Source organism: Mycobacterium sp. Aquia_216 (genome assembly GCF_026723865.1).
Taxonomy (GTDB): domain Bacteria; phylum Actinomycetota; class Actinomycetes; order Mycobacteriales; family Mycobacteriaceae; genus Mycobacterium.
Genome location: NZ_CP113529.1, coordinates 3,731,188 through 3,788,054, shown reverse-complemented (window position 1 = coordinate 3,788,054; position 56,867 = coordinate 3,731,188). Strand labels below are relative to the sequence as shown.

The 56,867-nt window shown below is 67.0% G+C and carries 53 protein-coding genes, 1 tRNA gene and 3 pseudogenes (2 of these 57 only partly in view); 38 read left to right on the top strand and 19 right to left on the bottom strand.

Translation table 11 applies throughout. The features are described 5' to 3' along the window. Positions 1-73, bottom strand: the start of a protein-coding gene (locus OK015_RS17690) for a GNAT family N-acetyltransferase (protein ID WP_268124943.1). The gene continues 530 nt to the left of window position 1, outside the view; 73 of the gene's 603 nt are visible here — the first part of the coding sequence; the start codon lies at positions 71-73; its stop codon lies beyond the left edge, outside the window. A 339-nt stretch (positions 74-412) separates the two neighbouring features. On the opposite strand from OK015_RS17690, the gene OK015_RS17685 reads away from it, so the two are divergent. The 6 genes from OK015_RS17685 to OK015_RS17660 all read left to right on the top strand — a co-directional run bounded on the left by OK015_RS17685 (position 413) and on the right by OK015_RS17660 (position 7,066). Further along, positions 413-814 (top strand): DUF3040 domain-containing protein, encoded by a 402-nt coding sequence (locus OK015_RS17685; protein ID WP_268124941.1) that lies wholly within the window; start codon positions 413-415, stop codon positions 812-814. A gap of 351 nt (positions 815-1,165) precedes the next feature. Continuing rightward, positions 1,166-1,597, top strand: a complete 432-nt coding sequence (mraZ, locus tag OK015_RS17680) for a division/cell wall cluster transcriptional repressor MraZ (protein ID WP_268124939.1) — start codon at positions 1,166-1,168, stop codon at positions 1,595-1,597. After that, positions 1,572-2,798 (top strand): 16S rRNA (cytosine(1402)-N(4))-methyltransferase RsmH, encoded by a 1,227-nt coding sequence (gene rsmH / locus OK015_RS17675; protein WP_268132847.1) that lies wholly within the window; start codon positions 1,572-1,574, stop codon positions 2,796-2,798. Before mraZ ends, rsmH begins: the two co-directional genes overlap by 26 nt. Then, positions 2,795-4,093, top strand: a complete 1,299-nt coding sequence (locus tag OK015_RS17670; protein WP_268124937.1) for a hypothetical protein — start codon at positions 2,795-2,797, stop codon at positions 4,091-4,093. The genes rsmH and OK015_RS17670 overlap by 4 nt, the downstream gene beginning before the upstream one ends. Further along, positions 4,090-6,138: a peptidoglycan D,D-transpeptidase FtsI family protein gene (locus OK015_RS17665; protein ID WP_268124935.1), complete on the top strand. Its 2,049-nt coding sequence runs from the start codon at positions 4,090-4,092 to the stop codon at positions 6,136-6,138. Before OK015_RS17670 ends, OK015_RS17665 begins: the two co-directional genes overlap by 4 nt. A gap of 199 nt (positions 6,139-6,337) precedes the next feature. After that, positions 6,338-7,066, top strand: coding sequence for a sulfite exporter TauE/SafE family protein (locus OK015_RS17660; RefSeq protein ID WP_268124933.1), 729 nt, complete (start codon positions 6,338-6,340; stop codon positions 7,064-7,066). An 82-nt stretch (positions 7,067-7,148) separates the two neighbouring features. Here the strand turns inward: OK015_RS17660 and OK015_RS17655 are convergent, their stop codons facing one another. Next, positions 7,149-8,255 carry an FAD-dependent monooxygenase gene (locus OK015_RS17655; protein WP_268124931.1) on the bottom strand — a complete coding sequence of 369 codons (1,107 nt, stop codon included), beginning with the start codon at positions 8,253-8,255 and terminating at the stop codon, positions 7,149-7,151. Positions 8,256-8,326: 71 nt separating this feature from the next. On the opposite strand from OK015_RS17655, the gene OK015_RS17650 reads away from it, so the two are divergent. The 16 genes from OK015_RS17650 to OK015_RS17575 all read left to right on the top strand — a co-directional run bounded on the left by OK015_RS17650 (position 8,327) and on the right by OK015_RS17575 (position 25,650). Beyond that, the gene (locus tag OK015_RS17650; protein WP_268124929.1) at positions 8,327-8,941 is read left to right on the top strand and encodes a TetR/AcrR family transcriptional regulator; all 615 of its coding nucleotides are present in this window, start codon (positions 8,327-8,329) and stop codon (positions 8,939-8,941) included. 60 nt (positions 8,942-9,001) lie between these two features. Next, positions 9,002-10,585 carry a UDP-N-acetylmuramoyl-L-alanyl-D-glutamate--2,6-diaminopimelate ligase gene (locus tag OK015_RS17645; protein ID WP_268124927.1) on the top strand — a complete coding sequence of 528 codons (1,584 nt, stop codon included), beginning with the start codon at positions 9,002-9,004 and terminating at the stop codon, positions 10,583-10,585. Continuing rightward, on the top strand, positions 10,582-12,141 hold the full coding sequence (locus OK015_RS17640) for a UDP-N-acetylmuramoyl-tripeptide--D-alanyl-D-alanine ligase (protein ID WP_268124925.1): 1,560 nt from the start codon (positions 10,582-10,584) through the stop codon (positions 12,139-12,141). Before OK015_RS17645 ends, OK015_RS17640 begins: the two co-directional genes overlap by 4 nt. After that, entirely contained in the window at positions 12,138-13,217 is a 1,080-nt protein-coding gene (mraY, locus tag OK015_RS17635; protein ID WP_268124924.1) for a phospho-N-acetylmuramoyl-pentapeptide-transferase, read from the top strand. The genes OK015_RS17640 and mraY overlap by 4 nt, the downstream gene beginning before the upstream one ends. Position 13,218: 1 nt before the next feature. Beyond that, the gene (gene murD, locus OK015_RS17630; protein WP_268124923.1) at positions 13,219-14,667 is read left to right on the top strand and encodes a UDP-N-acetylmuramoyl-L-alanine--D-glutamate ligase; all 1,449 of its coding nucleotides are present in this window, start codon (positions 13,219-13,221) and stop codon (positions 14,665-14,667) included. A gap of 6 nt (positions 14,668-14,673) precedes the next feature. Next, positions 14,674-16,404, top strand: coding sequence for a putative lipid II flippase FtsW (gene ftsW / locus OK015_RS17625; protein ID WP_442791127.1), 1,731 nt, complete (start codon positions 14,674-14,676; stop codon positions 16,402-16,404). After that, positions 16,401-17,642, top strand: a complete 1,242-nt coding sequence (gene murG, locus OK015_RS17620) for an undecaprenyldiphospho-muramoylpentapeptide beta-N-acetylglucosaminyltransferase (protein WP_268124922.1) — start codon at positions 16,401-16,403, stop codon at positions 17,640-17,642. The genes ftsW and murG overlap by 4 nt, the downstream gene beginning before the upstream one ends. Next, positions 17,639-19,108, top strand: coding sequence for a UDP-N-acetylmuramate--L-alanine ligase (gene murC, locus OK015_RS17615; protein WP_268124921.1), 1,470 nt, complete (start codon positions 17,639-17,641; stop codon positions 19,106-19,108). Before murG ends, murC begins: the two co-directional genes overlap by 4 nt. After that, positions 19,105-20,094, top strand: a complete 990-nt coding sequence (locus OK015_RS17610; RefSeq protein WP_268124920.1) for a cell division protein FtsQ/DivIB — start codon at positions 19,105-19,107, stop codon at positions 20,092-20,094. Before murC ends, OK015_RS17610 begins: the two co-directional genes overlap by 4 nt. Before the next feature lie 245 nt (positions 20,095-20,339). After that, entirely contained in the window at positions 20,340-21,500 is a 1,161-nt protein-coding gene (ftsZ, locus tag OK015_RS17605) for a cell division protein FtsZ (RefSeq protein WP_268132843.1), read from the top strand. 28 nt (positions 21,501-21,528) lie between these two features. Next, positions 21,529-22,236 carry a peptidoglycan editing factor PgeF gene (gene pgeF / locus OK015_RS17600; protein WP_268124918.1) on the top strand — a complete coding sequence of 236 codons (708 nt, stop codon included), beginning with the start codon at positions 21,529-21,531 and terminating at the stop codon, positions 22,234-22,236. A gap of 17 nt (positions 22,237-22,253) precedes the next feature. Beyond that, positions 22,254-23,039, top strand: a complete 786-nt coding sequence (locus tag OK015_RS17595) for a YggS family pyridoxal phosphate-dependent enzyme (RefSeq protein WP_268132842.1) — start codon at positions 22,254-22,256, stop codon at positions 23,037-23,039. A 68-nt stretch (positions 23,040-23,107) separates the two neighbouring features. Further along, entirely contained in the window at positions 23,108-23,755 is a 648-nt protein-coding gene (locus OK015_RS17590; RefSeq protein ID WP_268124916.1) for a cell division protein SepF, read from the top strand. Between the two features lie 155 nt (positions 23,756-23,910). Continuing rightward, complete coding sequence (locus tag OK015_RS17585; RefSeq protein WP_007170773.1) at positions 23,911-24,201, top strand: YggT family protein; 291 nt, start codon at positions 23,911-23,913, stop codon at positions 24,199-24,201. A gap of 247 nt (positions 24,202-24,448) precedes the next feature. Beyond that, entirely contained in the window at positions 24,449-25,252 is an 804-nt protein-coding gene (wag31, locus tag OK015_RS17580) for a DivIVA-like cell division protein Wag31 (RefSeq protein ID WP_268124892.1), read from the top strand. A gap of 83 nt (positions 25,253-25,335) precedes the next feature. Beyond that, the gene (locus OK015_RS17575) at positions 25,336-25,650 is read left to right on the top strand and encodes a hypothetical protein (RefSeq protein ID WP_268124890.1); all 315 of its coding nucleotides are present in this window, start codon (positions 25,336-25,338) and stop codon (positions 25,648-25,650) included. Positions 25,651-25,661: 11 nt separating this feature from the next. On the opposite strand, the pseudogene OK015_RS17570 reads toward OK015_RS17575, so the two are convergent. From OK015_RS17570 to OK015_RS17560, 3 genes and pseudogenes are all read right to left on the bottom strand, one after another. Then, positions 25,662-26,357: pseudogene (locus tag OK015_RS17570) on the bottom strand (phosphoribosyltransferase); the annotation flags it as partial. 281 nt (positions 26,358-26,638) lie between these two features. Continuing rightward, entirely contained in the window at positions 26,639-27,505 is an 867-nt protein-coding gene (locus OK015_RS17565) for an alpha/beta fold hydrolase (protein WP_268124888.1), read from the bottom strand. Positions 27,506-27,786: 281 nt separating this feature from the next. Beyond that, entirely contained in the window at positions 27,787-28,299 is a 513-nt protein-coding gene (locus tag OK015_RS17560) for a TetR/AcrR family transcriptional regulator (RefSeq protein WP_268124886.1), read from the bottom strand. A gap of 181 nt (positions 28,300-28,480) precedes the next feature. Between OK015_RS17560 and OK015_RS17555 the strand changes: the two genes are divergently transcribed. Then, positions 28,481-29,407, top strand: coding sequence for a LysR family transcriptional regulator (locus OK015_RS17555; protein WP_268124884.1), 927 nt, complete (start codon positions 28,481-28,483; stop codon positions 29,405-29,407). Between the two features lie 14 nt (positions 29,408-29,421). On the opposite strand, the gene OK015_RS17550 is transcribed toward OK015_RS17555, so the two are convergent. The 4 genes and pseudogenes from OK015_RS17550 to OK015_RS17535 all read right to left on the bottom strand — a co-directional run bounded on the left by OK015_RS17550 (position 29,422) and on the right by OK015_RS17535 (position 31,940). Next, entirely contained in the window at positions 29,422-30,273 is an 852-nt protein-coding gene (locus OK015_RS17550) for an MBL fold metallo-hydrolase (RefSeq protein WP_268124882.1), read from the bottom strand. A 51-nt stretch (positions 30,274-30,324) separates the two neighbouring features. Then, a complete protein-coding gene (locus OK015_RS17545) occupies positions 30,325-30,993 on the bottom strand; it encodes a cysteine hydrolase (protein WP_268124880.1) in 669 nt (222 codons plus the stop codon). Beyond that, a pseudogene (locus OK015_RS17540) lies at positions 30,990-31,412 on the bottom strand (alpha/beta fold hydrolase); the annotation flags it as partial. The gene OK015_RS17545 and the pseudogene OK015_RS17540, both read right to left, overlap by 4 nt. Before the next feature lie 442 nt (positions 31,413-31,854). Further along, positions 31,855-31,940, bottom strand: a tRNA-Leu gene (locus tag OK015_RS17535). A gap of 112 nt (positions 31,941-32,052) precedes the next feature. On the opposite strand from OK015_RS17535, the gene OK015_RS17530 reads away from it, so the two are divergent. From OK015_RS17530 to OK015_RS17520, 3 genes are all read left to right on the top strand, one after another. Beyond that, positions 32,053-33,417, top strand: coding sequence for a M20/M25/M40 family metallo-hydrolase (locus OK015_RS17530; RefSeq protein WP_442791126.1), 1,365 nt, complete (start codon positions 32,053-32,055; stop codon positions 33,415-33,417). Positions 33,418-33,446: 29 nt separating this feature from the next. Further along, positions 33,447-33,977, top strand: coding sequence for a YbhB/YbcL family Raf kinase inhibitor-like protein (locus tag OK015_RS17525; protein ID WP_268124876.1), 531 nt, complete (start codon positions 33,447-33,449; stop codon positions 33,975-33,977). A 141-nt stretch (positions 33,978-34,118) separates the two neighbouring features. After that, positions 34,119-34,730, top strand: a complete 612-nt coding sequence (locus OK015_RS17520; RefSeq protein WP_268124874.1) for an alpha/beta hydrolase — start codon at positions 34,119-34,121, stop codon at positions 34,728-34,730. Between the two features lie 80 nt (positions 34,731-34,810). Here the strand turns inward: OK015_RS17520 and OK015_RS17515 are convergent, their stop codons facing one another. The 3 genes from OK015_RS17515 to OK015_RS17505 are packed head-to-tail and all read right to left on the bottom strand — an operon-like array spanning position 34,811 to position 37,226. Then, positions 34,811-35,890: a quinone-dependent dihydroorotate dehydrogenase gene (locus OK015_RS17515; RefSeq protein WP_268132840.1), complete on the bottom strand. Its 1,080-nt coding sequence runs from the start codon at positions 35,888-35,890 to the stop codon at positions 34,811-34,813. A 23-nt stretch (positions 35,891-35,913) separates the two neighbouring features. Further along, a complete protein-coding gene (locus OK015_RS17510; RefSeq protein WP_268124872.1) occupies positions 35,914-36,168 on the bottom strand; it encodes a DUF5703 family protein in 255 nt (84 codons plus the stop codon). Continuing rightward, a complete protein-coding gene (locus OK015_RS17505) occupies positions 36,165-37,226 on the bottom strand; it encodes a YncE family protein (protein WP_268124870.1) in 1,062 nt (353 codons plus the stop codon). Before OK015_RS17505 ends, OK015_RS17510 begins: the two co-directional genes overlap by 4 nt. Positions 37,227-37,336: 110 nt before the next feature. Here OK015_RS17505 and OK015_RS17500 point away from each other — a divergent pair, with 110 nt between their 5' ends. Then, positions 37,337-37,639: a hypothetical protein gene (locus OK015_RS17500; protein WP_268124868.1), complete on the top strand. Its 303-nt coding sequence runs from the start codon at positions 37,337-37,339 to the stop codon at positions 37,637-37,639. Positions 37,640-37,882: 243 nt separating this feature from the next. On the opposite strand, the gene OK015_RS17495 is transcribed toward OK015_RS17500, so the two are convergent. The 4 genes from OK015_RS17495 to OK015_RS17480 all read right to left on the bottom strand — a co-directional run bounded on the left by OK015_RS17495 (position 37,883) and on the right by OK015_RS17480 (position 44,406). Further along, complete coding sequence (locus OK015_RS17495; protein WP_268124866.1) at positions 37,883-39,238, bottom strand: MFS transporter; 1,356 nt, start codon at positions 39,236-39,238, stop codon at positions 37,883-37,885. Between the two features lie 51 nt (positions 39,239-39,289). Then, a complete protein-coding gene (locus OK015_RS17490) occupies positions 39,290-40,825 on the bottom strand; it encodes an NAD(P)/FAD-dependent oxidoreductase (protein WP_268124864.1) in 1,536 nt (511 codons plus the stop codon). Beyond that, complete coding sequence (locus tag OK015_RS17485; protein ID WP_268124862.1) at positions 40,825-42,948, bottom strand: molybdopterin oxidoreductase family protein; 2,124 nt, start codon at positions 42,946-42,948, stop codon at positions 40,825-40,827. Before OK015_RS17485 ends, OK015_RS17490 begins: the two co-directional genes overlap by 1 nt. A 411-nt stretch (positions 42,949-43,359) precedes the next feature. After that, the gene (locus OK015_RS17480) at positions 43,360-44,406 is read right to left on the bottom strand and encodes a GlxA family transcriptional regulator (RefSeq protein ID WP_268124860.1); all 1,047 of its coding nucleotides are present in this window, start codon (positions 44,404-44,406) and stop codon (positions 43,360-43,362) included. Positions 44,407-44,739: 333 nt separating this feature from the next. On the opposite strand from OK015_RS17480, the gene nthB reads away from it, so the two are divergent. From nthB to OK015_RS17465, 3 genes are read left to right on the top strand one after another with little or no spacing between them, the layout of a single operon-like run. Next, positions 44,740-45,483, top strand: a complete 744-nt coding sequence (nthB, locus tag OK015_RS17475; protein ID WP_268124858.1) for a nitrile hydratase subunit beta — start codon at positions 44,740-44,742, stop codon at positions 45,481-45,483. Positions 45,484-45,496: 13 nt separating this feature from the next. Further along, positions 45,497-46,144 (top strand): nitrile hydratase subunit alpha, encoded by a 648-nt coding sequence (gene nthA / locus OK015_RS17470; RefSeq protein ID WP_268124856.1) that lies wholly within the window; start codon positions 45,497-45,499, stop codon positions 46,142-46,144. Beyond that, on the top strand, positions 46,141-46,512 hold the full coding sequence (locus OK015_RS17465; protein WP_268124854.1) for a nitrile hydratase accessory protein: 372 nt from the start codon (positions 46,141-46,143) through the stop codon (positions 46,510-46,512). The genes nthA and OK015_RS17465 overlap by 4 nt, the downstream gene beginning before the upstream one ends. A gap of 96 nt (positions 46,513-46,608) precedes the next feature. On the opposite strand, the gene OK015_RS17460 is transcribed toward OK015_RS17465, so the two are convergent. After that, on the bottom strand, positions 46,609-46,767 hold the full coding sequence (locus OK015_RS17460) for a hypothetical protein (RefSeq protein WP_268124852.1): 159 nt from the start codon (positions 46,765-46,767) through the stop codon (positions 46,609-46,611). A 23-nt stretch (positions 46,768-46,790) separates the two neighbouring features. On the opposite strand from OK015_RS17460, the pseudogene OK015_RS17455 reads away from it, so the two are divergent. The 7 genes and pseudogenes from OK015_RS17455 to OK015_RS17425 all read left to right on the top strand — a co-directional run. Next, positions 46,791-46,967, top strand: a pseudogene (locus OK015_RS17455) (undecaprenyl-diphosphate phosphatase); the annotation flags it as partial. Further along, positions 46,964-47,704, top strand: a complete 741-nt coding sequence (locus tag OK015_RS17450) for a histidine phosphatase family protein (protein WP_268124850.1) — start codon at positions 46,964-46,966, stop codon at positions 47,702-47,704. The pseudogene OK015_RS17455 and the gene OK015_RS17450, both read left to right, overlap by 4 nt. Before the next feature lie 63 nt (positions 47,705-47,767). After that, the gene (locus OK015_RS17445) at positions 47,768-48,355 is read left to right on the top strand and encodes a DUF3090 domain-containing protein (protein WP_268124848.1); all 588 of its coding nucleotides are present in this window, start codon (positions 47,768-47,770) and stop codon (positions 48,353-48,355) included. After that, a complete protein-coding gene (locus OK015_RS17440; RefSeq protein ID WP_268124846.1) occupies positions 48,339-49,163 on the top strand; it encodes an SCO1664 family protein in 825 nt (274 codons plus the stop codon). The genes OK015_RS17445 and OK015_RS17440 overlap by 17 nt, the downstream gene beginning before the upstream one ends. A gap of 53 nt (positions 49,164-49,216) precedes the next feature. Beyond that, positions 49,217-49,984, top strand: a complete 768-nt coding sequence (locus OK015_RS17435; protein WP_268132838.1) for a 3'(2'),5'-bisphosphate nucleotidase CysQ — start codon at positions 49,217-49,219, stop codon at positions 49,982-49,984. Between the two features lie 114 nt (positions 49,985-50,098). Continuing rightward, positions 50,099-51,343 (top strand): cysteine--1-D-myo-inosityl 2-amino-2-deoxy-alpha-D-glucopyranoside ligase, encoded by a 1,245-nt coding sequence (gene mshC / locus OK015_RS17430; protein ID WP_268124844.1) that lies wholly within the window; start codon positions 50,099-50,101, stop codon positions 51,341-51,343. Positions 51,344-51,369: 26 nt separating this feature from the next. Beyond that, positions 51,370-52,251, top strand: a complete 882-nt coding sequence (locus tag OK015_RS17425; RefSeq protein WP_268124842.1) for an SDR family oxidoreductase — start codon at positions 51,370-51,372, stop codon at positions 52,249-52,251. Between the two features lie 4 nt (positions 52,252-52,255). Here the strand turns inward: OK015_RS17425 and OK015_RS17420 are convergent, their stop codons facing one another. Together OK015_RS17420 and OK015_RS17415 are read right to left on the bottom strand one after the other, a co-directional pair. Further along, a complete protein-coding gene (locus tag OK015_RS17420; protein WP_268124840.1) occupies positions 52,256-53,689 on the bottom strand; it encodes an amino acid permease in 1,434 nt (477 codons plus the stop codon). A 135-nt stretch (positions 53,690-53,824) separates the two neighbouring features. Continuing rightward, a complete protein-coding gene (locus OK015_RS17415; RefSeq protein ID WP_268124838.1) occupies positions 53,825-54,712 on the bottom strand; it encodes a PAC2 family protein in 888 nt (295 codons plus the stop codon). A 525-nt stretch (positions 54,713-55,237) separates the two neighbouring features. Between OK015_RS17415 and metH the strand changes: the two genes are divergently transcribed. After that, positions 55,238-56,867 carry the beginning of a methionine synthase gene (gene metH / locus OK015_RS17410; RefSeq protein ID WP_268132837.1) on the top strand. It continues 2,054 nt past the right edge of the window, so only the first 1,630 of its 3,684 coding nucleotides appear in the window; its start codon is at positions 55,238-55,240; its stop codon lies off the right edge, out of view.

Below are 56,867 nucleotides of genomic sequence, written 5' to 3'. Positions count from 1 at the left end.
CGTAGACCCCCAGCGCATCACTGAGACGGCGCTCCATATCGTTCGGCGGCAGGTCGATGAGGAATATCGCCAACTCGCGGTGTCCTCCTCGTCACAGTGATTCGGGCCTCCGCACTCCTCGGCGGCAGGCGGTGCGTCGGCCCCGTGCCCGTATCGCCATTATCGGGTCCGAGGCTGATCGGCTGACGGGCGGTGGCGGCAACCAGCGGACGACTCCGTCCGTTTCGGCAAGGGTGTTGTAACGCATCGTCGTTGCGGTCCGATGATTGTCGGGAAGCAACGGAGATAGAATCGCGGTCGAACCAGTGGTACGGGTCAGATTGACCTCGTATCATTTGACTTAGTTGCCTTTACAATGGGCATCCGCGTGCTATCGGTAGCTACGTGTCAGACTGTCGGCAAGGAGGGACGCATGCCACTCTCCGATCATGAGCAGCGGATGCTCGATCAGATCGAGAGCGCGCTCTACGCCGAGGATCCCAAGTTCGCTTCGAGCGTACGTGGTGGAGGGTTCCGCGCGCCGACCGCGCGGCGCCGTCTGCAGGGTGCGGCTCTCTTCGTTATCGGTCTGGCGATGCTGGTTTCCGGCGTGGCGTTCAAGGCCACGATGATTGGCAGCTTCCCGATTCTCAGCGTCGTTGGCTTCGTTGTGATGTTCGGTGGAGTGGTGTTTGCCATCACCGGTCCGCGATTGTCCGGCCGGGTGGACCATTCCGGGCCGGCGCAGGGGACGCGCCCACGTCGCAACAAGGGTGGCGGGGGTTCGTTCACGAGCCGCATGGAAGACCGCTTTCGTCGCCGCTTCGACGAATAGCAGAACTACCAAGCACGCAGACGATAAGGGGTAGCCGGAACGGCTGCCCCTTGTTTTTTGTGCTGGAGCCCGATTCGAGTCGCAATCGAGGCCAAGCTGAGCCCCACCGCGCCCCACCCGGGCGCCCCACTTCCCCCCACCGGCCGTCTTTGGGGTTCTGAAATGCGGTTTCCCCACGCCGCATCCGGGGCTCGAGATGGCGGTTTGCGGCGCCAGCGCGGCGCGCGGTGGCAAACGATCCGCGAAACACCCCGATGACACCGCACATATGGGGCAAAGTGGGGGACTGTGGGGTATGGTGGCTGAAGTGTTTGGGCGCGGCGAAAGCCGGTCTCCGCAGGAGGTGAGCAGGTGTTTCTCGGCACCTACACGCCCAAGCTCGACGACAAAGGGCGACTGACGTTGCCCGCCAAGTTCCGCGACGCGCTGGCAGGGGGGTTGATGGTCACCAAGAGCCAAGATCACAGCCTCGCGGTCTACCCGCGCGTGGAATTCGAGCAGCTGGCCCGCCGGGCGAGCAAGACGTCTCGAAGCAACCCGGAAGCCAGAGCGTTCCTGCGTAACCTGGCCGCCGGCACCGATGAGCAGCATCCTGATGCCCAGGGCCGCATCACCTTGTCGGCCGATCACCGCCGCTACGCGAACCTATCCAAGGACTGTGTAGTGATCGGAGCGGTCGACTACCTCGAGATCTGGGATGCCCAGGCCTGGCAGGACTACCAGCAAACGCATGAAGAGAACTTCTCCGCGGCCAGCGATGAAGCACTCGGCGACATCATCTGAGGCGCATGCCCGTGCATCGTGGCCTCTGCCCGAACCGACCCTGGCGTACTTCCCCAACGCCAGGTTCGTAACTTCGGACAGGGACCCCGGTGCAGGGGCGGCCGTCCTCAGCGCCGTCCCTCGCTCTGACGTGTTCTTCTGGACCCGGGGAGGTGTTGCGGTGGTCGACCGGCCAAATGATCTCGGGCCGAAAGACTTCGGGCATGTGCCCGTCCTGCTGGAGCGCTGCGTCGAACTGCTCACCCCGGCGCTGACCCGTAGCCACGCCGACGGATCCGGCGCCGTGCTGGTCGATGCCACCCTCGGCGCCGGCGGGCACGCGGAACGATTCCTGACCGAACTGCCGGGCCTGCGGCTGATCGGGCTCGACCGCGATCCCAGCGCCCTGGATATCGCCCGCACCCGGCTGGCGCCCTTCGCCGACCGAATCACCCTGGTGCACACGCGGTATGACGGCATCGACGAAGCCCTGGTCGAATCCGGTTATGCCACAAATGAATCGATCGACGGGGTGTTGTTCGATCTGGGCGTCTCGTCCATGCAGCTCGACCGCGCCGAGCGGGGCTTTGCCTACGCGCAGGACGCGCCACTGGACATGCGGATGGATCCGTCGTCGCCGCTGACCGCCGCCGACATCGTCAACACCTACGACGAGGCCGCCCTGGCGGACATCCTGCACCGCTACGGCGAGGAGCGGTTCGCGCGCCGTATCGCCACCCACATCGTCCGCCAGCGCGCCCGCGCCCCCTTCACCTCGACGGCCGAGTTGGTGGCCCTGCTGTACCAGGCCATTCCGGCTCCGGCCCGGCGCACCGGCGGGCATCCGGCCAAGCGAACCTTTCAGGCGTTGCGGATCGCGGTCAACGACGAGCTGGACACGCTGCGCCGCGCCGTTCCGGCCGCCTTGGACGCACTGACCGTCGCCGGGCGCATCGTGGTGATGGCCTACCAGTCGCTGGAAGACCGGATCGTCAAACGTGTGTTCGCCGATGCGGTTGCCTCCCGCACGCCGGTGGATCTCCCGTTCGAGCTGCCCGGCCGCGGCCCGTTATTCCGGTCGCTGACTCGTGGTGCCGAGCGCGCCGATGCCGACGAAATCGAACGCAACCCTCGCAGCACCGCCGTGCGACTACGGGCCTTGCAACGGCTGGAACACGATTCACGACCACAGCAGCCGGCCACGACGAAGGGCGACTCATGAAAGCGAAGGCCAAGCGCGAGACGCCGAAAGGCCGGGGCGGCAGCGACCGTCGCGGCGGGCGTGACGTTGCTGCCCGCAAGACCAGGCGCAACGCGGCGGACTCGACGGCGCGTCGCACCCGGCCGGCGCCGGGTACGACGACCGGGCGCGAGGCACGGGCGTCCAAATCCGGGCCCCAGACCAGCCCCAGTGCCAGGCCGGTCGAACGGCCGGCTCGCCCTAAAAACAGCCGGCAGGCCAGGGCGCGAGCCAAGGCTCGGAAGGCTAAGGCGCCCAGAGTTATTCGGCCCCGCCTCACAGAGCGGCTGGCCATCCGGCTGGCCTCGATCGACCTGCGGCCGCAGACGCTGCTGGCCAAAGTTCCGTTCGTCGTGCTGATCATCGGTGCGCTCGGTCTGGGACTGGCGCTCACGCTGTGGTTGTCCACCGACTCCGCCGAACGCTCCTACCAGTTGAGCCACGCGCGCGAAAAAACTCGGATGTTGCAGCAGCAGAAGGAAGCGCTGGAACGCGATGTGCGCGAGGCGGAGGCCGCGCCCGCACTGGCCGAGGCGGCCCGCAAGCAGGGCATGATCCCGACGCGGGACACCGCCCACCTGGTTCAGGACCCGTCCGGAAGCTGGGTGGTGGTCGGTACGCCCAAGCCGGCCGACGGCGTTCCGCCGCCGCCGCTGAACACCAAGCTGGCCGACGAAGGCGCTCCCGTGCCCCCGAAACCGGCGGTGGTGCCGCCGGAGGTCCCGGTTCGCGTGCAACCGGATCCCGGTGCTGTTCTGGTGCCGGGCAGGCCTGGTGGGCCCGAAGCGCTGCTGCGCGCGCCGGATGGCTCGACGACGGTGGGTGGCCAGCACTTACCCCCGGCCGTGCCCCTGGTCCCCGGCGCGCCGGTAGTGCCCGGTGGGCCGGTCGGCGGGCAGTTCCCAGGTATGCTGCCGACGCCGGGATTGCCGGCGCAAGGACTGCCGACACAAGGACTTCCCACGCAAGGACTTCCCACGCAAGGACTTCCGGCACAGGGGCTGCCTACGCCGGGGCTGCCGGCGCCAGCGGGCCCGGCGACCGCGCCGGTGCCGGCCGAAGTGCCGATCCCGGTTGGGGGACTGCCGCTTTCGGTGCCGGCGCCCGCGCCGTTGCCCGCGGAAGTGCCGGTACCCGTGCAACCGGGCGGGGCGCCGCAGGGCGGTGTCCCGGTCTTGCCCGGACTGCCGCTGCCGCAGGGGGCGCCGGCGCTCGCACCGACTAACGGAGCTCAATTCGCGCCGCCCGGTGCGGTGCCACCAGGGCCTGTCCGGTGAGCCGCGGCGAGGATGGCCGGACACGTCGGCCACGGCCGACGCGGGGTCCGCGTAAACCGCAGGACGCCAGGGATGTTCGGCAACCGAGCCGCACCCGGAAGTCGGATAAGCCGCAGAAAGACCGAGACGCGCAGGAACCCAAGGGATTCCGTAAGGCGAAGAAATCGCCCACGCGGCCCGAGGGGGCGCTGGGCCATTCGGCAAACGAGCGGCGCACCCGGCAGGTGGTCGAAGCGGGCCCGCGCGGGGCGTCGTTCGTTTTCCGGCATCGAGCCGGCAACGCGGTCATCCTGGCGCTGATGCTGGTGGCGGCGGCGCAGTTGTTCGTCCTGCAGGTGACCAACGCCCCGAAGCTGCGGGCCCAGGCCGCCGGCCAGCTCAAGGTCACCGACGTCTCAAAAGCCGTCCGCGGCAGCATCGTTGACCGCAACAACCAACAGCTGGCGTTCACCATCGAGTCGCGCGCCCTGACGTTTCAGCCGAAGAAGGTCCGTCAGCAATTGGAAGATGCCAAGAAGAAGAACCCGGCCGCTCCCGATCCGCAGGCCCGGCTGCGGGACATCGCGAAAGAAGTTTCGGCTCGGCTGAACAACAAGCCGGACTACGCGACCGTGCTGAAGAAGCTGCAAACAGACGACAACTTCGCTTATTTGGCGCGGGCCGTCGACCCTGCCGTCGCCAGCGCGATCTCGGACAAGTACCCGGAGGTCGGCTCGGAGCGACAGGATCTGCGCCAATATCCGGGCGGATCGCTGGCGGCCAACATCGTCGGCGGTATCGACTGGGACGGCCACGGTTTGCTCGGACTCGAGGACAGTCTCGACTCGGTACTGTCGGGAACCGACGGTTCGCTCACCTATGACCGCGGCTCCGACGGTGTGGTCATTCCCGGCAGTTACCGCAACCGGCACAAGGCGGTCAATGGTTCGACGGTGCAGCTGACCATCGACGACGACATCCAGTTCTACGTGCAGCAGCAGGTCCAGCAGGCCAAGAATCTGTCCGGGGCGCACAATGTTTCGGCCGTCGTGCTGGATGCCAAGACCGGCGAAGTGCTGGCCATGGCCAACGACAACACGTTCGACCCGTCCCAGGACATCGGCAGGCAAGGCGACCGGCAACTGGGCAATCTGTCGGTGTCCTCACCGTTCGAGCCCGGCTCGGTGAACAAGATCGTGACCGCGTCCTCGGTCATCGAATACGGATTGTCGAACCCCGACGAGGTGCTCCAGGTCCCGGGCTCCATCAACATGGGCGGTGTCAACATCCATGACGCCTGGGACCACGGCGTGATGCCCTACACCACCACCGGCGTGTTCGGGAAGTCGTCCAACGTCGGAACGCTGATGCTGGCCCAACGCGTTGGCCCAGAACGCTTTTACGACATGGTCCGTAAGTTCGGGCTGGGGCAGCGCACCAACGTCGGGCTGCCCGGTGAGAGTGCCGGTCTGGTGCCGCCCATCGATCAATGGTCGGGCAGCACATTCTCCAACTTGCCTATCGGTCAAGGTCTTTCGATGACCCTGCTGCAAATGACGGACATGTACCAGACGATCGCGAATGACGGGGTGCGGATACCACCGCGAATCATCAAGGCCACCGTCGCCTCGGACGGCACCCGGACCGAAGAAGCACGCCCGGAGGGTGTTCGGGTGGTTTCATCGCAGACCGCGCAGACCGTGCGGCAAATGCTGCGCGCTGTCGTGCAACACGATCCGATGGGCTACCAGCAGGGCACCGGTTCCGCGGCCGCGGTGCCCGGCTACCAGATGGCCGGCAAGACCGGTACCGCTCAGCAGATCAACCCGGACTGCGGCTGCTACTTCGACAACGTCTACTGGATCACCTTCGCCGGAATGGCCACCGTCGACAATCCGCGCTACGTGATCGGAATCATGATGGACAATCCGGAGCGCAACGCGGACGGGACGCCCGGCCACTCCGCGGCCCCGCTGTTCCACAACATCGCTGGCTGGCTGATGCAGCGTGAGAACGTCCCGCTGTCACCCGACCCGGGGCCGCCGCTGCTCCTTCAGGCGACCTGAGCGGATCCAAAATTCGTGCGGACGGCACGGATTCGCGGGCGTGCTAGCGTCGGACTCGATAGCGTCTAGGGTTCCGGCGTGCGAACGTGACTGGTCCGAGCGACGCCACCGCAGCTCTGGGTGGGGTGCGGTCATCTGAACGGACAAAAGCCTGGAGGATCTCCGGCGGCGCGCCGCGCGTCGTCGAGAAGGTCCGCGCATGTTCGCTCTTGTTGTCCTGTTTCTCGTCGCGTTGGCCGCCGGGGCGCTCGGCGGCCTGGTCGGCACCGGCTCGTCGCTGGTGCTGCTGCCGATCCTGGTGACGATGTACGGGCCGCGAATTGCCGTGCCCATCATGGGGATTGCGGCGGTGATGGCCAACGTCGGCCGCGTGGCGGCCTGGTGGCGACGGATTTGTTGGCGGCCGGTGCTCGCCTACGCCCTGCCGGGCACGCCCGCGGCGGTGCTCGGCGCGCACACATTGCTGACCATCTCGCAGACCTTGGTCGACGGCACGCTCGGTGTGTTTTTCCTCACTATGGTGCCGGTGCGCCGCATCGTGGCGGCCCGGCAGTGGCGGGTGCGACTGTGGCAGCTGGCAATCGCGGGTGCCGTCGTGGGCTTCCTCACCGGCCTGATTCTGTCGACCGGGCCGCTCAGCGTTCCAATGTTCACCGGATACGGCCTCAGCGGCGGAGCCTTCCTCGGCTCCGAAGCAGCCAGCTCGCTGGTGCTCTACTCGGGCAAGCTGGCGACCTTCGGTCAGTTCGGCGCCCTGAGCGGCACTGTCCTGGTCCGCGGGCTCGCGATCGGAGCGGCCCTGATGATCGGCCCCTTCCTCGCGCGCGGCCTCGTGCGCCGTGTCCGCCCGCATACCTATGCGCTGTTGATCGACATTGTGCTGTTGACCGCCGCCGGGGGCATGTTCGTCGCGATGGGCTCGCGATAACTCCGCTGCCGAGTGTGCGGTAAGGCCGAAACCGCCGCACACTCAACGCCCTGAGCGCACACCCGTCGGACGAGTCACTGGATCAGTCTGCGGCCGCCGGGCTGAAGCCGCGGTTGCGCGCATCGATCTGTTCCTGGGTGGCCGGGACCAGGCGGTCACCGCCGGGTGCCGCGGTTGCCTGGCAGCGGGCGACGTGGGGCCGCTGGTCGCGCTCGTATTGTGCGAATGCCGCGGTGATGTCGCCGGGGTGGTCGCGGAGGGCTTGGGCGAGAAACCACGCGCCGGTCAAGGCCAGGGCGGTGCCGCGGCCGGAAAGTGGGGAGGCGCAGTGCGCGGCGTCGCCGACCAGGACGATGCGGCCGCGGTCCCAGCTGGGCATGTGAATCTGGCTGACCGAGTCAAAGTAGAGCTCCGGGTCTTGTACCGCGGCGTCGAGAAGTTCGGGGATTCGCCACTCGTGGTGGCCGGCGAAGGCGTCAGTGAGGATGCGCTTCTGCGCGGCGAGGTCGTGGTAGTCATAGTCGATCCAGGACGACCGAAACAAGAAGACCGCCAACGCTTTATCGTCATAGGCGGCGATGCCGGCCAGGTGACCGGGGAAGTTGTACATCGGGTTGATACGCCCGGATGGAACGTAATCGGGCAGGTTGGCCAGTGCGGTGTAGAAGCCGAGGTGGGCAAGAAACTGTTGCTCGGGCCCGAAGGTGAGCCGCCGGACGGCCGAATGCATCCCGTCGGCTCCCACGAGCAGGTCATAGCGATCGGCCGCGCCGGACGCGAAGCGGACGTCGACGCCGCGATCATCGTCGTCGACTGCTGCGATGGACTCGCCGAACCGCAGCTCGACCGACGGCCCGAGGTGGTTGTGCAGGATGGTGGTGAGGTCTTCGCGGGGTATCTCGATGTCGTCGGGGGAGTCGCCGAAGTCTTCGGGCAGTTCGGCGACCACGGCGCCGTGTTCGTCGATGAACTGCACGCGTTCGCTCATGTCGATGCGGTGGTCGCGGATCTCGCCCAGCACACCCATCTTGTCGGCCACGGCGATCGAGTCACCGCGAATGTCGATGGGAGATCCGTTGACCCGCAGATGGTCGGCGCGTTCGACGATGGTCACGTCGTGGCCGTCCGCACCGAGGTCGATCCCCACGCTGAGGCCCGCGACACCGCCGCCGGAGACGAGAATGCGCATCGGACTAGCTCCTTCCAACTTTAAGATACGATTTGTATCCTCGAAGCTAAGCCTTAGTGTTAGGAAACGCAATGTCTCTTAACCGGAGTGTCGCGCCGCAGCGCCGGCGGGGGCGCGCATTGGAAGAGGCGCTGCTGGCCGCCGCGTGGCAGGAGCTGACCGAACGCGGCTACGACGACTTCACCATCGACGCCGCGGCCGCGCGGGCTGGCACCAGCCGTGCGGTGCTCTATCGCCGTTGGTCCAGCAAGCAGGAGCTGGTGCTGGCCACATTGGCCTACGCGGCGGGCAAGGATGTGGTGGTCGCCCCCGACACGGGCAGCCTGCGTGGCGATGTCATCGGCCTGCTGCAGCAGGCCAATAAGGTCAGGATCGGGTTGGCCGCACAGGTATTCATCCAGCTCGGCAGCCTCTACCGGGAAACCGGCACCAGCCTGGCCGACCTCAGCACTTACGTCCGGGGCGGCCGCGACACCGCCATGGAGCAGGCGATCCAGCGCGCCGTCGATCGCGGCGAGATCCAGCGCGGACGCGTCACCGAGCGCATCGGACGCCTACCCGCCGACCTGTGGCGTCACGAAATCCTGACGACGCTGCGGCCGCTGCCCGACGAGGCCATCGAGGAGATCGTCGACACCATCTTTCTGCCCCTGCTGGGCGTGCAAGCGCCCAAATCGCAGCTGTGACGCAACGCTTCTGTGCAGCGCGGGAGGCCCGCACCGGCGGGCACGTCTAGGTAGGGTGTCATGGCTGATCATGAGGATCATGCGGCGTCCCAGGGAGGTGTGAGCGGAGTGCAGGCGTCCACTGAGCTGCGGCCCAGCCGGGTCGCGGGCGTGGGATTGTCTGCCCTGGCGGCTCAGGTGGGCGCGGTCCTGGCTGACGGCAGCGCCATCCCGGATGTGGCGATCACCGGTGTGACGCTGCGCGCCCAGGACGTGTTGCCCGGCGATCTGTTCGCCGCGCTGGCTGGCTCGGCCACCCACGGCGCCCGCTATGCCGGCGACGCGGTAGGGCGCGGCGCCGCCGCGGTGCTCACCGATGCCGCCGGGGCCGCCGAGATGGGTGCCCTCGCCGACGCCGTGCCGACGGTGCTGCATCCCGCGCCGCGCAGCGTGCTCGGCGGGCTGGCCGCCACGGTCTACGGCAACCCATCCGATCGGGTGACGGTCGTCGGAATCACCGGCACATCCGGAAAAACCACCACCACCTATCTCGTCGAGTCGGGCCTGCGCGCCGGCGGCCACACCGCCGGGCTGATCGGCACCATCGGCATCCGCATCGACGGCGCCGACATCCCCAGCGCCCTGACCACCCCGGAGGCGCCCGCGCTGCAAGCGATGCTGGCCGCGATGGCCGAGCGCGGGGTGGACACCGTCGTCATGGAGGTCTCCAGTCACGCGCTGACGTTGGGCCGGGTCGACGGAACCCGTTTCGCGGTAGGCGGTTTCACCAACTTGTCCCGCGACCACCTCGACTTTCACCCCACCATGGCCGACTATTTCGAAGCCAAGGCGGTGCTGTTCGATCCGAACTCGCCGTTACGGGCCCGCCTGGCCGTGGTGTGCGTCGACGACGACGCCGGGCGCGCCATGGCCGCGCGCGCCGCCAAGGCAATCACGGTCAGCGCCGAGGGCCACTGCGCCGACTGGCGCGCACAGGACGTGGTGCGCGTGGGTGCCGGGGGACAGGAGTTCACCGCCATCGGGCCCGACGGGGTCGCGCACCGGGTCGGTATCCGGCTGCCGGGCAACTATAACGTCGCGAATTGCCTTGTGGCACTGGCGATTCTCGATGCGGTCGGGGTCTCCCCGGAGCAGGCGGCGGACGGGCTGCTGGGTATCCGCGTTCCCGGGCGCCTGGAAGAAATCGACCGCGGCCAGGATTTCCTCGCCCTCGTGGACTACGCCCACAAACCGGGTGCCCTGCGCGCGGTGTTGACCACGCTGCTGCAACCGGGTCGACGGCTGGCGGTGGTGTTCGGCGCCGGCGGCGATCGCGACCCGGGCAAGCGGGGGCCGATGGGCGGCGTCGCCGCCGAGCTGGCCGACTTGGTCGTCGTCGCCGACGACAACCCGCGCAGCGAGGATCCCGCGGCGATCCGCCGGGAGATCCTGGGCGGCGCCGCCCAAGGCAAGGCGCAGGTGGTCGAGATCGGCGACCGGCGCGAGGCGATCAGGCATGCGGTCGGCTGGGCTGGCCCCGGCGACGTGGTGCTGATCGCCGGCAAAGGCCACGAAACCGGCCAGCGTGCCGGCGGCGTGGTGCGTCCGTTCGACGACCGAGTGGAGCTGGCCGCCGCCCTGGATGACCTCAAGGCACAACGATGATCGACCTGACCGTCGCGCAGATCGCCGAAATCGTCGGCGGCACCCTGGCCGACATCTCGCCGCAGGACGCCGCGGAACTCCGCGTTACCGGGACCGTCGAATTCGACTCGCGCGCCGTCGGCCCCGGCGGGCTTTTTCTGGCACTGCCCGGCGCGCGCTCGGACGGCCACGACCACGCGGCCTCGGCGGTGGCGGCCGGCGCGGTGGCGGTGCTGGCCGCGCGGCCGGTCGGCGTTCCGGCTGTCGTCGTTACCCCCGAAGGAGCCTCCGGATCGCGCGCCGGCGTCCTCGAGCACGACCCCGACGGCTCGGGTGCCGCGGTGCTGGGCGCGCTGGCCAAGCTGGCCGCCGCGGTGGCCGCCGAACTGGTGGCCGGCGGCCTGATCATCGTCGGGATCACCGGCTCGTCGGGAAAGACGTCGACCAAGGACCTGGTGGCCGCGGTGCTCGCGCCGCTGGGTGAGGTGGTGGCACCGCCGGGATCGTTCAACAACGAGCTGGGCCATCCCTGGACGGTGCTGCGCGCGACGCGGCGCACCGACTACCTGGTTTTGGAGCTGTCGGCACGCCATCCCGGCAATATCGCGGCGCTGGCGCAGATCGCCCCGCCCGCGATCGGCGTGGTACTCAACGTGGGCACCGCGCACCTCGGCGAGTTCGGCTCGCGTGAGGCTATCGCGCGGACTAAATCCGAACTACCGCAAGCTATTCCATCGTCTGGGGTGGTCGTCCTCAACGTCGACGACCCGTCGGTGGCGGCGATGGCGCATGTCACCTCGGGCTGGGTGGTTCGGGTCAGCCGGTCCAGCCAGACCGATTGGGGACCCAGCGACGTCTGGGCCGAAGGCGTGTCGTTGGACGAATTGGCCAGGCCGCGCTTTACCCTGCACGCGATGGACGCGCGAGGCGCTCTTGAAGCCGAGGTGCACCTCGGCGTGTACGGCGAACACCAGGTCACCAATGCGCTGTGTGCCGGTGCGGTCGCCCTGCAGTGCGGCGCCAGCATCGAGCAGGTCGCCGCGTCGCTGGCCGCGGCCGGCCCGGTGTCGCGGCACCGCATGCAGGTGACCAACCGGGCCGACGGCGTGACCGTCATCGACGACGCCTACAACGCCAACCCCGACTCGATGCGAGCGGGACTGCAGGCGCTGGCGCAGATCGCCCGCGGCCGCGGTGACGACGCGGGCGAAAAGCGCAGGAGCTGGGCGGTGCTGGGCGAGATGGCCGAGCTGGGCGAGGACGCGATAACCGAGCACGATGGCATCGGCCGGCTGGTGGTGCGCTTAGATGTGTCTCGACTTGTTGTCGTGGGAACGGGGAGGTCGGTAACCGCCATGCACCACGCTGCGGTCATGGAGGGCGCATGGGGCGCTTCCGGCGACAGAGGGGCCGTGCACGTGGCCGACGGCGACGCCGCCCTGGAGTTTTTGCGGGCCGAGCTGCAACCCGGCGACGTGGTCCTGGTGAAGGCGTCGAACGCCGCCGGGCTCGGCGCCCTGGCTGAGGCGCTGGTCGCGGAGGGCTCGGCAGGCACCGGCGGCGGGGCTCGCGCGTGAGGCAGATCCTGGTCGCCGTCGCGATCGCCCTGACCGTGTCGATCCTGCTGACCCCGGCGCTGATCCGGCTGTTCACCAAGCAGGGATTCGGCCACCAGATCCGTGAAGACGGGCCCCCGAGCCACCACACCAAACGTGGCACCCCGTCGATGGGTGGCGTGGCGATCGTGGCGGGCATCTGGGCCGGTTACCTGGGCACCCACCTCGCCGGGTTGGCGTTCGACGGCGAGGGGGTGTCCGCGTCGGGCCTGCTGGTGCTGGGCCTGGCCACCATCCTGGGCGGCGTCGGATTCCTCGACGACCTGATCAAAATCCGCCGCTCGCGCAACCTGGGGTTGAACAAGACGGCCAAGACGGTCGGCCAGATCGCCGCCGCGGTGCTGTTCGGTGTGCTGGTCCTGCAGTTCCACAACGCCAACGGATTGACACCGGCCAGCGCGGATCTGTCCTACGTACGCGAAATCGCCACCGTCACACTGGCTCCCGGACTTTTCGTGTTGTTCTGCGTGGTCGTCGTCAGCGCCTGGTCCAACGCGGTCAACTTCACCGACGGCCTCGACGGGCTGGCCGCCGGCTGCATGGCGATGGTCACCGGCGCCTACGTGCTGATCACCTTCTGGCAGTACCGCAACGCCTGCGCCACGGCGCCGGGCCTGGGCTGCTACAACGTGCGCGACCCGCTGGACCTGGCTCTCGTCGCCGCCGCGACCGCGGGCGCGTGCATCGGCTTTCTGTGGTGGAACGCCGCGCCGGCCAAGATCTTCATGGGCGACACCGGCTCGTTGGCGCTGGGCGGCATCATCGCGGGGTTGTCCGTCGCCAGCCGAACCGAGCTGCTCGCGGTGGTGCTGGGCGCGCTGTTCGTCGCCGAAGTCGTCTCGGTGGTGCTGCAGATCCTGACCTTCCGGACCACCGGACGCCGGGTGTTCCGGATGGCGCCTTTCCACCATCATTTCGAGTTGAGCGGCTGGGCCGAAACGACCGTGATCATCCGCTTCTGGCTGCTCACCGCGATCGCCTGCGGCCTGGGCGTGGCCCTGTTCTACGGTGAGTGGCTCGCCACGGTCGGCGCGTGACATGCCCGGGCTCGAACCCTTGGCGGCGGGTGCGCCCGTCCTGATCGCCGGTGCCCGGGTGACCGGCCGGGCGATTCTGGGTGCGCTGACCCGGTTCGGCGCCGCGGCCACGCTGTGCGACGACGACCCGGCCATGCTGCGCCCGTACGCCGACAGCGGTGTCCCGACCGTCGATCCGGCGGCGGCGGTGCAGCAGATCGCGGGGTATGAGCTGGTGGTCACCAGTCCCGGATTCCAGCCGTCGGCGCCGGTGCTGGCGGCCGCGGCGGCGGCGGGCGTGCCGATCTGGGGTGACGTGGAATTGGCCTGGCGGCTGGACGCCGAGGGCTGTTACGGGCCGCCGCGCCGCTGGTTGGTCGTGACCGGCACCAACGGGAAGACCACGACGACGTCGATGCTGCATGCCATGTTGATCGCGGGGGGTCGGCGCAGCCTGCTGTGCGGCAACATCGGTGACCCCGTGCTCGACGTCCTGGACCAGCCGGCCGACCTGCTGGCCGTCGAATTGTCGAGTTTCCAGCTGTTCTGGGCACCGTCGCTGCGACCCGAGGCGGGCGTGGTGCTCAACATCGCCGAGGACCACCTCGACTGGCATGCGTCGATGGCGGAGTACACCGCGGCGAAGGCCCGCGTGCTCAACGGCCGGGTGGCGGTGGTCGGCCTGGACGACGGCCGGGCGGCCGCTTTGCTGAGCACGGCGGCGGCGCCGGTGCGGGCGGGTTTCCGGCTTGGCGAGCCGGCCGCGGGGGAGCTCGGCGTGCGGGACGGTCAGCTGGTCGACCGCGCGTTTGCCGACGACCTGGCCCTGCTACCGGCCGCGTCCATCCCGGTGCCGGGCCCGGTCGGCGTGCTCGACACCCTGGCCGCGGCGGCGCTGGCCCGCAGCGTCGACGTGCCCGCCGGCGCGATCGCCGACGCCGTCTCGACGTTTCGGCTGGGCCGGCATCGCTGCGAAGTCGTCGCGGTGGCCGACGGGATCCGGTACGTCGACGACTCGAAGGCCACCAACCCCCATGCCGCCGAGGCGTCGGTGCTGGCCTACCCGCGGGTGGTGTGGGTAGCCGGGGGTTTGCTCAAGGGCGCCTCGCTGGACGCCGAGGTCGCCAGAATAGCGTCTCGGCTGGTCGGCGCGGTGCTCATCGGCCGGGACCGCCAAGAGGTTGCCGAGGCGTTATCGCGACACGCGCCCGATGTCCCCGTCGTCCAGGTTGTGACAGGCGAGGATGCTGGTATGCATGCGACTGCTGATACTGATGTGACAAAAGTTGACAATGTGGGGGATAGTCTCGGCGTTCGCGTGATGACCGCAGCCGTGGCCGCGGCTCGTGATTTGGCAAAGCCGGGCGATACGGTGCTGCTGGCGCCGGCCGGCGCGTCGTTTGACCAGTTCAGCGGCTACGCCGAGCGTGGGGACGCATTCGCGGCCGCCGTGCGCGCGGCGCTGCGGTAGGCGGGTGTGGGTAACGCGCTGACCCGGCGCCTACGCCGGGGCAAGAAGAAGAACGAGGTCCCGCCGGCTGATCAGGGCCAGGCGGAGGTCTCCGCCGACGACAATGCCGACGACGATACGGATACCGAGGCGCCGACGGACGCGATGGAAACCGCCGAGGCCGCCGACGCTCCCGCAGCGGACAACGTGGCCGAGGCGCCCGCAGCGCCCGCCCCGACGGCGGTAAAAGCCCAGCTCAAGGATCCGCAGTGGAGCCCGCGCGCCCGGTTCGGCGCTTGGCTGGGCCGCCCCATGACCTCGTTTCACCTGATCGTCGCAATCGCCGGGCTGCTGACCACGCTGGGCCTGACCATGGTGCTGTCGGCGTCGGGTGTGCGGTCCTACGGCGACGACGGGTCGGCGTGGGTGATCTTCGGCAAGCAGGTCTTGTGGACGGTCATCGGGGTCTTCGGCGCCTACCTCTCGATGCGGATGCCGGTGCGGTTCCTGCGCCGCGTCGCCTTCCCCGGCTACCTCGTCACGATCATCTTGCTGGTGCTGGTGCTCGTTCCCGGCATCGGAAACCTCGCCAACGGCTCGCGGAAGTGGTTCGTCGTCGCGGGCTTCTCGATGCAGCCCTCTGAGCTGGCCAAAATCGCGTTCGCCATCTGGGGTGCCCACCTGCTGGCGGCCCGGCGCCTGGAGCGGGCCTCGCTGCGCGAGATGTTGATTCCGCTGGTGCCGGCGGCGGTCATCGCGCTGGGGCTGATCGTGGCCCAGCCCGACCTGGGGCAGACGGTGTCGCTGGGCATCATCCTGCTCGCCCTGCTGTGGTACGCCGGGTTGCCGCTGCGAGTCTTCGGGACGTCGCTGCTCGCGGTCTTCATGGCCGGCGCGGTCCTCGCGATGTCGGCCGGCTACCGCTCGGACCGGGTGCGGTCGTGGATCAACCCCGAAAACGACCCGCAGGACACCGGCTACCAGGCCCGGCAGGCGAAATTCGCGCTGGCCCACGGTGGAATCTTCGGCGACGGTCTGGGCCAGGGCACCGCCAAATGGAATTACCTGCCCAACGCGCACAACGACTTCATCTTCGCGATCATCGGCGAGGAACTCGGCTTCATCGGCGCGTTCGGGCTGCTGGCGCTCTTCGGATTGTTCGCCTACACCGGAATGCGGATCGCGCGCCGGTCGGCCGACCCGTTCCTGCGGCTCCTGACCGCCACCACGACGATGTGGATCCTGGGGCAGGCCTTCATCAACATCGGCTACGTGATCGGCGTGCTGCCGGTCACCGGCCTGCAGCTGCCACTGATATCTGCTGGTGGAACATCCACGGCCGCCACACTTTTCATGATCGGCATCATGTGCAACGCGGCCCGGCACGAGCCCGAGGCGGTGGCGGCGCTGCGTGCCGGGCGCGACGACAAGATGAACCGGCTGCTGAGGCTGCCACTGCCGGAGCCGTATTCGCCGACCCGCCTCGAGTCGTTTCGCGACCGCAAGCGATCGCAGCCGCAGCCGCGAACGCCCGCCCCGGGACGGCCCCGCCGGGCTCCTGCCCGGAAGGCCGAGCCACCCGCTCGCAAGGCGGCCCGCAAGGCCGAGCCGCCACTGCGGCCGGCTTTTCCGCGGACAGCTGCCCGCTCGGAACCCCATTCAAGGCATCATGGATCTGATCAGCGCTACCCGAGACAGGCAGCCGGTCAGCGTCAAACACGACGCGCTCGCGCATTGGAAGGTCAGCGTTACGGGTGAACCACACGATCACGGAATCGACCGGCGGGCAGGGGGGAGGTCCCTCGCCCGCCGGTGCCGCATCATCGGCCCGGGTATCGGTTGCGGCCACCTTCTCGGTCGTGCTGGCCGGCGGCGGCACCGCCGGCCATGTGGAGCCCGCGATGGCCGTCGCCGATGCGCTGAGGGCGCTGGATCCGCAGGTCCGGATCACCGCGTTGGGCACCGCGCGCGGACTCGAGACCAGGCTGGTGCCCGAACGCGGCTACCAGCTGGAGCTGATCACTGCGGTGCCGCTACCGCGTAAACCCAGCGGCGACCTGGCCCGGCTGCCACCGCGGGTGTGGCGCGCCGTTCGCGAGGCCCGCGCGGTGCTCGACGCCGTCGACGCCGACGTGGTGGTGGGTTTCGGTGGCTACGTGGCCCTGCCGGCCTATCTCGCCGCCCGCGGTATCCCCAAGGTCCGGCGGCACATCCCGGTGCTGATTCACGAGGCCAACGCCCGCGCCGGGCTGGCCAACCGGGTCGGCGCCCGCTCCGCGGCCCGCGTCCTGTCCGCGGTGGGGGGTTCCGGGCTGCGGAACGCCGAGGTGGTGGGGGTACCGGTCCGGGCGGCCATCGCCACGCTGGACCGCGCGGCGCTGCGGGTGCAGGCACGCCAGCACTTCGGGTTCGCCGACGACGCGCGGGTGTTGCTGGTGTTCGGCGGTTCGCAGGGCGCGGTCTCGCTCAACCGCGCGGTCTCGGCGGCGGCCGCCGACCTGGCCGCCGCGGGCGTGTCCGTGCTGCACGCGCACGGGCCGAAGAACACCCTCGAGCTGCGCGAACCCCGCGACGGCGAGCCGCCTTACCGGGCGGTGCCGTACCTCGACCGGATGGACCTGGCCTATGCGGCCGCCGACCTGGTCATCTGCCGCTCCGGGGCGATGACGGTCGCCGAGGTGTCGGCAGTCGGCCTGCCGGCCATCTACGTTCCGCTACCGATCGGCAACGGTGAGCAGCGACTCAACGCGCTGCCGGTGGTCAATGCCGGCGGAGGCATGGTTGTCCCCGACGCCGTCCTGACCCCGGACCTGGTGGCCCGGGAGGTGAGTGGGCTGCTCACCGACCCGCCGCGGCTGGCGGCGATGACCGCGGCGGCCGCGCGGGTCGGGCATCGCGACGCGGCGCGTCAGGTCGCCGAAGCGGCGCTGGCGATCGCGCGCCAAGCACGTGATAGGGGGCCGCGGTCCGGCCGGAGGGCCGGGAAAACGCCGTGAGCGCCGACCGGTTGCCGCCCGAGCTTGGGCGGGTGCACATGGTGGGCATCGGGGGCGCCGGAATGTCGGGCATCGCCCGCATCCTGCTGGACCGCGGCGCGCAGGTATCCGGGTCCGACGCCAAGGAGTCCCGCGGGGTGCACGCGCTGCGGGCCCGGGGCGCCCTGATCAACATCGGACACGACCCGTCGTCGCTGGACCTGCTGCCCGGCGGCCCGACCGCGGTCATCACCACCCACGCCGCCATCCCGAAGACAAACCCGGAGCTGGTCGAGGCCCGGCGCCGCGGTATTCCGGTGCTGTTGCGGCCGGCCGTGCTGGCCAAGCTGATGGATGGGCGCACCACGCTGATGGTCACCGGCACCCACGGCAAAACCACGACGACGTCGATGCTGATCGTGGCCCTGCAGCACTGCGGGCGTGATCCGTCGTTCGCGGTGGGCGGGGATCTCGGCGAGGCCGGTACCAACGCCCACCACGGCAGCGGCGACTGTTTCGTCGCCGAGGCCGACGAAAGCGACGGCTCGCTGCTGGAATACACCCCCGACGTCGCGGTGGTCACCAACATCGAAACCGATCACCTGGACTTCTACGGCAGCGCCGACGCCTACGTCGCGGTGTTCGACTCGTTCGTGGAGCGGCTGGCCCCGGGCGGAGCGCTGGTGGTGTGCACCGACGACCCGGGAGCGGCCGCGCTGGCGCAGCGCAGCAGCGAACTCGGCATCCGGGTGCTGCGATATGGGTCTGGGGCGCAGGGGGAGCCGGACCGGCAGTTGGCCGGAAAACTGCTGTCGTGGGAGCAGCAGGGCACCGGAGCCGTCGCGCACATCCAATTGAGCGACGGGCCCGTACGCGCGATGCGGCTGTCCGTGCCCGGACGACACATGGCGCTCAACGCGCTGGGCGCGTTGCTGGCCGCGATCGAGGTCGGCGCCCCGACCGACCAGGTGCTCGACGGGCTGGCCGGTTTCGAGGGTGTGCGGCGGCGCTTCGAACTGGTCGCAACGGTGGGGTCGGTGCGGGTTTTCGACGACTACGCCCACCATCCGACCGAGATAAGCGCGACGCTGGCGGCGGTCCGCACGGTGGTCGAGCAGGGTGGCGAGGGCCGCTCGTTGGTGGTATTCCAGCCCCATTTGTATTCGCGGACAAAGGCTTTCGCGGCTGAGTTCGGCCGAGCACTGGATGCCGCCGACGAGGTGTTCGTCCTCGACGTGTACGGCGCCCGGGAAAAGCCGCTGGCCGGGGTCAGCGGGGCCAGCGTCGCCGAGCACGTCAGCGTGCCGGCGCACTACCTGCCGGATTTCTCCGCGGTTGCCGAGCAGGTGGCGGCTGCCGCCGGGCCCGGGGACGTGATCGTGACGATGGGTGCCGGCGACGTGACCCTACTGGGCGTCGAGATCGTGACCGCGCTGCGGGTGCGGGCCAACCGCAGCGCGCCGGGTGCGCCCGGGGTGCTGCGATGACCGAGCCCAACGACCCCACACCCACCGACCTGGTCGCCGACGCCGCCCCCGAGGCCGCGGACGCGCCCGGCCCTGTCGAGTCGGCCGAAAACGCCATCACCGAACCGATCTCAATCGACCAAGCCCAACCGAACACCGGTCCATCCGAGGACGAGCAAGCCGACTTCGAGGGGCCACGCCGGCGGGCCCGGCGCGAGCGGGCCGAGCGGCGCGCCGCGCAGGAACGGGCGACCGCGATCGAGGAAGCGCGCCGCGATGCCAAGCGCCGGGCCAGCGGGCGTATCGGCAACGGGCCCTCCCCCCCAAAACCTGCGCGCGGCGTGGTCCGCGGCCTGAAGATGCTGCTCGCGACTGTGATGTTGGTCGTCGTCGGGGTCGGGCTGGCGCTGATCCTCTACTTCACGCCGGTGATGTCGGCGCGCAACGTCGTGGTCACCGGGACCGGCGCGGTGTCCCGCGAAGAGGTCCTCGACGCCGCGCGGGTGCGGATCGGAACACCGCTGCTGCAGATCAACACCAACCAGGTCGCCGACCGGGTGGCGGCGATCCGCCGGGTGGCCAGCGCCCGGGTGCAGCGTCAATACCCGTCGGCGCTGCGGATCACGATCGTCGAGCGAGTTCCGGTGGTAGTCAAGGACTTTTCCGACGGGCCGCACCTGTTCGACCGCGACGGCGTCGACTTCGCGACCGGTCCGCCACCGCCGGCGCTGCCGTACATCGACGTCGCCAACCCCGGACCGGCCGACCCGACGACCAAGGCCGCGTTACAGGTGCTGCTGGCGCTGCGTCCCGAGGTGGCGGGCCAGGTGGGCCGGATCGCGGCGCCGTCGCTGGCCTCGATCACGCTCACCCTGGGCGATGGGCGAGTGGTGATCTGGGGCACGACCGACCGGACGGACGAAAAGGCGGAAAAGCTGGCCGCGCTGCTCACCCAGCCGGGCAAGACCTACGACGTGTCCAGCCCTGATTTGCCCACCGTCAAGTAGCGACCGGCGCTTCGGTCCCGCTCAGGGCCCATCTCGTGAGCTGCGGAGGCGGAAAAATTGACCAAAATTTGCGCACCGCGTGTCGGCGCGCCTGCGGGGTTAGCGCGCGTGCTGCCCATACCGTTCTGGTTGCGCGGAACTACTTGACATAACTCTAACTCTATGGTTGAGGTTGAGAGTTTGCCACGGGGAACCGCCACTGTACCGGTAGAAACCGAATCCCCACCAGGGAGGAAGACGAGATGATGACCCCCCCGCACAATTACCTGGCCGTCATCAAGGTTGTGGGTATCGGTGGCGGCGGCGTCAACGCCGTCAACCGGATGATCGAACAGGGCCTCAAGGGCGTTGAGTTCATCGCGATCAACACCGACGCGCAGGCCTTGTTGATGAGCGATGCCGACGTCAAGCTCGACGTCGGCCGCGACTCCACCCGAGGATTGGGCGCCGGCGCCGACCCCGAGGTCGGGCGCAAGGCCGCCGAGGACGCCAAGGACGAGATCGAAGAGCTGCTGCGCGGGGCGGACATGGTGTTCGTCACCGCAGGTGAAGGCGGCGGCACCGGCACCGGCGGCGCACCCGTCGTCGCCAGCATCGCGCGCAAGCTGGGCGCGCTGACCGTCGGCGTGGTCACCCGGCCGTTCTCGTTCGAAGGCAAGCGGCGCAGCAACCAGGCCGAAAACGGTATCGGCTCCTTGCGCGAGAGCTGCGACACCCTGATCGTCATTCCCAACGACCGGCTGCTGCAGATGGGCGATGCCGCGGTGTCGCTGATGGACGCGTTCCGCAGCGCCGACGAGGTGCTGCTCAACGGGGTTCAGGGCATCACCGACCTGATCACCACGCCCGGTCTGATCAACGTCGACTTCGCCGACGTCAAGGGCATCATGTCCGGCGCGGGCACCGCGCTGATGGGCATCGGCTCGGCCCGCGGTGAAGGCCGGTCGCTCAAGGCCGCCGAGATCGCGATCAACTCGCCACTGCTGGAAGCCTCGATGGAAGGCGCCCAGGGCGTGCTGATGTCGATCGCCGGTGGTAGTGACCTGGGCCTGTTCGAGATCAACGAGGCCGCATCGCTGGTGCAGGACGCCGCACACCAGGACGCCAACATCATCTTCGGCACCGTGATCGACGACTCGCTGGGCGACGAGGTGCGCGTCACCGTCATCGCCGCGGGCTTCGACGCGGCCGGGTCCGGCCGTAAACCCGTGGTCGGCGGTTCTGCCGACAAGGGGGAGAAGACCGGCGGAGCGCACCGGATCGAGTCGGCGAAGGCCGGCAAGCTCACCTCGACGCTGTTCGAACCTGTCGACGCCGTGAGCGTGCCGGTGCATACCAACGGCGCGACCCTCAGTATTGGCGGCGATGACGACGACGTCGATGTGCCGCCCTTCATGCGCCGTTGACGCCACGCGCGCGCCGGATACTGGTGGGGTGAGCTTTCGCATCCGGCGCGTGACGACTACCCGCGCGGGCGGCGTCTCGAAGCCGCCGTTCGATACCTTCAATCTCGGTGACCACGTCGGTGACGACCCCGCGGCGGTCGCCGCCAATCGGGTCCGACTGGCCCGCGCCATTGGGCTGGGAACCGGCCGGGTGGTGTGGATGAACCAGGTCCACGGCGACCGGGTCGAGGTCGCCGAGGAGCCCAGGGATGCCGCGTTCGACGACACCGACGCATTGGTGACGCGCACGCCCCGACTGGCGTTGGCGGTGGTGACCGCCGACTGTGTGCCGGTGTTGCTGGCCGATGCGCGCGCGGGAGTAGCCGCAGCGGTCCACGCCGGGCGAGTCGGCGCGCAGCGGGGAGTGGTGGCTCGCACGGTCGAGGCGATGCTGAAGCTGGGCGCCCGGGCCGGAGACATCTCGGCGCTGCTCGGGCCGGCGGTCAGCGGGCGCAACTACGAAGTGCCCGCGGCGATGGCCGACGAGGTCGAGGCGGCGTTGCCCGGCAGTCGCGCCACCACCGCGAACGGAAAGCCCGGCCTCGATCTTCGGGCCGGAATAGCTTGCCAGTTAAGGGATTTGGGCATCACGTCGATCGACATCGACCCGCGTTGCACGGTGACCGATCGTGCTCTGTTCAGTCATCGCCGCGACGCGCCGACTGGGCGGCTGGCATCTCTAGTCTGGATGGAGTGACCGCAATGGCGGTTGGAATGTCGGACTCGGGATCGGCTCAGGGCAACCGCGAAACTGAATTGACTCACGCGTTGGCGGCAGTGCGTTCGCGACTAGCGGTGGCCGCGGAAGCGGCGGGTCGCAATGTCAGCGAAATTGAACTTCTCCCTATTACCAAATTCTTTCCGGCAACCGATGTCGCAATTTTGTCTCGATTGGGTTGTCGGTCGGTTGGTGAATCGCGGGAACAAGAAGCGGCGGCAAAGGTGGCGGAACTCACTCGCTTGGCGGCGGCTTCGGCGGCATCCGGGCGGTCGGATTCGCGAGAGTTGCACTGGCACATGGTGGGTCGGATTCAGCGCAAGAAGGCCCGTTCGCTGGCCCGCTGGGCGCACACCGCGCATTCGGTCGACAGCGTGCAACTGGTAACTGCGCTGGAACGGGGGGTTACGGCGAGTTTGGCCGAGGGTGGACGGCAGCACCCGCTGCGCGTCTACGTTCAGGTCAGCCTGGACGGCGATGTCTCGCGCGGCGGCATCGACATCACGGCGCCGGGAGCCCTCGATCAGGTCTGTGCGCAGGTCGAGGAGTCCCAAGGCCTGGAACTGGTCGGGTTGATGGGCATTCCGCCGCTGGGTGCCGATCCCGACGCGGCCTTCGACCGGCTGCAAGCCGAACACCGCCGGGTGCTCGAAGCGCATCCGAATGCGGTCGGCCTGTCCGCCGGAATGTCCAACGATTTCGAAATAGCCGTAAAACACGGTTCGACGTGTGTGCGTGTCGGTACCGCGCTATTGGGCCCACGGCGGCTACCGTCACCGTGAGTAGTCACTGTAGTCACACCTTTACCACAGACAACAGAAATCCCAGGGGCTAGAAGGGGTCGTACGCAATGAGCACACTGCATAAGGTCAAGGCCTATTTCGGTATGGCCCCGATGGACGACTACGAAGACGAGTACTACGACGACCGCGCACCCTCCCGTGGTTTTCCCCGTGCTCGCTTCGACGACGGTTATGGCCGCGGCTATGAGGGCCGCGATTACGACGACCCGCGGGGCGAGCCCGCCGAGTACGCCCCCGCCGGCTACCGCGGCGGTTACCCGGAGGAGCCGCGCTACGGTTCCGTCGCGCCCCGCGAGTTCGACCGGGGGCCCGAGATGGGCCGGCCGCGCCTCGGGTCGTGGTTGCGCGGTTCGACTCGCGGCGCGCTGGCCATGGACCCGCGCCGGATGGCGATGATGTTCGAGGACGGTCACCCGCTGTCGAAGATCACCACGCTGCGGCCGAAGGACTACAGCGAGGCCCGCACCATCGGCGAGCGGTTCCGCGACGGCACCCCGGTGATCATGGACCTGGTGTCGATGGACAACGCTGATGCCAAACGACTGGTGGACTTCGCGGCCGGGTTGGCGTTCGCCCTGCGCGGCTCGTTCGACAAGGTCGCGACCAAGGTGTTCCTGCTATCGCCCGCCGACGTCGACGTGACGCCGGAAGAGCGCCGGCGGATCGCCGAAACCGGCTTCTACGCTTACCAATAGCCACAGCTGCCCCGCCGGAGCGGCGGGTTGGGCGTCAGGCACCCGCCTGCCGATGCGGCGCATCTGAGATGTCGGCCCAGAGGTGAGTCGGTACTCTTGCGGTTGCCGCGCTGCCGCGCGGGGATTGGCGTCTCATCGGTAAGGTCGGGCTCTCGTTGGTGCTGTTCTTTCAGATCCTTGGGTTTGCGCTGTTCATCTTTTGGCTGCTGCTCATCGCTCGGGTCGTCGTCGAGTTCATTCGCTCGTTCAGCCGTGACTGGCATCCCACCGGCATCACCGTGGTGATCCTGGAGATCATCATGTCGATCACTGATCCGCCGGTGAAACTGCTGCGTCGATTGATCCCTCAGCTCACCATTGGCGCGGTCCGCTTCGACCTTTCCATCATGGTGCTTTTACTGGTCGCGTTCATCGGCATGCAGCTCGCCTTCGGCGCCGCGGCGTGAGCCGTACTAAGTGTCGGCGGCTCTGAGCGACGGTTTGGCCACGGTTCGGCGTCGGTTTGATGCGCGCGATTTGCAAATTCTAAGGATTGGGATTTTATGGCTCTTAGTGTTTGAAATTGGTTCTTATTTATTGGGCGAATCGGCGACAGCCGGGTCTGGTGTGACAGGATGGGCGGCAGTTGCACAACCGCTGCCACTCCGTTCTACACTTTCGAGAACGTTTGACAGAACTTGAGGGGACGAAACAATGCCGCTTACACCAGCCGACGTCCACAATGTGGCGTTCAGTAAGCCGCCTATTGGCAAGCGCGGTTACAACGAGGACGAGGTCGACGCGTTCCTGGACCTAGTGGAAAACGAGCTGACACGGCTGATTGAAGAGAACTCCGATCTGCGCCAGCGGGTCGAGGAACTCGACCGCGAACTTGCCTCCGGTGGCGGGGCCGCCGCTGCCGCCCCCGCTGCCGCTGCCGCCCCCACCCCGGCTGTCCCCGTCTTCGAGCCCGAACCCGAACCGGTCAAACCGGCGCCGGCACCGGCCGCTACCGGGACCAACGAAGAGCAGGCCTTGAAGGCGGCCCGGGTGCTGAGCCTGGCCCAGGACACCGCCGACCGGCTGACCAGCAGCGCGCAGGCCGAGTCCGAGAAACTTCTGTCCGACGCCCGCACCAACGCCGACCAGATCCTGACCGAAGCCCGGCAAACCGCCGAGGCCCAGATCGCCGACGCCAAGCAGCGCTCCGAAGCGATGCTGGCCGACGCGCAAACCCGCTCCGAGGCGCAGTTGCGTCAGGCCCAGGAGAAGGCCGACGCCCTGCAGGCCGACGCGGAACGCAAGCACTCCGAGATCATGGGGACCATCAACCAGCAGCGCACCGTGCTGGAAGGCCGTCTCGAGCAGCTCCGTACCTTCGAACGCGAATACCGCACCCGGCTCAAGACCTACCTCGAGTCCCAGCTCGAGGAACTCGGCCAGCGCGGATCGGCGGCTCCCGTCGACTCGAGTGCGGATGCCGGTGGGTTCGACCAATTCAATCGGGGTAATAACTAGCCGGGAGCAGTGCCGGACGCCTTGTTCGGCACACTTCTGTGCACTGGACCTGGCAGTCCCGCCCCTTGGCTGGAGGATGACCGATGCTGATCATTGCGCTGGTGCTGGCCCTGATCGGGCTTGTCGCCCTGGTGTTCGCGGTTGTCACCAGCAACGAGCTGGTGGCCTGGGTGTGCATCGGCGCCAGCATCCTTGGCGTGGTGCTGCTGATCGTGGACGCGCTGCGGGAACGGCAGCGCCGTGACACCAGCGATGATGCCCACGACGAGCAGCCCGCTGCTGACGACGCGGTCGACTACCCGGAGGAAGTCGCGGACGAGGACGCCACCGCGGCAGCGAAGTCGACCGACGACGAAACGGTGTCGGCCGAAAGCCGCGGCGACGACCCGGCCAAGTAGCGCCGGTTGGCTTACCGCGTCGGCGTATTCAGCAGCCGACGCACCTCATCGTCGCTGACCTGGTGAAAGTCGCCGTATACCTGTCCCACCGCCTCGAACGCCGGCGGCATCGTCGTGCATACGACGTCGTCGGCCACCCGGGTGAGTTCGCGGCACACTGACTGCGGACCGACCGGGACGGCGACGACGATCGACTGCGGCCCGTCGGCCCGGATCGCCCGGACGGCGGCCAGCATGCTGGCGCCTGTCGCGATCCCGTCGTCGACCAGGATCACGGTCCTGCCCCGCGGGTCGGCGACCGGGCGTTCACCCCGATACGCATGCTCGCGGCGCGCCAGCTCTGCCGTCTCGCTGTCGATGACCTCGCGTACCTGCTCGTCGGTGATGTGCAGGCTGGACACGACATTGTCGTTCATCACCACACCGCCGCCGCTGGCCAGTGCCCCCATCGCGAGCTCCGACCAGCGCGGCACCCCGAGTTTGCGCACCAGGAACACATCCAGTTCGGCGTGCAGCGCCGCGGCGATCTCCCAGGCGACCGGAAGCCCGCCGCGTGCCAATCCCAGCACGAGCACGTTGTCCTTGTCGCGGTAGGCCGTCAGCTGTTCGGCCAGTGCGCGGCCGGCTTCGTGACGGTCTACGAAGTGTCGCGAGGTGCGCGTCGCCGCGCGGCGGAGGAAGCCGTTGCGTGGGTTCATGGGTCGCACTCCAGCGTACTTTGGGGAGTCTACGTCGCAGCGCCGGCTTCTCAACTTGCTCCACGAGCCGGCCGCGATCGCTGCGGCCGTCGATATCGATGCCGTCCCGGCGGCAAGGCTCGCCATCACGGGCCTGTAACCCGTTGCCGCGCAGAATAACCCAGCCGCGATAGCGCCTTCGATGTGACAGCCGCCAGGCTCGACCCGACCACACACTGCTCGGCGCCGCGCAGTGTGTGGTCGGAAAGGCGGCGACCTGCTGGTCCGCCCTCGAGCAGCGGACATGCCGATCAGAGTCGGGCGAGGAAGTCCCGGATGTAGCCGCTGATCTCTTCTCCGTGTGTTTCCAGCGCGAAGTGGCCGGCGTCAAGTAAATGGAATTCACCGTTGGGTAGGTCGCGCCGATACGCCTCAGCGCCTGGGGCGCCGAAGATTTCATCGTTTTTGCCCCACGTGACCAACAGTGGCGGCTGATGGGTGCGGAAGTACTCCTGGAATTTCGGGTAGCCGCCGAGGTTGAACTGGTAATCCCAAAACAGTTGCAGCTGGATGGCGTCGTTGCCCTTGCGATCGAGGCCGGCTTGATCGAGCAGCCAAGTCTCCGGAGCGATGCGGTCGAGTCTGTCGGCGGCCACCCCGTGGGTGTATTGCCACATCGTGGTCTTGAGCGTGAAGTACTCGCGCACCGAGTCCTCGTTGGCCGCACGATCTTTGGCGTGAGCGAACAACCGGTCCCAGAACGGCGTGAACCCCTCCATGTAGGCGTTTCCGCTTTGCGTGATGATCGCGATGATCCGTTCCGGTCGTGCGCTTGCGATGCGCAACCCGATCGGGGCGCCGTAGTCATGAATGTAGATGCCGAAGCGCTGCAGACCGAGGTGGTCGATCAGCTTTTCGGTGATCTCGGTAAGTCGGTCGAAACTGTAGGTGAACTGGTTCACCGACGGCATCGAGGAGCGTCCGAACCCGATGTGGTCGGGGGCTACGAGATGGTAGGCGTCAGACAATGAGTCGATGAGGTTTCGGAACATGTGCGAGCTTGACGGAAAGCCGTGCAGCAGAAGCAGAGTTGGGTTAGCACGGTTTCCCGCCTCGCGGTAGAAAACCTCGAGCCCGTCGATGGACGCGGTGTGATAGCGCGTGCTGAAGTCGGTCATGATGGTCCCGGTGATCCTCTCGCCTTGTTTCGCGGTCGTGACTTGCCTACAGCCTGCGCCGCGCCGCACGGCCGGAAAAAGGGCCAATCCTGGATCGCTTTGATCGCCGATGCTGATCAATGCGGTCAACTGCTGCGATGGCGTTCAGGGATCGTTTTGGCTAACTGACCGCGCCGAATTACTAATCCGCGCTTGCGCTTTCGTGGTTCTGTGATCTCGCCGCCACACGTCGACGGGCTTTCACGCGCTTTCTCCGCACGGGGCGCACGCGGCGGGGTAGGTCAGGCCAGGGCCGCGGTGGCCTTGTCGAACGCGTCGGTGTCGCCGAGGGCGCGCGCAAGGATCATCGCACCTTCGAGGGTGGCGAATATCTGCACGGCCTGTGCCTGCGAGTCGGGTCCGCCGAGTCGTTCGGACAGGTCGCCGGTCACGCGGCGGAAGAAGTCGCGGGCGGCTTGGGCGACCTCGGGCGGCAGGCCTCCCGTCTCGGCACCGAGCGCTCCGCCCATGCACATACGTCCCTTGGTGAAGAGAACGGCGCGAAACACGGAAATGTAAGCGGCAACGGCGTCCGCGCCCGCTTCGGTGGCCTCCGACACCGCCGCGAGAACGTTGTCCGTGTACCTGTGCATCACGGCGACCGTCAACGCGGCCTTGGTGGGAAAGTGGTGATGAACGCTGGAGCTTTTGATGCCGGCTTCGACCGCCAGGTCCCGAAAGCTGTAGCCGTTATAGCCGGCATCGCTGAGGTGGCTTTCCGCGAGATCCATCAACCGCTCGGCGGTGGCGCTCATCACACCCTCCCTATCGGTAGATAAGTTTTGACAACCCTATCGCCGCGGCATAGATTGAGAGTCCTACCTATCGATAGGTAGAATCCAGTCAAATCTGTCTGATAACCCCGCCCGGGGCGGTCGAGCTGATCGCGGCCGCCTTCGCCGGCTGGGCTGACAACATTCGGGGCGGTGGGTCGGCGTGGAGCTGCGCCAGCTGGAAGCTTTCGTAGCGGTGGCTACCGAGCTGCACTTTGGGCGGGGTGCGAGGAAGCTGCGCATGGGCCAGCCCACGGTGAGCGACCTGATCAGGCGGTTGGAGCGCGAGGTGGGCGCGCCGCTGATGACGCGCACCACCCGCCGGGTGGCGTTGACCAACGCAGGTGCTGAATTACTGGGCCGGGCCAAGGTCATTCTCGACGAGGTGGCGTCGGCGAGTGCTGCGGTGCATCGGCTGGCCGCGGGCCATGCCGGCACGGTGCGCCTGGGTATCACCCCACCCGTCGCGCCTGTGCTGGCACCTCACCTCGGCGCGGCCCTGCGAAACGCCGCGCCGGACGTGACCCTCGTGATTCGGCGGATGTGGTTGCCCGACCTCAATCGGGCCGTGGCCGACGGGACCGTTGACGTTGCCATCACCTGCGGCTTGGTGCCGGATCCGCCAAACGTCACCGGCGAAGTGTTCTGTGGCGAGCCGTTGCTGGTCGCGGTCAGACCGAATCACTACCTCGCCGAGCATGCCACCGTTGCCCTGGCCGACCTCGCGGGCGAGAAGCTCGGCATTCACAGTCCGGCTCTGTTCCCCGCGTGGACACGGGCTCATTTGCAAGCCCTTGACGCAGCGGGGGTGTCGCCGCCGATGGTAGAGCTCGAAGATACCGATTTGCTTGCCCGCCGCTGGCCGCAACAGCGCGAAGTCGACTGGGTTCTGACGACGGCATCGATGACCGCGCCCGAGATGGCCACCCCCACCAGGCCGGTGGCGCCGACTCACGTCGTGCCGTACACGTTGCAATGGAATCCCGCTCGGGCGCCCACCGCCGCGGTCGGCCGGTTTGTCCACATGGCGCTTACGGCCGAGGTGCCATCGGGCTGGGTCGGCCAGGGCGACCACTTGCATCATCGGTAGCTCTTGGCAGGGCTTTAGCGCGGGTCGATACCCACGGGCTTGAATGTGTAGGTCTGGCCATGTGCCAGGTAGACGAACTTCGTTTCGGCACTTGAAGATTCAGCGGCCTTCTGGAAATCGTCGAGCCCCGACAGGAACACCGAGAAGTCGTTGTAATGGATCGGGATGGCGGTGCGGGGCTTGGTGATCTCGACCGCCCTCACCGCCTGCTCACCGGTCATCGTGACGACGGTGACCAGGAACGTCGTGCCACCGGTGTGAATCAGGCCCAGGTCGATGTCGGGGTAGCGGCGCGGAATGTCTTCGAGGCTGTCAACGAGCATCGTGTCGCCGGTGATATACAGCCGGTAGAGGAGATCGCCGTTTCGGCTGAAGTCGAGCAAGTGCCCATTGACCGGCATGAGCAACTCCTCGACGGCATCGTCGGTGGCATGCCTGGCGGGCATTGCGGTGATCGTCAGCGTTGCACCGCCTTTGTGTACTGCTAGGGATTGCCAGGTATCGAGGGGATAGCCCTGCTCGAAACCGAGCGCGCCCAGCTTGTCCACCGCATCGGCCGTCGACACGATGGGCAGCTGCTTGTCGAGCTCCCGGGCGGCGACGTCGTCGAAATGATCGCCGTGGTAGTGCGATAAGACAATCAGGTCTATCGGCGGGAGGTCAGCGATCTGGCAGGCGGGCTCCACCTCGCGGCGTGCCCAAATGCCGTGGCCCAGGTACACGTGCTCGCCTTTGTGCAGGAAGGCGGGGTCGGTGAGGATCGTCAGTCCGCCGAAACGGATCAACGTGGTGGCATTACCGATGAAGTAGACGTCACCCTCGGTGAAATCCGCTGTTCCACCGCTGGGAAGTTCCAAGGAAGTCATGTGTCCTCTCCTCGAGGTATTCTCCGACACCGGAATTGGTCACCAGAAGTGTTATGGCCGTTGGTCCTTCATGGCAGCGACGATCTCATGGGTGTACCGCACGGCATGCGCCAGGAACGCGTAGTTGACCAGGGCGGCCTGGTAGCCGTCGCCGTAGGTGGGGTGCCGGGGGCCGGCTGTGGCGTCGCGGACGACGGTTACCTCGAATCCCTGCTCGAGCAGATCCCGTAGGTGTGACTCCACGCAGATGTTGGCGAGCATGCCGCACAATACGACCTTGGTGATCCGCCGTTTCCGGAGCTGCAGGACCAGGTCGTTGGTCTGCGGACCCCACACCTTGTGTGGGCTGGCCACGACCGTCGCCGAGTCTTCGATGAAGGGCTTGAACTCGTCGAGCCAATCTGCGCCGGAACCGGTGAACCCGTCAAGGCGCAGCGCGCCAGCGCGAGCGAATGTGTTGGTATGCAGTTCGTCTGATTCCAGCGGACCGTTGAACAGCCAGCCGTGGTCGGTCGGATAGAAGTAGTGCGGCGAGATGAACACGCTAAAGCCGCCGGCCTTCGCGGCAACGAAGATATCGACAAGGTGTTGGACCGTTTTGTTCTCAGTTACGCTGGCTTCCAGGACTTTCCAGCTGGTGCCCGTCGCGCTCAGGACGTCATTTTGCGGGTCGATGACGACGACCGCGGTGTCGGTGGGATCGTATGTCCGTGGTGTCATTGGCGGATGAAGGCCAGCAGATCGGCATTGATGGTGTCGGCGTGGGTGGTGGGCATGCCGTGGGGGAAGCCCGGATAGGTCTTGAGAACTCCGTTTTTGACGAGTTGGGCCGATAGCGGCGCGGAATCGGCGTACGGCACGATCTGGTCGTCGTCGCCGTGCATGACCAGCGCGGGTACTGTGATTCGCTTGAGGTCTTCGGTGAAGTCGGTCTGGGAGAACGCAAAGATGCCGCTGTAGTGCGCCTTGGCGCTGCCCATCATGCCTTGGCGCCACCAGTTGGCGATAATCGCCTCCGAGGCCTCCACGCCCGGTCGGTTGAAGCCGTAGAACGGTCCGGAAGCCAAGTCGCGGTAGAACTTCGAGCGGTTAGCCGCCAGCTGTGTTTGCAGGTCGTCGAATACTTCTTTGGGCTGTCCAGCACCCCAGTCCTTGTAGAAGATCTCGGTGCCGTCGGCGGTCGCAAAGGTGTTCATGTTTTCCCGTGGGCGTGCCAGCCGTGTGGAGCGGGCCGGATATTGATAGTGAATTACAAAGCGGCACTGCTGTTTTCAACTCGCTAGCCAAAATATCGAAGTACCGCGACATGGTGGTGCGGTGTGAAGGTGTTGAACCCGCTTGCCCGGCCGCGTCGATGTTCTGGTGGCTTGCATACATCTTGCATCGCGTGACCGATCCGTAAAAGAATCAATTCCGGATCGCTGCGATCGCCGACGCTGATTAGTCCAGCCGGCGACCGGCGCACGCATTTTGGACCGGCAGGTGGAATTGCGCAGCCTTCACGCCGGCGCGTCAGGCGCCCACAGGCCCGTGCGCAACGCGGAGTCGAGTTTGCGTTGCCACTTGGACCGATCAGATTTGTGTCCGAGGGGGGACTTGAACCCCCACGCCCATTAGTAGGGCACTAGCACCTCAAGCTAGCGCGTCTGCCATTCCGCCACTCGGACCGGACCAACGAGAGTTGGCAGCTAAGGCTAGCGGATGGGCCCCCGCGGACCCAACTTAGCTCGCCGAGCGGCGTCCCGAGGGTTCCGCTGCCCGAGCCCGACAATCCCGGCAGTGGTAGGAAAGGTGGTTGTGACAGTTGAGAACGGAGTTCCCAACCATCCGAGCGACGATGTGGTCGAGGTCGTCAGCAGGCTGATCCGGTTCGACACGACCAACACCGGTGAACCGGAGACCACTCAGGGTGAGGCCGAGTGCGCCCACTGGATCGCCGAGCAGCTCGCCGAGGTCGGCTACCAACCCGAATATCTCGAATCCGGCGCCCCCGGGCGGGGCAACGTGTTCGTCCGCCTCAACGGCGCCGACCGCTCACGTGGCGCACTGCTGATCCACGGGCATCTCGACGTCGTCCCGGCCGAGCCCGCCGATTGGAGCGTGCACCCGTTTTCCGGCGCGGTCGAGGACGGCTATGTCTGGGGCCGCGGTGCGGTCGACATGAAGGACATGGTCGGCATGATGATCGTCGTCGCCCGCCAGCTGAAGCGGGCGGGCATCGTGCCACCACGCGACTTGGTATTCGCGTTCGTGGCCGACGAGGAGCACGGTGGCCGCTACGGGTCGCACTGGCTGATCGCCAACCGCCCCGACCTGTTCGCGGGCGTCACCGAGGCGATCGGCGAAGTGGGCGGATTCTCGCTGACCGTGCCGCGCCGGGACGGGGGCGAACGGCGGTTGTATCTGATCGAGACGGCCGAGAAGGGCATGCAATGGATGCGGCTGACCGCCCGCGGTCAGGCGGGACACGGCTCGATGGCCAACGACCGCAACGCCGTCACGCTGCTCGCCGAGGCGGTCGCCCGGATTGGCCGGCACCAGTTTCCGCTGGTGATCACCGACACCGTCACCGAATTTCTGGCTGCCATCAGCGACGAGACCGGCCTGACCTTTGACACCGAGTCCGGCGATGTGGAGGGGGTGATCGAAAAACTCGGCCCGATGGCTCGCATGCTGAAGGCGATCGTGCGCGACACCGCCAATCCGACCATGCTCAAGGCCGGGTACAAGGCCAACGTGATCCCCGGGAGCGCCGAAGCCGTGGTGGACTGCCGCGTGCTGCCCGGCCGGCAAGCCGCCTTCGAGGGCGAGATCGACGAATTGCTCGGTCCGGACGTGACCCGGGAGTGGATCAGGGACCTGCCGTCGTATGAGACCACCTTTGATGGCGATCTCGTCGACGCGATGAACGCCGCGGTGCTGGCGGTCGACCCGGACGGCCGCACGGTGCCCTATATGCTATCCGGTGGGACCGATGCGAAAGCCTTCGCGCGCTTGGGAATTCGCTGCTTCGGCTTCGCGCCGCTGAAGCTGCCGCCGGAATTGGATTTCTCTTCGCTGTTCCACGGCGTCGATGAGCGGGTACCCGTCGATGCGCTGAGGTTCGGCACCGAAGTGCTGGCCCACTTCCTGACCCATTGTTAGAAAACGAACGCCAAACGAGAGGATCGCTCATGAGCAAGACGGCCGACCCGTATGACGCGCTGCCCAAGCTGCCGTCGTTCAGCCTGACCTCGAACTCGATCACCGACGGTCAACCGCTGGCCACACCGCAAGTCAGCGGCATCTTGGGCGCCGGGGGAGAAGACGTCAGCCCGCAGCTGAGCTGGTCGGGATTTCCCGAGGAGACGCGCAGTTTCGCGGTCACCGTCTACGATCCCGACGCCCCGACACTGTCCGGGTTCTGGCACTGGGCCGTGGCCAACCTGCCGGTCGACGTCACCGAGCTGCCCGAGGACGCCGGCGACGGCCGCGAGTTGCCCGGCGGCGCACAGCAGCTGGTCAATGACGCCGGCATGCGCCGATTCGTCGGCGCCGCGCCGCCGCCCGGACACGGCGCGCACCGCTACTACGTTGCGGTGCATGCCGTCGACGTCGACAAGCTCGACCTCAGCGAGGATGCCAGCCCGGCGTTCCTCGGCTTCAACTTGTTCCAGCACGCGATCGCGCGGGCCTACATCTACGGCACCTACGAGCAGAACTGAGCTCGGGGCTCGGCGCTGCACCGCTGGGTCACACCAATCACATTGGCAGCGCCGCAGCCTTCGCTGCTTCAACCGCAATCGTGATAGCCCATGCGCTATCACGATTCACGAGCGGTGGCCGCCCTCAAAGGAGAAACGCGTGTGGCTGGTGTGAAACCTCGCGCGTGTGTGCTCGTCCTGCCCGGCGGCCGGGTGCGCAGCGACGAGGCTTCCCGATGGTGGCAACTGGCCAACGTGCGGATGATGTTGCTCGCCGCTTCGTTGCGGCTCCGATTGGGCCGAGGCGTCCAGGTGCGACGTGTCCAGTATCGCCTGCGGGGCTGGAACAGCCCGCGTTACGACGCGGTGACCGACGCCAGCGCGGCGCTTGACGATATCCGCCGCCGGTTCGAGCCGAAAAACGTTGTGTTGGTTGGTCATTCAATGGGTGGCCGGGTTGCGACGCGGCTGGCGGCCGGTGGACAAGTCGGTGCGGTGGTCGCACTGGCGCCCTACTGGCCCCGCGACGACGCTGACCTGATTGAGGCGCCGACCCGGCTGCTGGTCGTGCACGGCACCGCCGATACCCGGACCGACCCGGGCAGTTCGCGTATCCAGACGCTGCGGGCCCGGCAGCGCGGGCTGGATGCGCAGTGGGTGGGTATCGAGGGCGTGGGTCATTTCATGGTGCGGCGATATTTTGAATGGCACCGCCGTACAGCGGATTTCGTCGCGGAATATCTATCGGGCGACGGCTGGTCACCACCACGCTGAAAGACCTCGAAGCCGCCACCGGTACGGGACTCACCGGCGGTGGCACGTCGCGGCCCATGCCCGATGTGATCCACCTGGCCCTAGGCCGGTGGCCGCTCCCGTCCGGCCGCCGACCCGACCGCCTCACTCAGCGAGGTGAAGCCGCCGTCGTGCAGCCGCTTCGCGATGCCGTCGTGAACGTGCTTGGCCCACAAGCCGCCCCCGTAGACGAAGCCGGTATAGCCCTGCAGCAGTGACGCGCCCGCGGTGATCCGCTCCCACGCGTCGTCCGCGGTTTCGATGCCCCCGACGCTGATCAGCACCAGGCGATCGCCGACCCGGTGATACAGCCGGCTCAGCACCTCGGCCGCGCGGCGCGCCACCGGCGGCCCGGAGATGCCGCCGGGGCCGAGCTCGTCGACCCCCGGTGTGCGCAGCCCGTCGCGCGACACCGTGGTGTTGGTCGCGACGATGCCGGCCAGTCTCAACTCGACGGCGAGGTCCGCAATGTCGTCGACGTCGGAATCGGAGAGGTCCGGCGCGATCTTCACCAGCACGGGCACCGACGTCTCGGCGAGCACGGCCGACAGGATGGGCCGCAGCGACTCAACCGCCTGCAGGTCGCGCAGCCCCGGTGTGTTCGGCGAGCTGACATTGACCACCAGGTAGGACGCCAGCGGGCCGACCAGCCGGGCGCTCGCGCGGTAGTCCTCGACAGCCTCGTCGGCCGGCGTCACCTTGGTCTTGCCGATGTTCACCCCGATCGGCAGGTCCGGCCGGTGGCGGGCGAGACGGACGGCCAGCGCCCCCGCTCCGTGATTGTTGAACCCCATCCGATTGAGCAACGCGCGGTCGTCGGGCAGCCGGAACAAGCGCGGAGCCGGATTGCCGGGCTGCGGGTGCGCGGTGACGGTCCCGACTTCGGCATAGCCGAACCCCAAGGCGCCCCAGGTGAGCAGGCCAATCCCGTCCTTGTCGAAGCCGGCGGCCAGCCCCAGCGGGGCGGGGAAGCGCACGCCGAACGCCGTGCTGGCCAACACCGGATCGGTCGGGCCCAGTAGCCGGTGCAGCAGCCGCCGCAACATCCCGGCCGCCGTCGCGCCGCGCAGGGCGGCGAAAACCAGCGTGTGAATGCGTTCGGGCGGGACCAGGAAAAACAGCCGGCGCAGCAGGGCGTACATGCCAAGGCCGCGTTGGTCCGCCGTCACAGTTCCGGCTGATCGGGCCGTCGGTCGTTGAGACGAGTCTTCTTGCGGCGCAACAATACCCGTCTGCTGCCGTCGTTATAGAGGCGCACTCGCGTCAGCTCCCAGCCACGATATTCGGCCTCGATGGACAGCCGGGTGGAGGCGCTGAGCCTGGTCACCTCGGGCGGCAGGCGCAACGGCACCCACTCGTAGTCGTCGGACATCTCCGTGACCCAGCCCGCCGGCAGCCGGGCTCCTCGCGGCGCTGTCAACGCATTCCCGCCGCGTGCTCGATGACCTGGACCCCCGCACCGGAACCCGACACCACGTACAAGGTATCCGAAGCCTCGTCAAAGGCCAACGAGTTGGGTTGCTGCACAGTTGGGTAACGCACCTTTTCGACGGGAATTCCGGTGGACAAATCGTAACCAATAACCATATTCGATGCGGTTTGAGACACCCAGGCCAAATCGCGCGAGCCGGCCAATCCGTACGGTGCCTGCCGCACCGGGTAAGCCTGCCGCAGGATCAGCGGGTCGACGCCGTAGACCAGCAGTTCGTCACCGCGGGTGTCGGCCACCAGGACCCGGCCCACCGGATCGGCGGCCATCGTGGTTGCGCCCGCGCCCGCCCGCAGCGACTGCGCGACGCGGCCGTCGGCGCCGATCGTCGTCACCGAGGTCTGACCGCGATCCAGAACCACGGTCGTATTTCCTTGCGTGACAAGCCAATCAACTCTGGCAAAGGTTCTCTTGCGGTTCTCGACCGCGGCGGTGCCCGAGCCGGGCTGCGGAGCGAGCGTGTACACGGCGCCGTCGGCGCTGCCCAGCACCAGCTTGCCGTCGGCGCGACGCGCGATCGCGGTGAAGTCCACGCTCGCTGAGTCGGCGGCGCTCATCTGCGTGGTGTGCCCGCTGGACAGATCCAGCACGACATAGCCGCCGTGAACGGCCAGGTAAGCCGTGCCGTGGCCGTCGCCGGTCACCGCGGTAGCCGGGCCCGGCAGCGCGATGACCCGCGGCGCGACCTGCCCTTGACCGACCACCGTGACGCTGGCCGGGGCTCCCGGATCGGCGCCCGGGGTCAACACCACCAGCTGGTGAGTGTCGTCGTCGAAGACCGTCGCCGCCGCGTGCCCAGCCAGCGGCCGCACCGTGCCGGCCGGATTCTGCGACACCGGTGGCGACTCGGCCGGACGGGCCGCTTCGATGGTGGGCGGGGCGCTAGCGAGCGGATTCGATGAACAACCAGCGATCAGCGACAGCAAAGTGACCACGCAAAAAAAATGCCTTTGAACTGACCTTTTCTCGTGTCTAAGTCGTGATAGCAACAACCAACCTTGAATCGGCGGACATGGAACTCAAATTCTAAGGAACGGTTCCGCATCCAATAAGGCCATGTTGGCCACATCCGGCCGTACTGGAGAGGTATGGTCGAATTATGACCGTCATCGCTGACCGCCATACCGAAGACAAAGAGTTTGCTGTCGAAGACATTTCGACAGGAATCTTTGCGAGCGGATATGGGCAAGTCGGTGATGGACGCAGCTTTTCATTTCGTATTGAGCATCGCTCACTCGTCGTCGAAATATACCGCCCCTGCCTTTCCGGTCCCGTTCCGCAGGCCGAGGACGTGGTCGCGACGGCGGTGCGCGGCCTGGTCGACATCGACCTCACCGACGAGCGCAGTTTGACTGCGGCCGTGCGTGACTCGGTCGCGCGCGCCGTGCCCGTCCCTCGCTAGTCACTTCCCTTCGCCGCGACTGCCACCGGGTACGGTCATCGTCGTGTCAGCGGTTTCGGCGATGTCCTGGTGGCAGGTTCGTCGCAATGACGCCGATGTTCTGCTGGAGTTCTACAAGTATCCGGCCCACAAGCTCATCGACGCTGCCCAGGCCCACTGGCGAGCAGCCAACGCACCGTTTGATCGCAGGTGTTCAGATCGCGCAAATCTCGTGAAATGGACCGTGAAAGGCGTAGGTGGCGTTCAGACTCGCGCGAGGCTGAGCTGCGTTCCGACACCGTACGGCACCTTGGTCGGACGAAGGTAGACGGCCCAGATCAGGGCGACACACAGGATGTAGAAGCTGCAGAAGCCCAGCACAGCCATGCTCCCGCTCCCCGTGGTGAGGAACGCTTGGCGGAAGGCGATGTTGACCGCGAGACCACCGAGGGCGCCGACCGCGGACACCACGCCGATGACGGCACTTGTCATGAGACGGGACCACTCCTGCCGCTCGGTCGGGTCTGCCCCGTTCGCGATGTCGGAGGCGGCGCTGGCCCGGTAGACCGCCGGGATCATCTTGTAGACGGATCCGTTCCCGATGCCGGTGACCACGAAGAGACCGAGGAAGCATGAGACATAGGTGGGGAACGATTCGAGCTGTGCCGCCACGACCAGACCGCCGCTGAAGCCTGCCATCGAGACGAAGGCGAAGGTGGACACGAGTGCTCCGCCGAGTCGATCGGCCCATCGCCCACCGAGGATGCGGGTCAGGGATCCGACGAACGGGCCGAGGAAGGTCCAGTAGAGGGCCTGACGGGGCTCGTAGCCGAACTGGAGTTGGAGGACCAAACCGAAGGCGAAGCTGTAGCCGACGAACGAGCCGAAGGTGCCGATGTAGAGGAAGGACAAGACCAAGTTGTCCTTGTCCTTCAGCGCGGACAGGACGAGGCGGGCATCGCTGCGCGAGCCAGCGAGGTTGTCCATGAAGAGCGCTGCTGTCACAACCGTGAGGACGATCAGGGGGACGTAGATCCACACGATAACCTTCGGCTGGTGGACCCCAAGGGTGGCGATGACGATCAACGCGACGAGCTGGACGGCCGACACGCCCAAGTTGCCGCCACAAGCGTTGAGCCCGAGCGCTCCGCCCTTGAGCCTCTCGGGGAAGAACTGGTGGATGTTCGCCATCGAGGAAGCAAAGTTGGCGCCACCCAGCCCTGCTGCGGAGGACACCAGGAGAAGGGTGCCGAGTGAGACACCGGGCTCCAGCAAGAAGCCGAGGAGGACGCAGGGGATGAGGAGCGCAGCCGAGCTGAAGATCGTCCAATTCCGACCACCGAAGCGGGCGACTGCGAAGGTGTAGGGGACTCGCAGCAGACCACCAAGCAGGGTCGGCATGGCAGTGAGCAGGAACTTGTCCTGTGGAGTGAATCCGTACTCGGGGCCAAGGAAGAGTACGAGGACGGACCACATGCTCCAGATCGAGATGGCGACGTGCTCGGTGAAGAGGGAGAACACCATGTTGCGAGCTGCGACGCGGCGGCCGCCGTTGGTCCATTGGGTTCTATCGTCAGGGTTCCAGCCAGTGATCCAATAACCGTTTCGGGTAAAGCTCATGATTCTCCTCTGGGGACCGGCCGAGATGGGATGGGAAGCGGCAGACGGGGTTCAGGACACGTCGGCATCGAGTCCGACAGCGGACAGGGCCGGTGGCCCGCTGCTGTCGAGCCAGCTGAGGAGGTCGCACACGGCGTTGGTGCAGGTTCCACAGCCAGTGGTGGCGCGGGTGGCGGCTGCGACCGCGGCAAGGTCGTTGGCCCCGGCCCGCCAAGCGGTGACGAGTTGACGCTTGTGCACGCGGTTGCAGTCACAGATCACGGCGTCATTCGGGATGCGTTCCACGGAGACGTGGTCAGCGTTGGAGTCGGTCGTGGTGCCGAACAGGAAGCCGAGTCGGTCGTGAGGAACGGCGATGTGGCGGGAGTACCAGTGGGCCACGGTAGAAGCAGTCTGGGGTAGGCCGACGACGACTGCGCCGGCGACCTTGCCGTCGTGGATGACAACCTTGAGGTAGTGCCCACCGGCGGGGTCGTTCAGAGTGATGACCTCACAATCGTCGCTGTCGGGTGGCTTAGAAGCGTCGCCTACGGCGGTGACCTCGATCCCGGTCGCCTTGAGTCGGATGATCACCTCGCTGCCGACGTAGCGGGTATCGGACATAGTTCGGGTGAGCACGTCCGCTAGGACGGCCGCCTGTTCCCACGCCGGGGCTACGAGTCCGCTGGGGGCGCCAGGGTGCGACGCGCAATCCCCGATGGCATAGATGCGTGGGTCTGAGGTCCGCAGTTGATTGTCGACGACAATCCCGTTCCGGGTGACCAGGCCGGCGTCCCGCGCGAGCCGGGCATCGGGCCTCACGCCGACGGAGACGACGACCAGATCAGCTGGCAGCACGTCGCCCGTGGTGAGAGTCACAGTCGTGGCATCCATCGATGTGACTTCGACGCCCAATCGCACCTCGATACCTAGGTGTTCGAGAACGCCGACGAGGACCCGGCCAGCCCCGGCGTCGAGCTGTCGCTCCATCAGGTGTCCCCCGCGGTGGACGACCGTGACGGGATTGCCGCGCCCGGCCAAGGCTCGCGCTGCTTCCAAGCCCAGGAGGCCGCCACCGATGACGACGACAGGTGCCTCGGATGACGTGGCCCTGCGGAGGATCGCTTGGCTGTCATCGAGAGTCCGAAAGAGTACGACGTTGGGTGCCAGGTCACCGGTTCCAATGGTCATGCCAGGGATCGGTGGCACCAAAGGCACGCCGCCCGTGGCGAGGACCAGGTCGTCGTAGGCGAAGGTGCGTCCATCTGCCGTCGTGACGCTGCGATGGTTCGGGTCGACGTCGGTGACGACGCACGAAAGGTGGTGGTCGACCCCGTGTGGGATCTCGTCGGGGGCGTGCATCCAGATGGCGTCGGAGGACATCGTGCCTGCGAGGACGTTGGACAACAGAACCCTGTTGTAGGCCGGATGGGGTTCGCCACCTAAGACCGTGATGCGAACGAGCTCGCCGCTGGGGTCCTTCTGACGGAGGTCGTCGATCAGCCGGGCGGCCGCCATCCCGTAGCCGACGATGACAACATGACGTGGCTCGCGGCCGTTGCGGTCTGGCCGGATCGGCACGGCGGGTGCGCGGACAGGCGGGGTCATCAGGCGTCCTCCGAGAGTGCAACGGGTTTGAGACGGACAGCGGAGACCTTGAACTCGGGCATCTTGGACAAGGGATCGAGCACCGGATTGGTGATGAGGTTGGCCCGACCGGCGCCCGGGAAGTGGAAAGGCAGGAAGACGGTGTTGGGACGCAACGTCGTCACGCACCGGACGCGCGCGGTCACTGCGCCCCGGCGCGATTCAACGAGCGTGAGGTCACCGTCGCTGAGCCCGGCGCTCGACGCAGTCTCGGGGTGCACCTCGACGAAGCACTCGGGCTCGGATTTCATGAGTTCGAGGACTCGTCGGGTCAGGCTGCCGGATTGGTAGTGCTCCATGACGCGTCCGCTGGTGGCGATCAGAGGATAGTCCGCGTCGGTTGGCTCGGCGGGGCCGACGTGGTCGACAGCGACGAGGCGAGCTCGGCCGTCGGGGTGGCCGAACCGGTCGAGGAACATGCGGGGCGTTCCAGGATGCCCGGGGCCCGGGCACGGCCAATGGATTCCATCGCCCGAGGACAGCCGGTCGTAGTTGATTCCGCTGTAGTCGGCCGTACCGCCAGCAGACGCCGTGGCGAGCTCGTCGAACACCCTCTGGGGCGCGGTCGGGAAGCGTTCGGCAGGCTGTCCTAGTCGCACGGCGATGCCGTGCATGACGTCGAGGTCGCTCTTGACGCCAGAAGGCGGCTCGACGACCTTGCGGCGGAGCAGGACTCGTCCCTCGAGGTTCGTGATGGTGTTGTCCTCTTCGGACCACCATCCGACTGGGAAGACGACGTCAGCGAGTGCGACGGTCTCGGACGGCACCATATCGGAGACGACGAGGAACTCAAGCGCGTCGAACCGCGCCTCGACGACGGCGGAGTTGGGCGCTGTTACAGCCAGGTTGCTCCCAAAGGAGATGATGGCCTTGGGGCCCTCTGGCGTACCAATGGAGTCAATGAGCTCCCACGAGGTCAGCCCGACGCTGGGCAGGTCGTCGGGGTCGACGCCCCAGACCTTCGCGACGTGGGCTCGGGCGTCGGGGTCGACCAGCTTCCGGTAGCCAGGTAGCTGGTCCGGCTTCTGTCCGTGTTCACGGGCCCCCTGGCCGTTGCTCTGCCCCGTGATGCAGCCGTAGCCGGAGCCGTGGCGGCCAGGAAGCCCTAGGGCGAGGGCGAGGTTGATCCAGCCAGTCACCATGTCGACGCCACTGGAGTGTTGCTCGGTCCCACGGGCAGTCAGCACGTACGCATTGGCCGCCTCGGCGAGCAGTCGGACGGCGCGCCGCTGCTCGGCGGCGGGGACACCGGTCGCCTGCTCGGCTCGTTCGGGCCACCACTGGGAGGCTACGCGCCACGCTGCATCGAATCCGTGGGTGCGTTCTTCGAGGAAATCGTGGTCGGCCAGTCCCTGTTCGATCACGGCATGGAACATGCCGAGGGCCAGGGCGAGGTCGGTACCGGGGGATGGCTGGAGGTGGAGGGATGCCTTGTCCGCGGTGGGGGTGCGACGCGGATCGACGACCACGAGCCCGCCTGATCGGATGGCTCGCGCGAGGTGCTGGGTGAAGGGCGGCATGCTAGCCGCGACGTTGGCTCCGATGAGAAGGACCGCGTCCGCTTCTCCCACGTCTGTGAGTGGGAAGGGAAGGCCGCGGTCGAGTCCGAGCGAACGGTTGTTGGCGAAAGCGGCCGACGACATGCAGAAGCGACCCGGAGCGGAGTCGACGTGGCGGGTGGCCAGCGCGACGCGGGCGAACTTGCCCAGCATGTAGGCCTTCTCGTGAGCGAGGCCTCCGCTTCCGAGCGCTGCGACCGCGTCGCGGCCGTGGCGTTGCTGAATGTCGATAATCCGCTCGGCCACGTAGTCGAGCGCTTCGTCCCACGTGACCGGGCGCAGCGCGTCGCGGCGTTGCCTTCGCATCAGCGGTTGGGTGAGTCGATCGGGGCTCTTGAGTGGCTCCGCGGCGTTCCAGCCCTTGGAACACAGCCCGCCGCCGCTGGTGGGGAAGGGCCGGGGAGCGATGGTGAGCAGGCCATCGGGAGTCGCCGGCGCGGTCACCTTCATCCCGCATTGCAGGGCGCAGTAGGGGCACTGCGTCTCGATGGTGGTGGTGTCGATCTGGCGGATCGGCGTCGTCATGGTCGCGCGCCCCGGTGGAGGAGAGTCCGGGTCGTGGCCGTGATGCCGAAAGGTGTGGGGGCGAACATCGCACTTCCGATCGTGGTCAAGGATTGCTCTGTCTGTGACCTGTGCAGGCTTCAGGGGCGATGGCGATGGACGCCGTCGTCCTGGACCTTGTCGGCCCCCGAATCAAATGTTCGGTTATCAGAAAGTTGGTGCCAACCTCATGGGCAGACATCGAGTCACCCAAATCAGACAAATGCGCCGGAGTATTGCGACTTCGTGAATTAGGTTAGGTTTCAGAAACCTGTTCGAAACTACGATGCTCTTTTTTCCGAAACATTTCTGCGATTACTGATGCTCGGCCGTTAGGCTGGAGCAGCGTGCCGAAATCCCGCCTGCCGAAAGGCGAGGTTGAGATGCCGGGGCCTACGGCGCCATATTCCGGGCCGCGCCAGTGGTCCGGAAACGTGCGCGATAGGCGCTGGGAGAGATCCCGAGGTTGCGCCGGAAGCTGCGACGCATGGCCTCTGCTGAGCGGAATCCGCTGCGACGAGCGACGATCTCCTGGGCGAGGTCCTCCCTCACCAAGAGCACCTTGGCGGCCTCGAGCCGTGTCTGTTCGACGTAGCGCGCTGGTGTCATTCCCACCTCATCGCGGAAGAGTCGGGTGAGATGGCGCTCGCTGACGGAGACCCGAGCTGCCAGAGACGGAACGGTGTGGTCGCCGGCGGGGTTGAGGGCGACGGCGTCCAGTGCTTCGCGCAGCCCGGTCGTGGTCGGAGCACCCGTCTCGTTCCAGACGCTGAACTGCGCCTGGCCGCCGGGGCGCTGCATGAAGACGACGAGCCATCGCGCGACGCGGCGTGCGACGTCGGTTCCGAAGTCGTTCTCCACGAGTGCGAGGGCGAGGTCGGTTCCTGAGCTGATCCCTGCTCCGGTGATGTAGCGCCCGTCTTCGACGAACAAGGCATCGGGATCGACATCGATCCCTGAATACCTTTCGGCCAACTCGGTGCAGTGTGCCCAATGGGTGGTGGCCCGTCGGCCGTCGAGCAGTCCTAGTTCGGCGAGGATGAACGCGCCGGTGCACACGGAAGCGACGCGCTTGGACCGAACAGCCAACTGGCGCACCAGATTCAGGGCATCAGGAACGTGGTCGGGAGTGATCTCTTCAGGGATGTCATGCGTTCCTGGGGTGAAGTAGAAGTCGCCCGGGACTCCTCCGGGAACGAGGAGGATATCGATCGTTCGAGGAGCGCGCGCCAAGGGGCGGTCGGCCGCCAAGCGCGTGAAGGCGGTGGTGGCAACGGGCCTGCCCTCGGGAGAGATCAGGAGCACTTCGTAGTTGGCGCCGAAGTCGTTGGCGCGCGCGAATATCTCGAGTGGCGCAGCAACATCTTGAAGGGTGACCTTGTCGTAGATGGCGATCACCACGGTGCGCCGGCGCATTTGTTCGAGGTGTGTGGACGTCATTCGAATTACCTTTGGTTTCTGTGGGCCCGCGCCGTCCGGATTGGTTGGAAATTCGTCCGTCCTGGCCCTGTACATGACTGTATTCAGCTCGCATGATTCATGATTGGAGCGACCTCGAACCGAGGGACTCTGAGACAGTCCGTCGGGGTGGAACAAAGGGGTTCCTCAGGGCCCGTTTCGGAATTTTATCCGTTCTGAATTCGGCCATGGGTGGCGTCACGATATCGGGCAGTGGAATCCGCGGCAACCACCTCAAACCTATCGGCAATCACGTCGTCGCGGGCGAGGACGGGACGCTCGGCCACAGCGCAACGAGGAGAGTGGAGTCCGTCGGTGAAATTGCAGCATGCGCTCGGGGGCCTGGAGGGCCTCGGTCCCCTGGGCTACGAGCGTCGGGTGTTCGTGCAGGCCTGGGAGACCAGGATCTTCGGCATACACGTTGCATTGATGGGATTGAGCTCTTCACTTCGCGGGGCCTTGCCCGGGTACGACCTGGACGCGACCGGCACCACCTTCGCCACGCCGTGGACCTGGGCCGACCTGCGCAAGGGCGCTGAAGCGATGAATCCCCTCGACTACTTCAAGTTCAGGTACTACGAGAGGTGGCTGGCCGGGATCAGCGGCTACTGTGTCGAGCAGGGCTACATCACGGCCGACGAGTTGGACGCGGCTACGAGCCACTTCCGCGACGAGACCGACGCCCCACTTCCGGTGGCCGCCGCCGGGGCGATCGATGCCCAGGTGATCCGCTACCTACGTGAAGGCGACTCAGCCCGTCGGAGCGGAGCGAAGCCACGGTTTCGCGTCGGCGACCGCGTCCGGGTCGCCAATCCACCGACGGGGTCTCACACCCGTCTGCCGGGCTACCTCCGCAACAAAGTCGGTGTCGTCGAGTCGACGGCTGAAGGCACCTACACCTACTTCTGCAGCACTGGCGGTGATGGCCTGGGGGATCCCGTCCCCGTCCACGTCGTCTGCTTCTCCGGGGAGGAGCTGTTCGGCGAGGTCGCAGAGACCAACCCAAGCCCCGTCTACGCCGAGCTCTACGAGCCCTACCTGACCACCCTCCACCAGTGAGGAGCCCAGCCGGATGAATGATCGATTCAACCATCCGCACGACCGGGAGACGGAGAGCGCCGCAAAGGTGCGGGCGCTCGAGGCCCTTCTGATAGAGAAGGGAGTGATCGCCTCGACGACGGTCGACAAGGTGTTGGGCTACTTCGAATCGGAGATGACCCCCCTCAACGGTCAAAAGATCGTGGCGCGCGCCTGGGTTGACCCGGAGTTCGCTCGCCTGCTGGCTGCCGACGCCCCGGCCGCGATCGCAATGCTCGACCTGCCCGAAGGGATGGCGGGCGCCGAGGGGGAGCACATTGCTGCAGTCGTGAACGAGGAAGGGGTGCACAACCTGGTGATCTGTACTTTGTGTTCCTGCTTCCCGTGGCCGGTGTTGGGTCTGCCGCCGTACTGGTACAAGGATCCGGTGTTCCGAGCCCGGGCTGCGCGCGAGCCGCGCAGAGTCCTGACCGAGCTCGGTGTTCTGCTGTCCGATGACACCGAGGTTCGGGTGTGGGACTCCAGCGGTCATTCGCGCTGGTTCGTCATCCCGGCCCGGCCCGCCGGCACCGACGGGTGGTCTGAAGAACAGCTCGCGTCGCTGGTGACGACCGAATCGATGATCGGGGTCGAGATCATCCCGCCACAGGGCGAGTTGGCTGCCGCCGGGGCCATCCCGTGAGCAGCGGGGACGAGATCGACGTCCTGACGTACGACGCGAACGGTCGGGTCCATTTCCACGAGGCCTGTGTGATCGATACGAACCAACCCCAGTTCGAGGCGGACTGGCATCGTCGTGCCTTCGGTCTTGCCGTGGCGCTCTCCGAGTTCGGCCACTACACCTGGGACGACTTCCAGGAGGCGTTGATCAAGGAAATCGACGCGTGGGAGTCCAGAGCTCGGGCGTCCTCGCCGTGGGCGTACTACGACCACTGGGTTCATGCCCTGGAACGGGTGGTAGAGGCCCACGGACTGCTGGTCGAGGGTTACGTCGGTCCCCGTGACCGGGACGAGCACGAAGAACCACCCGGACAGCGGGCTGCCCCCTGACCCCATCGACCGACGTCTCGCCGGCGCGCGTGGTGGGCCGATCGTCATCGATGCGGCTCGCCATTGACCCAGCCTGATTGATCCCAGCCAGGAGCTTCACCCATGCACATCGAACCCGATGTCGTCGATGGCGCCAAGCTGGCACCCTCTGTCGACGGCCGCCGGTGGTGGCGCCAAAGCCGGGTTGTCGAGGGTGATGGTGCAATATGTGTCGTCGAGAAGTTCTGCGACCTCAATCCATTCACGTCGTGACATGCTGAAGGAATGCCCGAAGACGAACGCCGCCGCGGCTGCTGGTGTCCACCCTGATCGCATTCGTCATCGGACTCAGCGCGGTGGCCTGGTTCCTGCGGTTTTTGGTACAACACAGCATGTACTGGTTCGTGGGCTACCCGGGTGTGGCCGGAATCATCGTGCTGATCCTGCTGGCGAAGGGGACGGTGGCCGCGACGTGACTGTCATTCTGTTGCGCCACGGGCGCTCGACCTCGAACACCGCGGGCGTGCTGGCCGGCCGTTCCGAGGGCGTCGACCTCGACGACAAGGGCCGCGAGCAGGCCGTCGGGCTGATCGACCGCATCGGCGACCTGCCGATCCGCGCGCTGGTCACCTCGCCGCTGCTGCGCTGCCGGAACACGGTCGCCCCGCTGGCCGAGGCGCTGTGCCTGGAGCCGCTCGTCGACGACCAACTCGCGGAGGTGGACTACGGCGAGTGGACCGGTCGCAAGATCGGCGAGCTGGCCAAGGAACCGCTGTGGCGGGTGGTGCAGGCTCACCCCAGCGCGGCGGTGTTTCCCGGTGGCGAGGGGCTGGCACAGGTGCAGGCGCGCGCGGTGGCCGCGGTGCGGGAACACGACCGGCGGCTGGGCGACGAGCACGACGGCGATGCGCTGTGGGTGGCTTGTACTCACGGTGATGTCATCAAGTCGTTGATCGCGGACGCCTACGGCATGCACCTGGACGGCTTCCAGCGTGTCACCGCGGATCCGGCGTCGGTGAGTGTGATCCGGTACACGCCGCTGCGGCCGTTCGTGTTGCACGTCAACCACACCGGCGGACGGCTGGCCGCCGCATTACGAGCCGGGCCGCCACCCAAGACTGACGCCGAAGCCGACAAACCAGAAGAGCCGCAACAACAACCGGCCGAGGCGGAACCGTCGAGCGACGCGGTGGTCGGGGGATCCACAGATTGATTCCGCTGCGGCAACCGCATCGAATCGCCTAGCGACCGCAACAGCCGGTATTTTGGAGGTGCCATGCCTCGCGCAATCCATGTCTTCCGCACACCCGACCGCTTCGTGGCCGGAACCGTCGGTCAGCCCGGTAATCGCACCTTCTACATCCAGGCGGTCGGCGATTCCCGCGTGGTGTCGGTGGTGCTGGAGAAGCAACAGGTCGCGGTGCTCGCCGAACGCATCGGTGCACTGCTGCTCGAGGTGAACCGCCGGTTCGGCACACCCGTGCCGCCGGAGCCCGCCGAGGTCGATGACCTCAATCCGCTCATCACGCCCGTCGACGCGGAATTCCGGGTCGGGACGATGGGCCTGGGCTGGGACTCGGAAGCCCAGACCGTTGTGGTCGAACTGCTGGCCGTCACCGATGCCGAGTTCGACGCCTCGGTGGTGCTCGACGACACCGACGAAGGTCCCGACGCGGTGCGCGTGTTCTTGACCCCGGAATCGGCGCGGCAGTTCGCCACCCGATCCAGCCGCGTGATCTCGGCGGGACGCCCGCCATGCCCCCTGTGCGACGAACCGCTGGACCCTGAGGGTCACATTTGCGCGCGCGCCAACGGCTATAAGCGAAGTGCGCTGCTCGGGCCCACCGATGACGCCCCTGAATAACGAGCATGACGATCGTGAGGTCTTGCGGGACGGCGAGCTGACGGTCCTCGGACGGATCCGCTCGGCCAGTAACGCCACCTTCCTGTGCGAGGCCACGCTGGGCGAGTCCAGCGTGCACTGCGTCTACAAGCCGATCTCCGGCGAGCAGCCGCTCTGGGACTTCCCCGACGGCACGCTGGCCGGCCGTGAACTCGCCGCGTATCAGGTATCGACGCAATTAGGCTGGAACCTGGTGCCCTACACCATCATTCGCCACGGGCCGGCGGGCCCCGGCATGCTGCAGCTGTGGGTGCAGCAACCCGGCGACGCCGTGGACACCGACCCGCGGCCGGGACCGGATCTGGTCGACCTGTTTCCCGCCGACCGGCAGCAGCCGGGTTATCTGCCGGTGCTGCGAGCCCACGACTACGCCGGCGACGAGGTCATCCTGATGCACGCCGACGACATTCGCCTGTGGCGGATGGCGGTGTTCGACGTGCTGGTCAACAACGCCGACCGCAAGGGCGGCCACGTCCTGCGCGACCTCGACGGCCACGTCTACGGCGTCGACCACGGCGTGTGCCTGCACGTCGAGAACAAACTGCGCACGGTGCTCTGGGGATGGGCCGGTAAACCGATCGACGACTCGACCCTGCAGGCCGTCGCCCGTCTGGCCGACGCGGTGGGTGACGAGTTCGGCGACGCGCTGGCCGGGCAGATCACCCGGACGGAGATCGCGGCGCTGAGCATGCGGGCGCACGCGCTGCTGGACAACCCGGTGATGCCCGTGCCCAGCCGGCATCGCCCCATTCCCTGGCCCGCGTTTTAGGGTCCGGCATCGCCGTCGGCGATACTGAAGCGGTGAGCTCTGCTGCCGATGAGATGACTGATGCTGCATTAGCCGCCGATCTCGCCGCCGACGCGGGGGAGCTGCTGCTGAAAGTGCGCGAGGAGGTCGGGTTCGGTCATCCCTGGATGCTCGGCGACGCCGGCGACAGCCTGGCCAACGAGCTGATCCTGCGCCGGCTGCGCGCCGAGCGCCCGGACGACGCGGTGCTCAGCGAGGAAGCTTACGACGATCTGCAGCGGCTCAACCACGATCGGGTGTGGATCATCGACCCGGTGGACGGCACCCGCGAGTTCTCCACACCGGGGCGTGACGACTGGGCGGTACATATCGCGCTGTGGCAGCGTCCGACCGATGGCCGGCGCGAAATCACTGATGCGGCAGTTGCTTTGCCCGCTCGGGACAACATCGTGTATCGCAGCGACACCGTGACCGACAGCCAGGCGCGGGTCGGTATCCCGCACACGTTGCGGATCGCCGTCAGCGCCACCCGGCCACCGGCGGTGCTGCACCGCATGCGCCAGTCGCTCGCGATCCAGCCGGTGGCGATCGGCTCGGCGGGCGCCAAGGCGATGGCCATCATCGACGGCGATGTCGACGCCTATCTGCATGCCGGCGGGCAATGGGAATGGGATTCGGCCGCGCCGGCCGGTGTGGTGATGGCCGCGGGTATGCACGCGTCGCGGCTCGACGGCTCCCCGATGCGCTACAACCAGGAGGACCCGTACCTGCCCGACTTCGTGATGTGTCGCGCCGAGGTGGCGCCGATCCTGCTCGGCGCCATCCGCGACGCCTGGCACTGACCGCCACGCCTGACCTGATTGCCCGCCTCGCCCCCTCGCTCGCCGCGCGGCTGGGAGTACCCCACAGCAGGCCGCTGCACGGCCCGCATCGTCGCCGGGCCTAAAGTCGACAGCATGCAGTCGTGGCCTTCCGCACAGGTGCCGGTGATGCCCGGACGCGGCCCGGAGCTACGGCTGTACGACACCTCCGATCGCCAGGTCCGCCCGGTGGCGGCCGGGTCGACCGCCACCATGTACGTCTGCGGGATCACGCCTTACGACGCCACACATTTGGGCCACGCGGCCACCTATCTGGCGTTCGATCTGATTCACCGGCTGTGGCTGGATCTGGGCCACGGCGTGCACTACGTGCAGAACGTCACCGACGTCGACGACCCGCTGTTCGAGCGGGCCAGGCGAGACGGCATCGACTGGCGTGAGCTCGGTGATCGCGAGGTGGCGCTGTTCCGCGAGGACATGGCCGCGTTGCGGGTGTTGCCGCCGCGCGAGTATGTCGGGGCGACCGAAGCCGTAGCCGAAGTGGTGGAGCTCGTCGAAAAGATGCTCGCGTCGGGGGCGGCATACGTCATCGACCCGGAGGTAGGGGAATATCCGGACGTCTACTATCGCGCGGATGCCACGCCGCAGTTCGGCTACGAATCGGGCTATGACCGCGAGACCATGCTGCGGCTGTTCGCCGAGCGCGGCGGCGACCCGGACCGCGCGGGCAAGACCGACGAACTGGACGCACTGTTGTGGCGGGCCGAACGGCCCGGGGAGCCCAGTTGGCCGTCACCGTTCGGCCCGGGCCGGCCCGGCTGGCACGTCGAATGCGCTGCGATCGCGCTCAGCCGCATCGGCAGCGGCTTGGACATCCAGGGTGGCGGCACCGACCTGATCTTCCCGCATCACGAGTTCACTGCCGCACACGCCGAATGTGTAAGGAATGAAAGGCGATTCGCTCGCCACTACGTCCACGCCGGGATGATCGGCTGGGACGGGCACAAAATGTCGAAGAGTCGCGGCAACCTGGTGCTGGTGTCGGGGCTGCGCGCGCAGGGCGTTGAGCCGTCGGCCATTCGGCTCGGTCTGCTGGCCGGGCACTATCGCGCGGACCGGTCGTGGAGCCCCCAGCTGGTCGACGAGTCGGCCGCGCGGCTGCAACGTTGGCGCACCGCGACCGCGCTGCCCGCCGGCCCGGACGCGGTCGATGTCATCGCGCGGGTGCGCCAGTACCTGGCCGATGACCTTGACACACCCAAAGCGATTGCCGCACTTGATGGTTGGGCCACTGACGCACTCGAGTACGGCGGTCATGACGCCGAGGCGCCGCGGCTGGTGGCTACCGCGATCGATGCGCTTCTCGGGGTGGAACTCTAGATTCGGCGAAAGGTACGTTGACGGCCATGACATCGGTGCAGGGCAAAGTCGTTCTCATCACCGGGGGCGCCCGGGGAATCGGTGCGGAGGTAGCCCGCCGGCTGCACACCAAGGGCGCCAAACTCGTCGTGACCGACCTCGACAAAGCCGCACTGGACACGCTGGCCGCCGAACTCGGCGGCGACGAGCACGTGCTGACCGTGGTCGCCGATGTGCGCGATCTGGCCGCCATGCACGGCGTCGCCGATCGGGCCGTCGAACGTTTCGGCGGCATCGACGTCGCGGTGGCCAACGCCGGAATCGCCAGCTACGGGTCGGTGCTGCAGGTCGACCCGGAGGCATTCCGGCGGGTGCTGGATGTCAATCTGCTCGGCGTCTTTCACACCGTGCGCGCGACCCTGCCAGCGCTGATCGACCGGCATGGCTATCTGCTGATCGTCTCGTCGCTGGCGGCATTCGCGGCGGCCCCGGGAATGGCGTCCTATGACGTGTCGAAGGCCGGTAATGAGCATTTGGCCAATGCGCTACGCCTGGAGGTCGGTCACCGCGGCGTCGGCATCGGCGTGGCGCACATGTCCTGGATCGACACGGCGCTGGTTCGTGACACCAAGTCCGACCTGCCCTCGTTCACCTACCTGCTCAAGCGGCTGCCATGGCCGTTGAACAAGACGACCGACGTGGACAGCTGCGCGACGGCGTTCGTCAAGGGCATCGAGGGCCGCAAGGACCGGGTCTACTGCCCGGGCTGGGTGGTCGCGTTTCGCTGGCTCAAGCCGGTGCTGTCCACCCGTGCCGGTGAGCTCCCGATTCGCAGAGCCGTCACGGAAATGGTGCCTCAGATGGACGCCGAGGTTGCCGCGCTCGGCCGCTCCACCAGCGCCTACAACCAGGAGCTGGGGAAAGCCTAGCGCTTCACCAACGCACGGTGGCCGCCGCCACCCGTTTGCGCACGGCGAACCAACCTACGACCAGTGCGGGAGCGATGACGATCAGCGATGCGACGGTCCAGGTGCCAACCGGTCGATCGAAAGCCATCAGCACCACGATGCAGACCAAGAACGCCAGGGTGACGTAGCCGCTGTACGGGGTGAACGGCGTGCGGAACGCGGGCCGCTCCATCGCCCCGTCATTGGTCAGCTTGTAGAACCGAAGCTGACACAACACGATCGTGGCCCAGGACGCGACGATGCCCAAAGCGGCGTCGCTGAGCACGATTTCGAAGGCTTCGCCAGGGTTGAAGGCGTTGAGCGCGATGCCGAAAAGGCAGATGACGGCGGTCATCGCGATTCCGCCATACGGCACACCACGTTTCGTCATCCGCATGGCGAACTTGGGGCCGCTGCCGCTCATCGCCAGCGAGTGCATGACCCGGCCGGTCGAATAGAGTCCCGCGTTCAGGCTGGACAGCGCGGCGGTGATGACCACGATGTTCATCAGGTCGCCCGCGCCGTGGAAGCCGATCTTCGAGAAGAACGTGACGAACGGGCTTTCGCCGGCCTTGTAGGCGGTGTAGGGCAACAGCATCGCCAGCAGTGCCACCGATCCGACGTAGAACACCGCGATGCGGACGATCACGGAATTGATCGCACGCGGCATGATCTTCTCCGGATCGGCGGTCTCACCGGCGGCGATTCCCACCAATTCGACACCGGCATAAGCGAATACCACGCCCGAGGCGGTCACCGCCAGTGGTATCACACCGGTCGGGAACAGGCCGCCGTGGCTGGCCCATATTCCGGGGCCGGTGCCGTGCCCGTCGATCTGAAATCGCCCGGCTAAGAACACAATTCCCACGACCAGGAAGGTGACAAGGGCGAAAACCTTGATCAGTGCCGCCCAAAACTCCAGCTCGCCGAACCACGCGACGGAGATCATGTTCATCGACAGCACCACCACCAGGGCAATGAGCGCAAGAACCCACTGTGGGATCGCGCCGAAGGCCGTCCAATGGTGCAGGTAGGTGGCGATTGCGGTGGTGTCGACGATCGAGGTCATGGCCCAGTTCAGGAAATACATCCAGCCGACCACGAAGGCGGCTTTCTCGCCGAAGAATTCACGGGCGTAGGAAACAAACGAGCCCGACGACGGACGATGCAGCACCAGCTCGCCCAATGCGCGCAGCATGAAGAAGACGAATATTCCGCACATCCCGTACACCAGGAACAACCCGGGCCCGGCCTTGACCAGCCGGCCGCCGGCGCCGAGGAACAGGCCGGTACCGATCGCGCCACCGATCGCGATCATCTGAAGTTGGCGGGGCTTGAGCCCCTTGTGATAACCGGCCTCCTCGTTGGGGACCGCCGGCGGGGACGGGTCCGGCTCGGGCGTGTCAGGCAGGGCGGTCATGGCGGTCCGATCGTCGTCGTTGGCCCAACCCGCGGGGGCGCCCCGAATCGCCTAGACCGGGGTCTGTAAATCCGGTTGGTTTGCCAGCGATCTTTTCGTAGTCGGCCCAGGACGGCAACAGGACGATCCGGTCCGTTACTTCCCGAAGCCCGGACGGCGGCGGCGCAGGTAGCGCTCGAACTCGGCCGCCAGCGCGTCGCCGTCGATGTTGCCCAGGGCCTCGTTCACGTCGACCTCCGCGTCGCCGCGTTGCTCCAGCGACTGCACGTATTCGGCCAGGTCCTCGTCCTCGGTGGCCATCTCGGTGACCGCCTGCTCCCACTCCTCGGCCTGGGCGGGCAAATCCTCCAACGGAACCTCGATGTCGAGCACGTCTTCGACGCGGCGCAGCAGTGCCACCGTCGCTTTCGGGTTCGGCGGGTGCGACACGTAGTGCGGCACCGCGGCCCAGAACGTCACCGCCGGGATCCCGGCGGCCACGCAGGCGTCCTGGAATACCCCGGCGATACCGGTCGGACCCTCGTAGCGGGTCTCCTGCAGGCCGAAACGCTGCGCGGACTCGGGGGAGTAGGCCGCGCCCGAGACCGGCACCGGTCGCGTGTGCGGTGTGTCGGCCAGCAGTGCGCCGAGGATCACGACCGTGTCGACGTTGAGCTTGTCGGCAATCGCCACCAGCTCGGCACAAAACGTGCGCCAGCGCATGTTGGGCTCCACCCCGTGCATCAACACGATGTCGCGGTCGCTGCCGGGTGGCCGACAGTGGGTGATCCGCATCGCCGGCCACACCAGTTCGCGGGTAACCCCGTCGACTTGACGGATAACCGGGCGGTTCACCTGGTAGTCGTAGTACGCCTCGTCATCGATCTCCACGATCGGATGGGCTTCCCAGATGGCATCCAGGTGCTCCAGCGCGTCGCTGGCCGCGTCACCGGCGTCATTCCAGCCCTCAAACGCCGCGACGACGATCGTGTTGTGCAGTTCGGGCAGCGCAGAGGCTTCCGGGCCACGATCAGGCGGAGTCACAGAATCAGCGTAAGGCCTGCCCGCTCGGCGACGGCCCCCAGCCGCGCGGCCAGCCAGTGCACCAGGGCATTCGCATAGGTCGACTATCCTTAAGGCGTGACTGCTGCGCGTGAAGACGACTACGACACGGAGCTCCGGGCGACGTCAACAACCGGCGTCGACGCGGTCGATACGAAACACGTTCGGCTGCAATCTGGTTAACTTGGGTAACTAAAGACATTGCCGACAAGATCCGCGAGCTGGTGCTCAAGGGCGCCGAAATCCCAAGCGGATCGGGTCGAGCTGGGCGTCCAGACGTCGGATGACGACGTAGACTTTTCTGGTCGAGAGGCGTTGCAACGGTTCTCCGGTCCCCGCCGGTATCCGCCACGCTCGGCAGAGTTAAGGACGCCTTCCGCTACGGAAGGAACGTGCGTGAACGCCTCGAACAACGCCGCTGAGACCGCTTCTGGGTCGGACACCTTCGTGCCGAACATCCGCCCGGACTGCACCGACGAACTGAAGGCTGCTCTGCGCCAGCGGATCATGGTGATCGACGGCGCGATGGGCACGGCGATCCAGCGGGACCGGCCGGACGAGGCCGGTTACCGCGGCGAGCGGTTCATCGAGTGGCCGACCGCCCTTCAGGGCAACAACGACCTGCTCAACCTGACCCAGCCGCAGATCATCGAGGGAATCCACCGCGAGTACCTCGAGGCGGGGGCCGACATCCTGGAGACCAACACGTTCAACGCGAACGCGGTCTCGCTCTCCGACTACGACATGCACGAGCTGGCCTACGAGCTCAACTACGCGGGCGCCGCCCTGGCGCGGGCGGCCGCCGACGAGTACAGCACCCCGGAGAAGCCCCGCTACGTCGCCGGCGCCATCGGACCGACGACCCGGACCGCGTCGATCTCGCCCGACGTCAACGACCCCGGCGCCCGCAACGTCTCCTACGACCAGCTGGTGGCCGCCTACCTCGAAGCCGCCAACGGCCTGGTCGACGGCGGTGCCGACCTGCTCATCATCGAGACGATCTTCGACTCGCTGAACGCGAAGGCGGCGGTGTTCGCCGTCGAGACGCTGTTCGAGGACCGCGGCCGACGCTGGCCGGTGATCATCTCGGGCACCATCACCGATGCTTCCGGGCGGACGCTGTCCGGTCAGGTCACCGAAGCGTTCTGGAACGCGATCAGACACGCGCGACCGCTCGCGGTCGGCCTCAACTGTGCCCTGGGCGCACCGGAGATGAGGCCCTACATCGCCGAGATGTCGCGCATCGCGGACACTTACGTCTCCTGCTACCCGAACGCCGGCCTGCCCAACGCCTTCGGCGAGTACGACGAGTCCCCCGAGCGTCAGGCGAGCTATATCGCCGACTTCGCCGAGGCCGGCCTGGTCAACCTGGTCGGTGGGTGCTGCGGAACGGCGCCGCCGCACATCGCCGAGATCGCCAAGGTCGTCGAGGGCAAACCGCCGCGGGTGCTGCCAGATATCCCGGTGGCCACCCGGCTTTCGGGGCTGGAACCGCTCAACATCACCGACGACTCCCTGTTCGTGAACATCGGCGAGCGCACCAACATCACCGGCTCCGCCCGGTTCCGCAACCTGATCAAGGCCGAGGACTACGACTCCGCGCTGTCGGTCGCCCTGCAGCAAGTCGAGGTCGGTGCGCAGGTCATCGACATCAACATGGACGAAGGCATGATCGACGGCGTCGCCGCGATGGACCGGTTCACCAAGCTGATCGCCGCCGAGCCGGACATCAGCCGCGTCCCGGTGATGATCGACTCGTCCAAGTGGGAGGTCATCGAGGCGGGCCTGAAGAACGTGCAGGGCAAGCCGATCGTCAACTCGATCTCCATGAAGGAGGGCGAGGAGAAGTTCATCCGGGAGGCACGGCTGTGCCGCAAGTACGGCGCCGCCGTCGTCGTGATGGCCTTCGATGAACAGGGTCAGGCCGACAACCTGGAGCGCCGCAAGGAGATCTGCGGACGCGCCTACCGGATCCTGACCGAAGAGGTCGGCTTCCCGGCCGAGGACATCATCTTCGACCCGAACTGCTTCGCGTTGGCGACCGGTATCGAGGAGCACGCGACCTACGGGATCGACTTCATCGAGGCCTGCGCCTGGATCAAAGAGAACCTTCCCGGGGTGCACATCTCCGGCGGCA

What these genes read in the sequence shown, in the direction of transcription:
- mshC (WP_268124844.1), top strand. Translation starts at nt 50,099, where the DNA reads ATGCAGTCGTGGCCTTCCGCACAGGTGCCGGTGATGCCCGGACGCGGC.
- OK015_RS17435 (WP_268132838.1), top strand. Translation starts at nt 49,217, where the DNA reads ATGACTGATGCTGCATTAGCCGCCGATCTCGCCGCCGACGCGGGGGAG.
- OK015_RS17525 (WP_268124876.1), top strand. Translation starts at nt 33,447, where the DNA reads ATGAGCAAGACGGCCGACCCGTATGACGCGCTGCCCAAGCTGCCGTCG.
- OK015_RS17565 (WP_268124888.1), bottom strand. Translation starts at nt 27,505, where the DNA reads ATGACCGACTTCAGCACGCGCTATCACACCGCGTCCATCGACGGGCTC.
- nthA (WP_268124856.1), top strand. Translation starts at nt 45,497, where the DNA reads ATGAATGATCGATTCAACCATCCGCACGACCGGGAGACGGAGAGCGCC.
- OK015_RS17515 (WP_268132840.1), bottom strand. Translation starts at nt 35,890, where the DNA reads ATGTACGCCCTGCTGCGCCGGCTGTTTTTCCTGGTCCCGCCCGAACGC.
- OK015_RS17610 (WP_268124920.1), top strand. Translation starts at nt 19,105, where the DNA reads ATGACCGAGCCCAACGACCCCACACCCACCGACCTGGTCGCCGACGCC.
- OK015_RS17440 (WP_268124846.1), top strand. Translation starts at nt 48,339, where the DNA reads ATGACGCCCCTGAATAACGAGCATGACGATCGTGAGGTCTTGCGGGAC.
- OK015_RS17560 (WP_268124886.1), bottom strand. Translation starts at nt 28,299, where the DNA reads ATGAGCGCCACCGCCGAGCGGTTGATGGATCTCGCGGAAAGCCACCTC.
- OK015_RS17590 (WP_268124916.1), top strand. Translation starts at nt 23,108, where the DNA reads ATGAGCACACTGCATAAGGTCAAGGCCTATTTCGGTATGGCCCCGATG.
- OK015_RS17420 (WP_268124840.1), bottom strand. Translation starts at nt 53,689, where the DNA reads ATGACCGCCCTGCCTGACACGCCCGAGCCGGACCCGTCCCCGCCGGCG.
- OK015_RS17485 (WP_268124862.1), bottom strand. Translation starts at nt 42,948, where the DNA reads ATGACGACGCCGATCCGCCAGATCGACACCACCACCATCGAGACGCAG.
- OK015_RS17655 (WP_268124931.1), bottom strand. Translation starts at nt 8,255, where the DNA reads ATGCGCATTCTCGTCTCCGGCGGCGGTGTCGCGGGCCTCAGCGTGGGG.
- wag31 (WP_268124892.1), top strand. Translation starts at nt 24,449, where the DNA reads ATGCCGCTTACACCAGCCGACGTCCACAATGTGGCGTTCAGTAAGCCG.
- OK015_RS17645 (WP_268124927.1), top strand. Translation starts at nt 9,002, where the DNA reads ATGGCTGATCATGAGGATCATGCGGCGTCCCAGGGAGGTGTGAGCGGA.
- murD (WP_268124923.1), top strand. Translation starts at nt 13,219, where the DNA reads ATGCCCGGGCTCGAACCCTTGGCGGCGGGTGCGCCCGTCCTGATCGCC.
- OK015_RS17575 (WP_268124890.1), top strand. Translation starts at nt 25,336, where the DNA reads ATGCTGATCATTGCGCTGGTGCTGGCCCTGATCGGGCTTGTCGCCCTG.
- OK015_RS17545 (WP_268124880.1), bottom strand. Translation starts at nt 30,993, where the DNA reads ATGACACCACGGACATACGATCCCACCGACACCGCGGTCGTCGTCATC.
- OK015_RS17490 (WP_268124864.1), bottom strand. Translation starts at nt 40,825, where the DNA reads ATGACCCCGCCTGTCCGCGCACCCGCCGTGCCGATCCGGCCAGACCGC.
- OK015_RS17595 (WP_268132842.1), top strand. Translation starts at nt 22,254, where the DNA reads ATGTCGGACTCGGGATCGGCTCAGGGCAACCGCGAAACTGAATTGACT.
- OK015_RS17650 (WP_268124929.1), top strand. Translation starts at nt 8,327, where the DNA reads ATGTCTCTTAACCGGAGTGTCGCGCCGCAGCGCCGGCGGGGGCGCGCA.
- OK015_RS17495 (WP_268124866.1), bottom strand. Translation starts at nt 39,238, where the DNA reads ATGAGCTTTACCCGAAACGGTTATTGGATCACTGGCTGGAACCCTGAC.
- OK015_RS17480 (WP_268124860.1), bottom strand. Translation starts at nt 44,406, where the DNA reads ATGACGTCCACACACCTCGAACAAATGCGCCGGCGCACCGTGGTGATC.
- OK015_RS17460 (WP_268124852.1), bottom strand. Translation starts at nt 46,767, where the DNA reads ATGTCACGACGTGAATGGATTGAGGTCGCAGAACTTCTCGACGACACA.
- ftsZ (WP_268132843.1), top strand. Translation starts at nt 20,340, where the DNA reads ATGACCCCCCCGCACAATTACCTGGCCGTCATCAAGGTTGTGGGTATC.
- OK015_RS17685 (WP_268124941.1), top strand. Translation starts at nt 413, where the DNA reads ATGCCACTCTCCGATCATGAGCAGCGGATGCTCGATCAGATCGAGAGC.
- OK015_RS17550 (WP_268124882.1), bottom strand. Translation starts at nt 30,273, where the DNA reads ATGACTTCCTTGGAACTTCCCAGCGGTGGAACAGCGGATTTCACCGAG.
- OK015_RS17670 (WP_268124937.1), top strand. Translation starts at nt 2,795, where the DNA reads ATGAAAGCGAAGGCCAAGCGCGAGACGCCGAAAGGCCGGGGCGGCAGC.
- OK015_RS17500 (WP_268124868.1), top strand. Translation starts at nt 37,337, where the DNA reads ATGACCGTCATCGCTGACCGCCATACCGAAGACAAAGAGTTTGCTGTC.
- OK015_RS17425 (WP_268124842.1), top strand. Translation starts at nt 51,370, where the DNA reads ATGACATCGGTGCAGGGCAAAGTCGTTCTCATCACCGGGGGCGCCCGG.
- rsmH (WP_268132847.1), top strand. Translation starts at nt 1,572, where the DNA reads ATGAAGCACTCGGCGACATCATCTGAGGCGCATGCCCGTGCATCGTGG.
- OK015_RS17640 (WP_268124925.1), top strand. Translation starts at nt 10,582, where the DNA reads ATGATCGACCTGACCGTCGCGCAGATCGCCGAAATCGTCGGCGGCACC.
- OK015_RS17660 (WP_268124933.1), top strand. Translation starts at nt 6,338, where the DNA reads ATGTTCGCTCTTGTTGTCCTGTTTCTCGTCGCGTTGGCCGCCGGGGCG.
- OK015_RS17445 (WP_268124848.1), top strand. Translation starts at nt 47,768, where the DNA reads ATGCCTCGCGCAATCCATGTCTTCCGCACACCCGACCGCTTCGTGGCC.